The organism is Neorhizobium turbinariae, assembly GCF_023223505.1.
Lineage (GTDB): Bacteria > Pseudomonadota > Alphaproteobacteria > Rhizobiales > Rhizobiaceae > Neorhizobium > Neorhizobium turbinariae.
In genome coordinates, this window is the sequence record NZ_JALPRY010000010.1 from 1 (window position 1) to 57,671 (window position 57,671).

Annotated in this window: 51 protein-coding genes and 1 tRNA gene (1 of these 52 running past the window's edge); 19 read left to right on the top strand and 33 right to left on the bottom strand. The window is 60.7% G+C overall.

The features are described from left to right. The coding region (locus M0654_RS08640; RefSeq protein WP_248682746.1) for a hypothetical protein at positions 1-280 on the top strand (280 nt) is incomplete at its 5' end. 1,163 nt (positions 281-1,443) lie between these two features. On the opposite strand, the gene M0654_RS08645 is transcribed toward M0654_RS08640, so the two are convergent. Further along, entirely contained in the window at positions 1,444-2,193 is a 750-nt protein-coding gene (locus tag M0654_RS08645) for an invasion associated locus B family protein (RefSeq protein ID WP_248682747.1), read from the bottom strand. 673 nt (positions 2,194-2,866) lie between these two features. Here M0654_RS08645 and M0654_RS08650 point away from each other — a divergent pair. From M0654_RS08650 to M0654_RS08670, 5 genes are all read left to right on the top strand, one after another. Next, the gene (locus M0654_RS08650) at positions 2,867-3,715 is read left to right on the top strand and encodes a CsgG/HfaB family protein (protein WP_248682748.1); all 849 of its coding nucleotides are present in this window, start codon (positions 2,867-2,869) and stop codon (positions 3,713-3,715) included. Between the two features lie 256 nt (positions 3,716-3,971). Then, the gene (locus M0654_RS08655; RefSeq protein ID WP_248682749.1) at positions 3,972-7,430 is read left to right on the top strand and encodes a beta strand repeat-containing protein; all 3,459 of its coding nucleotides are present in this window, start codon (positions 3,972-3,974) and stop codon (positions 7,428-7,430) included. A 55-nt stretch (positions 7,431-7,485) separates the two neighbouring features. Further along, positions 7,486-7,908: a curli-like amyloid fiber formation chaperone CsgH gene (csgH, locus tag M0654_RS08660; RefSeq protein WP_248682750.1), complete on the top strand. Its 423-nt coding sequence runs from the start codon at positions 7,486-7,488 to the stop codon at positions 7,906-7,908. After that, complete coding sequence (locus M0654_RS08665) at positions 7,857-8,531, top strand: hypothetical protein (RefSeq protein ID WP_248682751.1); 675 nt, start codon at positions 7,857-7,859, stop codon at positions 8,529-8,531. The genes csgH and M0654_RS08665 overlap by 52 nt, the downstream gene beginning before the upstream one ends. A 24-nt stretch (positions 8,532-8,555) precedes the next feature. Then, a complete protein-coding gene (locus M0654_RS08670) occupies positions 8,556-8,819 on the top strand; it encodes a curli assembly protein CsgF (RefSeq protein ID WP_248682752.1) in 264 nt (87 codons plus the stop codon). 86 nt (positions 8,820-8,905) lie between these two features. Here the strand turns inward: M0654_RS08670 and M0654_RS08675 are convergent, their stop codons facing one another. The 4 genes from M0654_RS08675 to M0654_RS08690 form a co-directional block, all read right to left on the bottom strand. Next, entirely contained in the window at positions 8,906-9,307 is a 402-nt protein-coding gene (locus M0654_RS08675) for a hypothetical protein (protein ID WP_248682753.1), read from the bottom strand. Between the two features lie 104 nt (positions 9,308-9,411). Continuing rightward, positions 9,412-10,323 (bottom strand): hypothetical protein, encoded by a 912-nt coding sequence (locus tag M0654_RS08680; RefSeq protein WP_248682754.1) that lies wholly within the window; start codon positions 10,321-10,323, stop codon positions 9,412-9,414. A gap of 726 nt (positions 10,324-11,049) precedes the next feature. Then, positions 11,050-11,493, bottom strand: a complete 444-nt coding sequence (locus M0654_RS08685) for an SRPBCC family protein (RefSeq protein WP_248682755.1) — start codon at positions 11,491-11,493, stop codon at positions 11,050-11,052. A gap of 93 nt (positions 11,494-11,586) precedes the next feature. Beyond that, a complete protein-coding gene (locus M0654_RS08690) occupies positions 11,587-12,729 on the bottom strand; it encodes a DJ-1/PfpI family protein (protein ID WP_248682756.1) in 1,143 nt (380 codons plus the stop codon). Between the two features lie 103 nt (positions 12,730-12,832). Between M0654_RS08690 and M0654_RS08695 the strand changes: the two genes are divergently transcribed. Next, positions 12,833-13,804 carry a GlxA family transcriptional regulator gene (locus tag M0654_RS08695; protein WP_248682757.1) on the top strand — a complete coding sequence of 324 codons (972 nt, stop codon included), beginning with the start codon at positions 12,833-12,835 and terminating at the stop codon, positions 13,802-13,804. On the opposite strand, the gene M0654_RS08700 is transcribed toward M0654_RS08695, so the two are convergent. Beyond that, entirely contained in the window at positions 13,801-15,039 is a 1,239-nt protein-coding gene (locus M0654_RS08700; RefSeq protein ID WP_248682758.1) for a flavin-dependent oxidoreductase, read from the bottom strand. The two genes, M0654_RS08695 and M0654_RS08700, sit on opposite strands and share 4 nt — an antisense overlap. Before the next feature lie 225 nt (positions 15,040-15,264). Here M0654_RS08700 and M0654_RS08705 point away from each other — a divergent pair, with 225 nt between their 5' ends. Then, the gene (locus M0654_RS08705) at positions 15,265-15,531 is read left to right on the top strand and encodes a DUF2188 domain-containing protein (protein WP_390919846.1); all 267 of its coding nucleotides are present in this window, start codon (positions 15,265-15,267) and stop codon (positions 15,529-15,531) included. Between the two features lie 60 nt (positions 15,532-15,591). Here M0654_RS08705 and M0654_RS08710 read toward each other — a convergent pair whose 3' ends face one another. From M0654_RS08710 to M0654_RS08730, 5 genes are all read right to left on the bottom strand, one after another. Next, positions 15,592-16,650: an ABC transporter ATP-binding protein gene (locus M0654_RS08710; protein ID WP_248682759.1), complete on the bottom strand. Its 1,059-nt coding sequence runs from the start codon at positions 16,648-16,650 to the stop codon at positions 15,592-15,594. Beyond that, positions 16,650-17,696, bottom strand: coding sequence for an NAD(P)-dependent alcohol dehydrogenase (locus tag M0654_RS08715; RefSeq protein ID WP_248682760.1), 1,047 nt, complete (start codon positions 17,694-17,696; stop codon positions 16,650-16,652). Before M0654_RS08715 ends, M0654_RS08710 begins: the two co-directional genes overlap by 1 nt. Positions 17,697-17,701: 5 nt before the next feature. Further along, a complete protein-coding gene (locus M0654_RS08720; protein WP_248682761.1) occupies positions 17,702-18,520 on the bottom strand; it encodes a carbohydrate ABC transporter permease in 819 nt (272 codons plus the stop codon). Further along, complete coding sequence (locus M0654_RS08725; protein WP_248682762.1) at positions 18,517-19,380, bottom strand: carbohydrate ABC transporter permease; 864 nt, start codon at positions 19,378-19,380, stop codon at positions 18,517-18,519. Before M0654_RS08725 ends, M0654_RS08720 begins: the two co-directional genes overlap by 4 nt. A gap of 68 nt (positions 19,381-19,448) precedes the next feature. Continuing rightward, the gene (locus tag M0654_RS08730; protein WP_248682763.1) at positions 19,449-20,699 is read right to left on the bottom strand and encodes an ABC transporter substrate-binding protein; all 1,251 of its coding nucleotides are present in this window, start codon (positions 20,697-20,699) and stop codon (positions 19,449-19,451) included. A gap of 138 nt (positions 20,700-20,837) precedes the next feature. Between M0654_RS08730 and M0654_RS08735 the strand changes: the two genes are divergently transcribed. Beyond that, a complete protein-coding gene (locus M0654_RS08735) occupies positions 20,838-21,773 on the top strand; it encodes an AraC family transcriptional regulator (RefSeq protein ID WP_118848763.1) in 936 nt (311 codons plus the stop codon). On the opposite strand, the gene M0654_RS08740 is transcribed toward M0654_RS08735, so the two are convergent. Beyond that, on the bottom strand, positions 21,770-24,934 hold the full coding sequence (locus M0654_RS08740) for a response regulator (RefSeq protein WP_248682764.1): 3,165 nt from the start codon (positions 24,932-24,934) through the stop codon (positions 21,770-21,772). The genes M0654_RS08735 and M0654_RS08740 overlap by 4 nt on opposite strands. A 228-nt stretch (positions 24,935-25,162) precedes the next feature. Between M0654_RS08740 and M0654_RS08745 the strand changes: the two genes are divergently transcribed. Then, a complete protein-coding gene (locus tag M0654_RS08745; protein ID WP_248682765.1) occupies positions 25,163-25,924 on the top strand; it encodes a DeoR/GlpR family DNA-binding transcription regulator in 762 nt (253 codons plus the stop codon). 8 nt (positions 25,925-25,932) lie between these two features. Here M0654_RS08745 and M0654_RS08750 read toward each other — a convergent pair whose 3' ends face one another. Together M0654_RS08750 and M0654_RS08755 are read right to left on the bottom strand one after the other, a co-directional pair. Further along, on the bottom strand, positions 25,933-26,103 hold the full coding sequence (locus M0654_RS08750) for a hypothetical protein (RefSeq protein WP_199925185.1): 171 nt from the start codon (positions 26,101-26,103) through the stop codon (positions 25,933-25,935). 87 nt (positions 26,104-26,190) lie between these two features. Continuing rightward, positions 26,191-27,084, bottom strand: coding sequence for an AraC family transcriptional regulator (locus tag M0654_RS08755; RefSeq protein ID WP_248682766.1), 894 nt, complete (start codon positions 27,082-27,084; stop codon positions 26,191-26,193). Positions 27,085-27,272: 188 nt separating this feature from the next. On the opposite strand from M0654_RS08755, the gene M0654_RS08760 reads away from it, so the two are divergent. Next, positions 27,273-28,028, top strand: coding sequence for an SDR family NAD(P)-dependent oxidoreductase (locus M0654_RS08760; protein WP_248682767.1), 756 nt, complete (start codon positions 27,273-27,275; stop codon positions 28,026-28,028). A 164-nt stretch (positions 28,029-28,192) separates the two neighbouring features. Then, positions 28,193-29,440 (top strand): NAD(P)/FAD-dependent oxidoreductase, encoded by a 1,248-nt coding sequence (locus M0654_RS08765; protein ID WP_248682768.1) that lies wholly within the window; start codon positions 28,193-28,195, stop codon positions 29,438-29,440. Between the two features lie 57 nt (positions 29,441-29,497). Here M0654_RS08765 and M0654_RS08770 read toward each other — a convergent pair whose 3' ends face one another. Together M0654_RS08770 and M0654_RS08775 are read right to left on the bottom strand one after the other, a co-directional pair. Continuing rightward, positions 29,498-30,154: a TetR/AcrR family transcriptional regulator gene (locus M0654_RS08770; RefSeq protein ID WP_248682769.1), complete on the bottom strand. Its 657-nt coding sequence runs from the start codon at positions 30,152-30,154 to the stop codon at positions 29,498-29,500. Positions 30,155-30,296: 142 nt separating this feature from the next. Next, positions 30,297-30,842, bottom strand: a complete 546-nt coding sequence (locus M0654_RS08775; RefSeq protein WP_248682770.1) for a gluconokinase — start codon at positions 30,840-30,842, stop codon at positions 30,297-30,299. Positions 30,843-31,012: 170 nt separating this feature from the next. Between M0654_RS08775 and M0654_RS08780 the strand changes: the two genes are divergently transcribed. Next, positions 31,013-32,245 carry a TadE/TadG family type IV pilus assembly protein gene (locus M0654_RS08780; RefSeq protein WP_248682771.1) on the top strand — a complete coding sequence of 411 codons (1,233 nt, stop codon included), beginning with the start codon at positions 31,013-31,015 and terminating at the stop codon, positions 32,243-32,245. Positions 32,246-32,248: 3 nt separating this feature from the next. Here the strand turns inward: M0654_RS08780 and M0654_RS08785 are convergent, their stop codons facing one another. After that, positions 32,249-33,280: an AbrB family transcriptional regulator gene (locus M0654_RS08785; RefSeq protein WP_248682772.1), complete on the bottom strand. Its 1,032-nt coding sequence runs from the start codon at positions 33,278-33,280 to the stop codon at positions 32,249-32,251. 158 nt (positions 33,281-33,438) lie between these two features. After that, a complete protein-coding gene (rirA, locus tag M0654_RS08790) occupies positions 33,439-33,909 on the bottom strand; it encodes an iron-responsive transcriptional regulator RirA (protein ID WP_118848755.1) in 471 nt (156 codons plus the stop codon). A 174-nt stretch (positions 33,910-34,083) separates the two neighbouring features. Between rirA and M0654_RS08795 the strand changes: the two genes are divergently transcribed. After that, positions 34,084-34,362 (top strand): hypothetical protein, encoded by a 279-nt coding sequence (locus tag M0654_RS08795; protein ID WP_248682773.1) that lies wholly within the window; start codon positions 34,084-34,086, stop codon positions 34,360-34,362. 9 nt (positions 34,363-34,371) lie between these two features. On the opposite strand, the gene M0654_RS22750 is transcribed toward M0654_RS08795, so the two are convergent. Together M0654_RS22750 and M0654_RS08800 are read right to left on the bottom strand one after the other, a co-directional pair. Further along, positions 34,372-34,497: a hypothetical protein gene (locus M0654_RS22750; protein ID WP_282571586.1), complete on the bottom strand. Its 126-nt coding sequence runs from the start codon at positions 34,495-34,497 to the stop codon at positions 34,372-34,374. A gap of 161 nt (positions 34,498-34,658) precedes the next feature. Then, positions 34,659-36,155 (bottom strand): CoA-acylating methylmalonate-semialdehyde dehydrogenase, encoded by a 1,497-nt coding sequence (locus M0654_RS08800; RefSeq protein WP_248682774.1) that lies wholly within the window; start codon positions 36,153-36,155, stop codon positions 34,659-34,661. A gap of 116 nt (positions 36,156-36,271) precedes the next feature. On the opposite strand from M0654_RS08800, the gene M0654_RS08805 reads away from it, so the two are divergent. Then, positions 36,272-37,180: a LysR family transcriptional regulator gene (locus tag M0654_RS08805; protein ID WP_248682775.1), complete on the top strand. Its 909-nt coding sequence runs from the start codon at positions 36,272-36,274 to the stop codon at positions 37,178-37,180. 28 nt (positions 37,181-37,208) lie between these two features. On the opposite strand, the gene M0654_RS08810 is transcribed toward M0654_RS08805, so the two are convergent. The 3 genes from M0654_RS08810 to M0654_RS08820 form a co-directional block, all read right to left on the bottom strand. Further along, complete coding sequence (locus tag M0654_RS08810; RefSeq protein WP_248682776.1) at positions 37,209-37,454, bottom strand: helix-turn-helix domain-containing protein; 246 nt, start codon at positions 37,452-37,454, stop codon at positions 37,209-37,211. 229 nt (positions 37,455-37,683) lie between these two features. Next, a tRNA-His gene (locus tag M0654_RS08815) sits at positions 37,684-37,760 on the bottom strand. 108 nt (positions 37,761-37,868) lie between these two features. Further along, positions 37,869-38,315: a phasin gene (locus M0654_RS08820; RefSeq protein WP_248682777.1), complete on the bottom strand. Its 447-nt coding sequence runs from the start codon at positions 38,313-38,315 to the stop codon at positions 37,869-37,871. Positions 38,316-38,539: 224 nt separating this feature from the next. Between M0654_RS08820 and M0654_RS08825 the strand changes: the two genes are divergently transcribed. Beyond that, positions 38,540-42,241 carry an ATP-binding protein gene (locus M0654_RS08825; protein WP_248682778.1) on the top strand — a complete coding sequence of 1,234 codons (3,702 nt, stop codon included), beginning with the start codon at positions 38,540-38,542 and terminating at the stop codon, positions 42,239-42,241. Between the two features lie 263 nt (positions 42,242-42,504). On the opposite strand, the gene M0654_RS08830 is transcribed toward M0654_RS08825, so the two are convergent. The 6 genes from M0654_RS08830 to M0654_RS08855 form a co-directional block, all read right to left on the bottom strand. Continuing rightward, positions 42,505-44,457: an acetoacetate--CoA ligase gene (locus M0654_RS08830; RefSeq protein ID WP_248682779.1), complete on the bottom strand. Its 1,953-nt coding sequence runs from the start codon at positions 44,455-44,457 to the stop codon at positions 42,505-42,507. Positions 44,458-44,477: 20 nt separating this feature from the next. Further along, complete coding sequence (locus tag M0654_RS08835; protein WP_248682780.1) at positions 44,478-45,296, bottom strand: ABC transporter permease; 819 nt, start codon at positions 45,294-45,296, stop codon at positions 44,478-44,480. Between the two features lies 1 nt (position 45,297). Then, positions 45,298-46,224 carry an ABC transporter permease subunit gene (locus tag M0654_RS08840; RefSeq protein WP_248682781.1) on the bottom strand — a complete coding sequence of 309 codons (927 nt, stop codon included), beginning with the start codon at positions 46,222-46,224 and terminating at the stop codon, positions 45,298-45,300. Positions 46,225-46,237: 13 nt separating this feature from the next. Further along, positions 46,238-47,395: an ABC transporter ATP-binding protein gene (locus tag M0654_RS08845; protein ID WP_248682782.1), complete on the bottom strand. Its 1,158-nt coding sequence runs from the start codon at positions 47,393-47,395 to the stop codon at positions 46,238-46,240. Between the two features lie 72 nt (positions 47,396-47,467). Then, the gene (locus M0654_RS08850; RefSeq protein ID WP_118848745.1) at positions 47,468-48,565 is read right to left on the bottom strand and encodes a polyamine ABC transporter substrate-binding protein; all 1,098 of its coding nucleotides are present in this window, start codon (positions 48,563-48,565) and stop codon (positions 47,468-47,470) included. 124 nt (positions 48,566-48,689) lie between these two features. Next, positions 48,690-50,108, bottom strand: a complete 1,419-nt coding sequence (locus tag M0654_RS08855; RefSeq protein ID WP_248682783.1) for a helix-turn-helix domain-containing protein — start codon at positions 50,106-50,108, stop codon at positions 48,690-48,692. Between the two features lie 192 nt (positions 50,109-50,300). Here M0654_RS08855 and aceA point away from each other — a divergent pair, with 192 nt between their 5' ends. Beyond that, positions 50,301-51,590 carry an isocitrate lyase gene (gene aceA, locus M0654_RS08860; RefSeq protein WP_248682784.1) on the top strand — a complete coding sequence of 430 codons (1,290 nt, stop codon included), beginning with the start codon at positions 50,301-50,303 and terminating at the stop codon, positions 51,588-51,590. Positions 51,591-51,648: 58 nt separating this feature from the next. After that, complete coding sequence (locus tag M0654_RS08865) at positions 51,649-51,900, top strand: SMc00767 family acetate metabolism repressor (RefSeq protein ID WP_248682785.1); 252 nt, start codon at positions 51,649-51,651, stop codon at positions 51,898-51,900. On the opposite strand, the gene M0654_RS08870 is transcribed toward M0654_RS08865, so the two are convergent. The 4 genes from M0654_RS08870 to M0654_RS08885 all read right to left on the bottom strand — a co-directional run bounded on the left by M0654_RS08870 (position 51,901) and on the right by M0654_RS08885 (position 56,500). Beyond that, positions 51,901-52,764 carry a LysR family transcriptional regulator gene (locus M0654_RS08870; protein WP_248682786.1) on the bottom strand — a complete coding sequence of 288 codons (864 nt, stop codon included), beginning with the start codon at positions 52,762-52,764 and terminating at the stop codon, positions 51,901-51,903. A 298-nt stretch (positions 52,765-53,062) separates the two neighbouring features. Then, positions 53,063-54,913, bottom strand: coding sequence for a methyl-accepting chemotaxis protein (locus M0654_RS08875; protein WP_248682787.1), 1,851 nt, complete (start codon positions 54,911-54,913; stop codon positions 53,063-53,065). A gap of 128 nt (positions 54,914-55,041) precedes the next feature. Beyond that, on the bottom strand, positions 55,042-55,179 hold the full coding sequence (locus tag M0654_RS08880; RefSeq protein WP_199925182.1) for a hypothetical protein: 138 nt from the start codon (positions 55,177-55,179) through the stop codon (positions 55,042-55,044). 139 nt (positions 55,180-55,318) lie between these two features. Next, positions 55,319-56,500, bottom strand: coding sequence for a BaiN/RdsA family NAD(P)/FAD-dependent oxidoreductase (locus M0654_RS08885; protein WP_248682788.1), 1,182 nt, complete (start codon positions 56,498-56,500; stop codon positions 55,319-55,321). Positions 56,501-56,627: 127 nt separating this feature from the next. On the opposite strand from M0654_RS08885, the gene M0654_RS08890 reads away from it, so the two are divergent. After that, positions 56,628-57,671, top strand: the 5' portion of a protein-coding gene (locus tag M0654_RS08890; RefSeq protein WP_248682789.1) for a glutamine synthetase family protein. Its footprint extends 411 nt past the window's final position; 1,044 of the gene's 1,455 nt are visible here — the first part of the coding sequence; its start codon is at positions 56,628-56,630; its stop codon lies off the right edge, out of view.

Below are 57,671 nucleotides of genomic sequence, written 5' to 3' on the forward strand. Positions count from 1 at the left end.
CTTCTCGGCGCAAATCCCGGGTCAGCTCTCAGTGCAAATCAACAGAACACATTTGCCGCCAGTGCGCACCTCCACGAAGATTTCCTTCTGGAACGCCCAACTAGCCGACAGTAGCGCATCATTGTCGAAGCTGAACTTCAACGTGGACTCCATATTTTCAGGCACTTCCAGCCTGAATTCAGTGGTCCCTCTTTTGGTTCTAAATATTCCAGCGGCGAGCGAAAGTCTCGCCTGCCCCGTAGCTGTTGCAATCGCCGAAGCAACACTTTCTATGGACTGATTCGCCGCCGATAAAGCTGCGTTTGCGCTGAAAAGAAACGAATAAAATAGGAACCCGCAGGCAAATGCACTTCGAACCCATTCCATGATCCCCTCCCTCACATGTGGGTCGCAAAATTGCAACGCTTACATCCTACACTACACCGTTGAATTAGGGGAGTCCACGGCGCTTATTATCTGGGTTACTTTGGTTTACCGACGGGTTACTTTTGGCGAGTGAATCTGACCGTGCCTGCCTTAGCAACTTGTCTGCTTCAACATTGCTATCCCTCTAGGAACGACGTCGAAAATCTCCGACGGATCGCGATTGCTTTCATATCGTTGAGACGAATGAGGGCAGACGGATTGCCTAGCCCCGCCTCGGCGGGCGCTTGGCATCACAGGTTGTCTTCATAGTATTTATGCCGACAATATCATGGGAGATCTCGAACAAGGCCAAGATAGAAAAGAAGCGCGAAGCCAAGTGTTTGGCGAGAAAGCACCGACCTCGATTATGTTGAATGCCGAGTAAAGATGCGCAGTGTCTTCAGTCACTGGCTTGGCCTCCATATGCTGCGGATCTGCGGACCATGGCAGTCACAATGTCCGCTTCCGGCGACACGCGAGACTGGGCTTAACGTCCGAAATGAAGGCGTTCGCGTAAATGATTTCCGCATTTGGCGCTTCCGGAAGTAATCAGCAGACCGACTGCTTACAGGTGTCTACCCGAGTTATCTTAACGGCCGAAATGGAGGCGCAGAGCTGCCGAACGCTCTCTCGCTGCTATGCTGCAATATGAGATACTAAAGCGGAAATAATTGCCGCTCACCCACCCTGTTGACTGATGCCCAAAGCCAGGACACAAAGGTGGCATCCACGGTCGCTCGCGATTGGAGAACAGAGGGAATTTCAAGGCGAATACACTAAGCCATTGAAATCACGTGAGAATCCAAGGTCCCCAGGCAAGCCATTTTTGAGCGGTTTTTCTATCTAAATTTGCAACCATCTCCTGCACGGAAAAGTGACGTCTCCTCAATTGCTTGGACAATCTTGGCCGCAGTTCCCGGGGCCATCCGTCCTGTTCGAGGGGGCTAGGAAAATTGGCTGGGGACCCTCAAGCTGTTATTCCGCGATGCCGGTTTGTTTCTTGGCCAACGCCCCACGTGGCGGGGCCCGTCCCGCAGATCACCTCGTTATCTCCTCAGATTCGGTCATAGCATCGAGAGCAGCCGATACACCTTTCAGTCCAAGCGCGATAGGGATACGTTTTCCTTCTGGGGTCGTTACGGTAACAATTGCCTGCTCCCCCTCGCGTATTGCTTTCACTAGTGCTGGCTCGACAACGCCTTCAACGAGGCATCCCTGCGAAGTACAACGGTTGACTGCCATGGATGTTTCGTAATCCGGCACCACCGTGATGCCGACTTTCTCCGCAATCGCTATGCCGAGTGGGACTGCCATCTGCATCCGTAGGGCTTTAGTGACTAAATCTTTCGCAATGCTCATGACCAAAATGATCTGACTACCATCAGGTGAAGTGACACTGCTGGTTATCTGGCAGACTTTGTTGGACCGGGCGATCGCCACGCATTGCAACTCCCATCCCGCGAAACGCTTTGCTGCAGGGGGAACCTGACTGGGCGCCTGAGCTTCAGCACGTCCGGCCTGCCCTTCAGCAGGCGCACTTGTGTTCGTACCTCCACCCGCAGAGTCAATGATGCCGCGATCCGGGCCGCTGGATGAGTTATTGAGAATTGGAGCCCCGGTGGTGGAGCGCGATGCCGGCGTGGAGAACATTGGTCCCGAAGTGCCTGACTGAGGATAGGCCGTTGAAAGACCCCAAAAGCCCGTGCCCGCGATTCCCAAAACTGCCATGAGCGCTGAACGAGTGCGTGCCATGTTTCCTCCAAGCAAATAATCCGCCTTCACCTTCATGGTCCAAAAACTCGATTAAAGTAAAGATGGATGTTGAACTCGATCAAAATTTATCCTTACTGATGGCAATAGAAATCTAGCCCTGAGGTCAAAATGACGAGATTCAGCACTATTGCTTTTTACGGATGCGCTGTCATCTCCGAAGTTTCGCTCGCGTGTGTAGCTCAAGCGCAGGCTTATGTTGGTCAAGCCACACCAGGAAATAGCGGATCTGTTTATGTCGAGCAAATTCCCCTCGGAGCCAAGCCTCGTGCTCAGCAAGCGCCGGTTGGACGCCCCGCCCCCCGAAGACAACTAGTAGCGACAAAAGCTGCGGTCGTAGAGGATGTTGCCGCTGCGGCACCCCTAGTGCCAACTGTGGGTACAGGTTCGAATGCAGTGATTAAATCTAGTGCTAGCGACTGGCCATCCGTGGGCGCTGGCACTATTCGAAGATGATTTCCCAATTAAACTGGGCCGAAGTTTTTGAATACAGAATACCATTTCAGCATCTACCCAGAAATGAGACATTGTAAGTAGATGATCATCGTGTAGACATGCCGAGTCAGCATTAGCTAGGCGCTAACGCTGACGAAGGGGACTAAAGCTAGCATCACTGAATGTAACCTTGACCTCAACATAGTATGTTGCGTTCTTTGGGGTTTCGCATCAGTTATGCTTGCGTGGGGAAATTATGAAATTAAGGTTTGCTGCACTATTTTCAGTGGCGGCCGCCCTCAGTGGGTGCCAGAGCGGCCAGCAATTGGCTACTCCGGCAGCAGCATTGGCCGCGCCGACGAAAACAACTCCTAGCGTCAAGGGGCTTCCGCCGCCGGCGACTCCGGTCGATGTCGCCGTATACGACTTCCCCGACCTAACCGGCCAGGCAAAGCCGAACGAGAGCTTCGCCGAGTATAGTCGCGCGGTGACGCAGGGTGGCGGCGCGATGCTTATCGATGTTCTGAAGAAAGCAGGCAACGGCAACTGGTTCCGGGTGGTCGAACGCACAGGCTTGAAAAACCTGGTTCAAGAGCGGACCCTGATCGAGAACACCCAGAAGTCATATGGTCGTCCGAGCGGCCTGCCCCCGGTTAGATTTGCTGGCCTTATCTTAGAAGGCGGCATCGTCGGATATGACTCCAATGAACTCACTGGAGGAGCCGGCGCCAAATATCTTGGCATCGGCGGAGACATGCAGTACCGCTCGGACGTGGTTACCGTCAACTTGCGTGCCGTAAGCGTGCAAACGGGCGAAATATTGGCATCCACGACGACAACAAAACAGGTTTACTCGGTCCAGATACGCGGCGGAGCGTATAAATTTGTCTCGGCTGGTGAATTGCTGGAAATCGAACTGGGTCAGTCACGTAACGATCCCGGCTCGCTGGCAGTGCGAGAGGGTATCGAACTTGCGGTGTATGCGCTGGTGGTAGACGGCTTGCGCCAAGGTTTGTGGAGCTTGCAAGACAAGTCTCAAGAGCAGATGTTGCTACGGGAATTCGACAAGGCATATCGAAGTCAAAGCGACGATAAAAAATCCTAATGTAATTTTAGACGTATAATTATCAGCTTAGAATACGATACCTATAGCCCGCGGCTTCGTCTGCGGGCTTTTTTATTTCGCAAATTGAAAACGGAGTCTCTTTTTTGGGTGATCCGATTTTCTGAATTAACTATTACTTAATAATTAGCTAAAGCTGCCTTGCTTGGATACAGAAGACGATGGCATTAAGCTCTCGTTAACTCATCAGTTGTTGAGGCGACCGTGTAAACGGGGGCAGCCTTTTAGGGAGAAGACAATGAAATACTCGAGTAGACAGACCCTCCTGCTAACCGGCGTCGCGGTTACGGCATTGGCTGGTTCGGCCTTTGCGCAAGATAGCAATTTCGGCTATATCGGCCAGCGCGACACCAGCAACTTCGCTTACCTCTCGCAGGTCGCTGCGGAAGATGGCAACGGCAATGCTGCGTTCATTTACCAGCACGGCGTCAACAATCACTTCTTGCCGCTGACCGGAGCAGGCGCCCCTGCCGATGCGCAGATTGGCACCAACTTCCTCGGCGTCGAGCAGCTGGGGTGGAACAACTTCATCGGCAACGACTTCCTGCAGGACGGCGGAAACATTGCCGGTCTGGCCCAGTTCGGCGGCAGTAACTTCATCGACCAGTTCCGCCAGACCGGCGTGAACCGCGCCGCAATCTTCCAGGGCGGCTTCAACAACCTTGCCCGCAACGTTCAGGATGGAACTGGCGCTGCTGGCGGCGGATTGAACGATACCGGCATCATCCAGCTGAACGGCGATGAGGCCGTGGTGGGCAACTTTGCCTTCAGCCAGCAGGTCGCAGGAAGCAGTGAATCCTTCTCCGGCACCTTCCAGGCCGGATCCGGTAACTCGGCGCTGACCACGCAGGAGCGTGCCATCGGCTCTGATGCCAACATCCTTCAAGTCGGCAAGGGCAACTTCGCCTCCAACTCTCAGGTCGTCGATACCTATACCGATCCGGCAGTCATCGCACAGTATTCAATCGGTCTTGGAAATGAAGCCGGCATCGCCCAGTTCGGAACCGGCAACGGTGCGTTGAACAGCCAGGATTCCAGCACGCAGAGCTCGGTCGGCATCATCCAGGGCGGCGATAGCAACAGTGCCAGCAACCTTCATGTCGGCGGTACCAGCCATGAAGCGGTGATCGGTCAGTTCGGTGACAACAACTATGGTGTGAACACCAGCCGCGACGGCACGAACAATGCGGCCGGCATCCTTCAGGTCGGCAATGGTAACGAAGCTGCCAACGCTGTTGTCAACGGTTTCGGCAACACGGCGACGATCGGCCAGTTCGGCGAAGACAACGTTGCTAGCAACACGCAGCAGGGCAACTCCAACCTCGTGCAGCCGGATTCGGCGACCGTCGCGACGACGATCCAGATCGGCAAGGGGAACCGCGCTGCCAACACCCAGCTCGCACAAGGCCCGTCCAGCGAAAACCGTGCCGGCATCCTGCAGGTCGGATCCGACAACGCTGCGGTCAACGGCCAGACGGGCGGCGTGGACCAGAACGCTCTGATCGTTCAGGGCGGCTCGGGCAGCACCGGCTACAACACGCAGTCGGCATCGACCAATTCCGATGCAGGCGTTATCCAGTACGGCAATGGCACCAGCCAGAACCTCGGCGCCAATACCCAGACGGCGACGCTCGACAGCAACGCCCTCATCATCCAGGGCAACAATGGCGGCGACCAGAACAGCGCCTATAACCTGCAGGACGGCGTGACCGGGGCCAACGGCCTGATCGCCCAGTTCGGCGCAGGCAACGTTGCCGGCAACGTCCAGCAGGCCGGCAGCTCGAACGTCAATGCCGCAATCCTTCAGGTCGGCAATGGCAACGAGGCCAGCAACACGCAGGGTGGTACCGAAGCATTTGCCGGTACGACCTACAGCGCGCACACCGACTATAGCGGCGGCCCGGTCCTCTCGGTCGACCCATCGCTTTATCGTTACAAGACCGAATATCTGCCAGGTAGCTTCCCAGGTGGCATCGCGGCAATGCCTGCGCAAGATTCTCAGGCTGCTATCGCACAAGTCGGCAACGGAAATACCGCTGCGAACACGCAGGTTGGCCAATACATTCCGGGTTCGGGTGGTCAGCAGGGTTACATACGTTACGAATGGAAGAAGGTTGGTACGGTACAAAAGCCTAACCCTCTCTACACCAAGTGGACGCCTTGGCTTCCGAAGTACATAACCGTCGATGACTACAATTGGGATAAAATTGGGGAGCAAGCAGCCGTTGCTCCGACGGAGGGTATCGTCAAGAAGGTATCCGCCTCCAACGCCATCATCGGCCAGTTCGGTGACGACAACATCGCTGCCAACCAGCAGATCGCGACCTCGGGTGCGGATGCTGCCTCGGTTCAGATCGGTGACGGTAACAAGGCGTTCAACATCCAGACGCTCGCTGTTAACAGCGCCGCTGCAAACCTGCAGATCGGTGACAACAACACGGCAAGCGTTCAGCAGAACGCCCTGACCATCGGCTCCAATGCTGCAAACGTTCAGGTCGGCGACGACAACATCGCCGCTGCCGTTCAGACTGCTGCAGTCGACTCCAACGCGCTGAACCTCCAGATTGGTGACGGCAACGAAGCCGGCAACGTTCAGACCGCAACGCTGGAAGCCGATGCTGCAACCCTGCAGGTTGGTGACGGTAACAACGCCGCCAACGTCCAGAGCAACTCCAACGGTGTTTCCGCTGCCATTGCCCAGTTCGGCGATGACAACGAAGCCGGCAACACCCAGGCTGGTGTCAGCGATGCTCTCGCCGGCATCGTCCAGGTCGGCTCCGGTAACACGGCATCCAACGTCCAGAAGTTCGGCAGCTCGCAGGTTGCAGCTCTGACCTTCCAGAACGGTGACGACAACAATGCCGTCAACCTTCAGGGTGCGGAAGCCGTGAGCACGGTATTTGGAGCACCGGTCTCGGCAGAAAACGCCCCGGCAAGTCTTTCTGCTGCTGCGATCGTCCAGTCCGGTAACGAAAACACCGCGATGAACGTCCAGGGTGGCTCCGTCAACGTGGTTGACCTCGGCATCATCACTCAGGTCAACGCACCGGCTCCTGCAGTTGCCTCCGTTGCTGGTATCGCTCAGTTCGGCGATAACAACGAAGCTGCAAACTTCCAGGTCGGCACTGCAGGTGCAATCGCTGGAACGGTTCAGATCGGTGACTTCAACACTGCCGGAACCGCGCAGACTGCAGTGATCGGTGCGCTAGCCGCCACCGTTCAGGACGGCACCGACAACGTTGCTACAACCACACAGAAGAATGGCGCCCTGTTCGCAGCCGCCACCTTCCAGACCGGTGAACGCAACACGGCAGTAACGACACAGGGCGGTAGCAATATCCTGGCTCCGTCCACGTTCAACTCGTCGCTGATCGTTCAGGCGGGCGCGGACAATGGCGCTTACGCCACGCAGTCGGGCAGCACCAGCACCTCGCTGATCGTCCAGACGGCAAGCAACAGCATCGCAGTCGTGGGGCAGACGGGAAGTGACCAGAACTCTGCAGTGATGCAGGCCGGAAACTATTCCAACGCTTGGATCTCGCAGCAGGGCAGCGGTTCCAACTCCATCGTGCTCCAGATCGGTGTCGGTAGTGGCTCCGCCACCAACCAAGCCTTCGTCGATCAGCGCAACGCCAACCAGAACTCGCTGGTTACCCAGATCGGTCGCGGCAACGTGGCCTTCGTAACTCAGCAGTAAAACATCGGGTCGGGGCGCCTTCGGGCGCCCCGATCTTGAACCCGCGGAGCAAGGCATGTCTCTCTCTAGGACCCCAATTGTTCTGCTGGTCTCAACCATCCTTCTGGGCGGCCTTTCTGTGAGGGCCGTCTCAGCCGAAGACAGGCAGGTCTATCCGGGAATTCCCGCCGACGATCGGGTCGCGAGCTGCGGCATTACCGTTTCGAGAGGTCAAATCGCCCGGATTGAGCCGTTTCTCGAAGGTCGTGGCGATCTTGCGGGGAGCCTGAAACTCGATGTGACGAAGCGGAGCCCGGCGGGGCAAAGCCAGTCACGACAGGTCGGCAACTTCGTCAATGGAAGGCTGGGAAGGACGATTGTCTCGATGGAAGGACCGGCCGAGCTGGCAATCGTGCTCTCGGTAAAAGACCGGTCAGGAAAGACACTGTGTGCATTGCGCCGCTCGATCACGCTCGGCAGCATCCCTTTGAAAATCTGACCCGATGGCGGTGTAGTATGAAAATGACATCAAGAATTCTGAAAGTCCTCAAGGCAGCAGCCTTCGCCGGTGCGATGATCGCGACGCCGGGCATTGCCGCCGCAGAAAACCTGCTGGTTTCCGATTACAATACCGATCCGGCCACCGTGCAGGGACTGATGCAGCCGATCATGCCTTTCGTCGGCGGCTCAACCGGCTCCAATACCGGCATCATCCAGATCGGCAGCAACAACCACGCCCATTCCGGCATCGACGGCACGGGAAGCCTGGCGCTGATCCAGCAGGCGGGAACCAACAACCGCGCCGTACAGGCCATTGAAGGCAGCAATTCCGCACTTCTTCTGGTTCAGGGTGGCAGCAATAATTCCGTCCTTCAGGCAAGTGTCGGCGACAACAATTTCCAGCTGGTCGGCGCTTCCGGCAGAAATAACCAGATCGCCTATATTCAAAAAGGCGACAATCTTGCCGGCGCACTGGATGTCCGTGACTCGGTAAACTCCACCGTTGTTGCTATTCAGACACCGCAGAGCGGAAACTACATGATGCCGACCGGTTTGCGTGGCCTGGAAAACAAAACTGTTGTTGTCGTGCCCGGCCGAATGTACGTTCTTCCCAAACGCTAAAATGTGAGAAAGCAGGAGCTTTAAATGCAATTCACCAAAACTGTTCTTGTTGCCGCAGCCGTGATGACGATCTGCGGCAGTGCACAGGCTTCCCAACTCGTTTATCGCCCGACTAATCCGTCGCTGGGCGGTGATCCACTCAATGGCAACTGGCTCCTATCGCAGGCAAGTGCCCAAGGCGAAGGCGCAAGTCAGAGCCCCGGCTTCTCGATCGACTTTCCTGATTTTGGCGGCACACCGCAGCCGACTCCGACCCCGACACCACTGCCAGACGTGGATACTCCATAATTCGAACACACAAATGCCGTGGGCAGGAAGCGATTCGCAGAGGCACGTGCTTGCCTCTGCGCATCAGCGTTGAAGGGACCTGGGTGTCAGCGCTGGCGGATGATAGCGACGTTGTTGCGTCCCTGTTGGGAAACGAAAGCTTGATGACCGGTGCCAACCTGAGTGATGGAGGCCGCGTTGAAATAGCCGATCTGCGTGATCAGCCCGACATTGCGGCTGCCGGTCTGCTCAACCGAAGCTGTGTTGAAGTCGCCGCTCTGATACACGAAGGACAGGTTCCCGGCGAGGTTCGAGGTGTCCGTGCGCGGAACCGCGGCCAGGATTTCAAACGACGCCTTGAAGATTGCCGCAGTGCCGAGTATACCGGCGCTGGAGGCGCTACCCGATGCCTGCTGTATGTAAGCGGGCGACGTGATCGGGCCGGCTACGGCGGATGTCGCAACCGTTGCAAAGAAAGCAACTGCTGGCGCTATATTTTTAATGAACATATGTCTTCTCCCCATTTGCTTTTATGGGGATGGTTGTACACTGGTACTCTTAAGCGACACCTTACACGGATAGTAAAGCAAGTTGGAAATTTGTAGCTTGATTTTTAATTAAGAGGCGAAGGCTGCCGCTCGGCCTGTGGCCGGTCAATTTGGTGAATAGGGGTGGCTTGAACACGGGTCACGGCCTGATCAATAATCTCTAACTTTGCCGCTTGAACGGAACAGAAACTGGAAACGAACTCGCGAGAGAGCCACATCGGCGACCTACCTTTCGTGCCACTCCATCCCAAGATACCAAGCCTCTCCGCTTCGTTGATCTTTCTAGCTGAATGCGATCGCGAAAGATTTAGGCCGCTGGTCAAGACCGCGGCGGATGTTACTCGTAGCGGTAGACGCTCGCTTAACCGTTCGCAATCCTCGAGCGAGGCTATCAGTCGTTCAGTAATCAAAAAACCGCTGTTCATCCACATAAAGTGCGCGAACGCTTGTGGCGGATTTCTGATCGTCTTGTCCCTCAGAAGCCCCGCTGCGATCGCCGGCTGCAGTTCGCTTATTGCGGTGAGCGGGGAGGCATGAAACCAAGATGTGCGATCGCCTCCATCAAGGGCATCCAGCGTGGCTAAATGCAAACTCGTCCACCCTATGATTGCTTCCACCGCAGTCGATGCAGGCACCATGATCCGCATCCGCCGATCAGTCGGATGTGGACGATGATCGATGATCCCATAGTTCAGCATCTCGTTTAAAAAGGCAATCGCTGTGTTGCGGCTGGTCACATTGTGATCCGTCACCGATCTTACGAAACTTGCAGCACTTAATCCATGATGTCTTGCACCTATGATTTTCTCAAAATGAAGGGCAAGTCCAACATGCGCCATGAGCCAACGATCTTGGCTGGAGAATACGGTCGCTAAGCGGGGTTTCTCTTCATGAATACCAAGGAACTTTTCCGACTGGATCTTGATCAGCGAAAGAAATTTAGTGCTATTCTGGATCTCGTCGAAATTCCGAATCATGATTACATTTTCTTTCGGGAAAGAACCTTCGGTCTTCCTCTGTAGAGAAAAATTGTCCGAGTTCAATAGTATAGTAAATTATTGCTTAACAACGTTATGGCCCGTGGTATCCTCCTAAGAAGCGTCTAGCCAAGCCAACAATAGTGCTAGCAGGAAATATCGAACCTTCTCCAGATCTCTCCCAAGCTACAGTTCACAGTGGATGGAGTAGGAACACTTTTCTTCCGAAGCCAAGGCTACATGTGACTGGAGGTCGTTGAGCGTCAGCCGCCCCTAAGCAAGGTAGATCTTTTGGTTACTGGCGCTGCTCCGGTTGCAACATGACAGTAGACCTCCCGCAAGCCCACCGTGAATTTGAGAGAGAGTATGGGCAGTACGGCTGCCGGGCCCGTCGCTGCGGCGCCGTCAAGAGATCCGAAGGCGGAAATTATTGCCGCTCGCCCCGCCCTGTTGACTGAGGCCCAAAGCCAGGGCACAAAGGTGGCATCCACGGTCGCTCGCGGCGGGAAAACAGAGGGAATTTCAACGCCAACCCACTAAGCCATTGGAATTATGTGAGAATCCAGGTTCCCCAGCCAATTCTCCCAAAAAGCCCTGATTACTCGGTTTTCCAGTCGTGCCTAATGCGGTTCTTGCATTGGCGAAGTAGTGGCTGAGCGTTGGCGCTTCGCCGACCCGATAGGGAAGAACGCGGCTCGTATGCCTTTGGCCGCGCTCCGCGTTCCGCTACTGGTTGATCTCCGGCTGGACGAGCCGGCCGAGTTTGTCGAGCGAATCCTGCCAGCCGAGGTAGCAGCCTTCGCGCGGGATCAAATCCGGGATGCCGCTTTGCTCGATGGTAACTTCGGTGCCAACCGAGACCTTCTTGAGCGACACTGTCACCAGCATTTCGCCGGGTAGGTTAGGATCATCGAAGCTGTCGGTGTAAACCAGCCGTTCGTTCGGCACGACCTCGCGATAGGTGCCGCCGAAGCTGTGGCTTTGCCCCGTCGTGAAGTTGCGGAAGGACATCCGGTGCGTGCCACCCGTGCGAGCATCGATCTGGTGCACCGTGCACAGGAAGCCGTAGGGCGGCAACCAGCTCGCCAGTGCGTCCGGCTCCACGAAGGCACGAAAAACCTTGTTTGGGCTGGTGGCGAAGACACGGTGAAGATTGACTGTGCTTGGCATGACGAGTTCCTTTTCGGTTGATCTTGCAGGATATCCCAAGGACGCGACGCGCTGTCGAAACCCGACAGGCGGCGACATTTTTTCAAGCGGCGCTCACGGACCGCCTTTTGCCCACGGATATTCCAGTTGCATGGCGACGACATGAGCGGTGGGCCGGCCATAACGGCTGGCGATGTCCTCCAGCGTCTGGTCCAGCACTCTGGCCGGCGGTCCCTCTACGGACGGGAGGTCCTGCCCCTCATGCGCCCTGTCCGGATCGGGCAGGATGCGGATGCCATTGGCGCTAACCACCGCCTCGCCCGATACTGACTGTATCTCGACACTCGATCGGTAGGTGCGCGACCAGGCATCAGCCGCGAGCGCCAGCGATACTTCATCCACGCCGTCCTTGATCTGCAACACGAACTCCTCACTATCCCAGAACGCCAGCCGGTTGGCGAGCACCGTCGCAGCGAAGCGGCGGGTAATACCGAACGCGGCGCTCAGGTGGCGTGCGTCCCAGCTTGGCACCCCGAGCCCAGTTGCAACCTCTTCAGCTTTTTGCCGTCCAGCGATCGCTTCGATGAGCGTCAGCATCATCGGCATGGAGGCGGAAATCCCGGTGGTGGTGGTCACGGCACCGTCCGAGACCATCCGCCGATCCGGCACGTAGTTGATGCCGGGGCTGCGTTGCAGAAGGTCGCGCAGGTAATACCAGTGCGTCGTGGCGCGTCTGTTGTCGAGCAAGCCGGTTGCCCCAAGTGCCTTTGCGCCGGCGCAAACCGCTATGATCCGAGCACCCCTCCCCGCTTGCGCGCGCAGCCACCCGAGCACCTGCGGATCGTCGTCGCGGCTCATCGCCGGAACGATGACATAGTCTGCGCCGTCCGGATGTTCGGCATCGAAGGTTGCCATTGTCTGGTCCGCCTCCACCTGCAGCGCCGGATAAAGCCGCACGGGGCCTGGATCGGTCGAGACCAGAAGGACATCGGCGACATCGGCACGGCGCAGGATGCCCGTCGGCACCAGATAGTCCGTCGTTTCGGTCGCGTCGTTGATACCGATGACGGCAACCACCGGTCGCCGACCTTCGGGCGGACGCAGCGCCTCCAGCATCGCCTGCCGCTCTGCCTGCGGCACCTGCGGCGCCTCGCTGGCGGGCGCACCAGTCGGAAGCGACAACAGCCAGCCGCCGAAGCCCGCAAAGCAGAGAAGCATGAGCATGATGATGCCCCAAAGCAGATAGCGCATCGTCATCGCTGCTTCCTCCCGTTGAGAAACGACATCGGCCATTCATTGACATCAAGACTACCGCCGAGCGCCGCTGGCAGAAACGACAAAGAAGGAGTAATTTCTGCCAATGCAGGATATCGTCTTTGTGGTTTATCCCGGCTTCGAACTGCTTGATCTGGCCGGCCCGACCTCCGTCTTCAACGGCGCCAACCGGGCGCTTTCGCTGCGCAGCCAGCCTCCATTCTACAAGATCTTGGTGGTTTCGGCGGCGGGCGGACCGGTGACGAGCAGCAGCGGCATTGTGTTGGAGACCGCGGCCATCGCCACGCTTTCCACCAAGCATCCGGCAACCATTCTGGTCGTAGGAGCCGAGCGCGAACCGCTGTTGGCGGCAGTTTCCGATGCCGCTTTGCGCGAGGCGGTGCCATCTCTGGCCGCGTCTGCCACGCGCCTCGGCTCGGTCTGCACCGGCGGTTTCGTGCTTGCCTCGCTCGGCCTCCTCGACGGGCACGCGGTGGCGACTCATTGGGATTCCAGCGAGCCGCTGACCAGGACGTTTCCCCAAGTGAAGGTCAATCCGGATGCACTTTATGTCGTGGACGGCCGTATCTGGACCTCAGCCGGCGTCACCACCGGTATCGACATGGCGCTCGCCATGGTGGCGCAGGATCTCGATGCGACGGTGGCGAGCGAGGTTGCCAAGCGACTGGTGCTTTATGCTCGGCGTCCGGGTTACCAGTCGCAATTCAGTCCGTTGCTGCAGGCGCAGGTGAAGGGTGACAGCCCGTTTGGCGAGCTCATCGGCTGGATCCAGTCCAATCTCGACCAGCCGCTTGAGGTGCCCCTGCTTGCTGCCCGCGTCGGCATGACCGAACGCACCTTTCACCGAAAGTTTGCCGCGGCGACCGGCGAAACGCCGGCGCGGTTCGTGGAGATCGCACGGCTGGATGCGGCCCGCATGCTTCTGTCGCGTGGCCTGTCGCTGAAGTCGGTGGCGGCGCAAGTCGGCCTGTTTCCGCCGGCGCGGCTGGCGGAGGCCTTCGAGCGTCGCTTCGGCATCGCGCCGCGGCTGTTCCGCGACATGCATGCGCAACTCTAGCTTCGGCCTACCCTGGCGAAGCCTGCGAGCTTGGCATAACCGCGCACGATTGCTTCCCGTTCTTCGTGGCTTGCGACCTCGTCGATGTTGGTGAAACCTTCGGGTGCTCGCGATTCAACCACATCGATCACCCGTTCCGGCCCGCCTTCGCGATTGGCGAGGATGATCTTTTCCGTCGCCGGCCGACGTTCGGCATCATAGGCCAGCAATGCCGCCTCGATTGCGTTTCCGTGGGCGGCCAGTTGGTCGGCAAGGTTACGTGCATCGAGGATCGCCTGGCTCGCCCCGTTCGAGCCGACGGGATACATGGGATGCGCGGCATCCCCGAGCAGGGTCACGCGTCCGAACGACCAGTGCGGCAGCGGGTCGCGATCGCAGTTCGGGTATTCGTAGAAGTCTGGCGTCGCCTCGATGATGGCGGCAGGATCGGCAAAGTCGAGTCGGAAGCGGTCGCGGACGAAGCTGAGCGCTTCGGCCAGCACGCCGCGGCGGCTCCAGTCCTCCTTGCGAGGTGGCGACGCACCGTTTTCACCGGTTCGGGCCATCACCGCCCAGTTCGTCAGAGGTCTTGCATCTCCATCGTCCCTGGCGATCGGGTAAAAGACGAATTTCGAAGAGTTGCCGCCGGCGATTGCCATGGTGCGGCCGTCGCGCCATCTCGGCCATGGGGTACAGCCACGCCAGAGCATGACGCCGTTCCAGATCGGCGGACCTTCCTCGGGATAAAGCCGGGCGCGGAGTGTCGAGTGAATGCCATCGGCGCCCACCAGCAGGTCACCGGAGGCCGATCCCCGTTCGCCGGTCGGCGTAACAAAGCCGAGGCTGACACCCATCGCCGACTGCTCGAAGCCGTCGACGCGGCAGCCGGTATGGATCACATCCTGTCCCAGCCTCTGGACAACGGCCTGGTGAAGAACCCCAAGCAGGCGCCCCCGGTGGATGCTGATCTGCGGGTGGGCGTGTCCGCCATCGAGCCCACGCAGTTCCTGCCAGACCACCTGACCGAAGCGGTTGGTGTATAAAAGCTCGCGGGTGCGGATGCCTGCGGCATCCAGTTCCGCCTCCAGTCCGAGATCGGCCAACTCCTTCACCGCATGCGGCAGCATGTTGATGCCGACGCCAAGCTCACGGATTTCTTCCGCGCGCTCGAAAACCTCGACCTCTATTCCCCCTCGATGAAGGAACAAGGCGGTCGTCAGACCGGCGATGCCCCCACCGGCAATCAATGCCTTCATGGTCCTGCTCCTCGCTCTGTTGATGTTCAACTGAGCCTAGGACGCGTGACCGGACCCGCATACGACAGAAGGGTGCAGATTTCTGCCAAACGGCGGCACCGCGCGCGTGCCGCCGTGAGTTCGGCAAGGGAACCAACCCATCGTAGGTCTGTTAATGACCCGACGCCTGGAGCGGCACCCGTTGCCGCCCGGCATTACCGTCAAAACTGAGCAGGAGACGAGAACATGATGGCACGTTACAAGATCGTCGAGCACGATGGCGGCTGGGCATACAAGCTGGGTGACGTGTTCTCGGAGACCTTCCCGAGCGAGGAAGCGGCACACAAGGCGGCCGAACTTGCCGCGAAACGCCAGCAGGTTGGCGGCGACCCGGCCGACATCTCCTACCAGGATGCGACAGGCAGCTGGCGCAACGAACATGTCGACGGCGGCGAGCGTCCGGAGACCGAAGTGGTGGATTCTCCCCAGGCGGAAGAAACCCGCCTGCCCTAAGCGGCCAGGGTGGAAGCATTTAGTTCAATGAGGGCGCGAGCTGCATGCTCGCGCCCTCATCTATTGGACGTGCTGGATGCGCTTGCCGGATTGCGGCTCAAAGAGATGCAGGTCTTCGACCGCGACATCGAGCCCGATCACCTCACCTTCCCTGACGACCGTGGATGCCGGCATGGCGACATTGATCTCGTGGCTGCCGTTGCGAACCGTCACCAGGCGCGTCTCGCCGTGGAACTCGTTTCGCTCGACGCGGCCCCGGAAGGCGCCCGGCTCCCCCGTCACCCGGAAAGCGCCGGGGCGGATCCCGACTGTTACCGGCCCCGTGTCGAGGGCGAGGCGCGCCGGGATGCGGATCTCATCTGCGCCGAGCACGCCGTCCGACACTTCCATCGGAATGAAGTTCATGTTCGGCGTGCCGATAAATCCCGCAGCAAACAGGGTCGCCGGCGTCTGGTAGATTTCCTCTGGCGTTCCCATCTGCTCGATCCGGCCGTCCTTCATCAACACGATCCGGTCGGCCAGCGTCATCGCCTCGAGCTGGTCGTGGGTTACGTAGATGCTGGTGGTCTTCAGGCTGCGATGCAGGCGGGCGATTTCCACCCGCAAACTGCCGCGTAGCTTGGCATCAAGGTTGGAGAGCGGCTCGTCGAACAGGAAGACTTCCGGTGTCTTGATCATGGCGCGGGCAATCGCCACGCGTTGCTGCTGGCCGCCGGAAAGCTCGGTCGGCTTGCGTGAGAGGTAGACACCAAGCCCGAGGCTCTCGACCACCGGCGCCAGGCGGCTCTCGATCTCGGCCTTCGGCACTCCGGACCGCTCCAGCCCAAAGGTGATGTTCTCGCGCACGCTCATATGCGGATAAAGCGCGTAGTTCTGGAAGACCATGGCGATGCCGCGGTCGCCCGGATCGCGGTCGTTCATGCGCTGGCCGCCGATCAAGAGATCGCCGCCGGTGATTTCCTCCAGCCCGGCGATCATCCGCAGCATGGTGGACTTGCCGCAACCCGAGGGACCGAGGAATACCACGAATTCGTGGTCGTCGACCTTCAGGTTGAAGTCCCGCATGACTTCGAGGGCGCCGTAGACCTTGCGGATGTCACGGCATTCGACTGTCGCCATCAGTTCCCCTCCCCATCGACGATGATCTGCAGCTTCACGTCTTCAGGGCGTGCTTCGGCGGCCCGCTCGAAAGCTGCGATCGACTGTTCGAACGAGAAGGTACCGGAAACCAGCGGCTTCAGGTCCACCTTGCCGGCCGCGATCAGGGCGAGCGCCCGGTCGAACACATTGGCATAACGGAAGACGGTCTCGATGCGGCATTCGCGCGAGCATGCTGCGGCGATGTCCATCGGCACCGGCTCCGGCGGCAGGCCGACGAGAACGATCGTGCCGCCCGGACGCACCACCTTGAAGAGGTCGCGCACGGCGGCGGCGGCACCCGAGCATTCGAAAACAATGTCCGCGCCCCAGCCATCGGTTGCGGTGTTGACTGCCTCGACGAGGTTCTGTTCGCGCAGGTTGACGCCGGTGATGCCGTCATATGTCTCGGCGAGCTTCAGCTTGGTTTCCGACAGGTCGGAGATCAGCACCCGCGAGCAGCCGCCAGCAAGGGCTGCAAGCGCCACCATGATGCCGATCGTGCCGCAACCGGTGACCACTGCCGTATCGCCGGGGGTGATCCTGGCCCGGGTTGCCGCCTGCATGCCGACCGCAAACGGCTCGACCATCGCGCCTTCGGCAAAGGAAACGTTGTCGGGCAGCTTGTAGGTGAAGCTTGCCGGATGAACCGTTTCGGGCACGAGCACGCCGTGCACCGGCGGCGTTGCCCAGAAGGTCACGGCCGGATCGACGTTGTAGAGGCCGAGGCGGGAGGCGCGGGACTTGGGGTCCGGAATACCGGGCTCCATGCAGACACGGTCGCCCGGCTGAAGGTGCGTCACGTTGGCGCCGACCTCGATTACCGTGCCGGCCGCTTCGTGACCCAACACCATCGGCTCGTTGACGACAAAGTCGCCGATCCGGCCATGGGTGTAATAGTGCACGTCGCTGCCACAGACGCCGACCGTGTGCAGGCGGATGCGGACGTCGTCCGGGCCCATCTCCTGAGGAAGGTCGATATCACGCAGGGAGAGTTCGCCAACACGTTCGAGGACAAGTGCTTTCATGAGTATCAACCTTGGTCAGTTTTCTTTGAGAATGCGGCATTCAAGCCACCGGCCATGACGCCGAGCAGGATCAGTGGCGGCAGGGACAGGAGGACAACGGCGGCATTGAGGATGCCCCAGGGGACGTTCATGCCGAGCTGCGACATTTCCGAGGCAATGATGGGCAGCGTCTTCGCTTTCGACGTCGTCAGCATCATGGCGAGCAGGAACTCGTTCCAGACCAGCACGAAGGAGAAGGCGATCGCGCCGAAGATCTGAAAGCGGGCGATCGGCAGGGCGATCCGGAAGAAGGTTGCATAGGGTCCGAGGCCATCGACGCGCGCGGCCTCCTCCACATGCAGGCTGACGCGCTCGAAGGACGGCACCGAGAGCCAGATGGTAATCGACGCCGTCACGATCAGGTAGGTGACGATCAGCGATAGCCGCGTGTCGTAGAGGTCGAGCCCGAGCCAGATCACCAGCATCGGGATGGCGATCGCGACCGGCGGCAGGAAGCGCAGCGACAGGACGAAGAACTGGGCTTCTGCCGTCAGCCGGTTCTTGAAGCGGGCAATGACATAAGCCGCCGGCACACCGATCACGGCGCCGATCAGCACCGCGGTGGAGCAGATGATCAGCGAATTGGTCAGCGCGCGTGCGACCGAGCGACGGTTCAGGACATAACTCATGTTGTCCCAGACCGGCTGGAAGACGAGCTTCGGCGTGCTGACCAGCAGGTCGGCATTGGTCTTGAACGCGTTGAGCAGCGTCCACAACAGCGGCAACACGACAAGCGCGGCGGCAAAAACCAGGAGGAGCCTGAGCAGAAGGGTCGAGATCTTCATCGGTTCAGCCTCTTCCAGGTGAAGGTGAAGGTCACGATCGTCAGAACCATCATGATGACCGCCATTGACGAGGCATAGGAGATCTTGCCGGATTCGATGAAACCCTGCGAGTAGGCGTACATGTCGAGCGTTTCGGTGGAGATGCCGGGACCGCCGCGGGTCATCACGTAAACGAGGTCGAATGAACGCAGGCTCTCGATCGCCTTGACCAGCAGCAGGCTGATCAACGGCGCCTTCAGCATCGGCAGCGTGACGAAACGATGCACGCCAAAGCGCGAGGCGCGGTCAATGCGGGCAGCCTCCAGCGGCTGCGGCGGCAGGGACTCGAGCAGCTTCAGGATGATGACGGCGAAGAAGAGGCCCCACTGCCAGACATCTACGAAGGCGACCGCGAGCAGCGCGCCAAGCGGCGTCGAAAGGATATCCGGCGTGCTGCCGGTGATCTCGCGCACCGGCCAGGTCAGCGCGCCATAGAGCGGATGGAAGGAGAACTTCCAGACAAAGGCAGCGCAAACGCGCGGCAGCAGGACCGGGATGATGAAAAGAACGCAGAGGATGTTGCGCACCCGCGGGCTTGCCGCCTCGAACATGGCGATGCCGAGCGCAAGCCCGGTGATCATGGTTGCGGTGACGCTGATGATTTCCCACTTGAACGACACCCAGAGCGCGTTCAGGAAGCGGGCATCGGAGAAAAGCGCGACATAGTTGGCGAACCAGACATAGTCAGCAGTCGGCTGCGACAGGGTGCGGTTCTGCAGCGAAATGTTGATCGCATAGATCGTCGGCACCAGGGCCAGCACGACCAGGATGCCCAGGGTGGGCCCGAGAAACACATAAGGCAGCGAGCGGCCGCGACGCATGGCAGATCCTCACGATTGGGGATGGGCGCGCCGTTTCCCGGCGCGCCCCGGCGGTGCCTTGGGAGGCTTCAGAGTTTGGCGGCGAAGGCCTCGAGTTCGTCGAGCGTCGCCTTGATGTCCTTGCGGCTGCCGGTGATCAGCTCTTCGAGCATGATGCCCCACTGGTTGCCGAGTTCCTGCCAGCGTGCATCCTGCCAGAAGGTGACGGTCGTCTTTTCGCCGGTTGCCGCCATGGCGTCCGACAGGTTCTGGCCGAAGGTCTTGGCGTATTCCGGGCTCTGGTAGGTGCTGGTGCGGGTCAGTTCGCCCGGCTGGCCAGCTTCCAGACGCCGTGCTTCCTGCTCCTTGGAGGTTGCCCAGGCAACGAAGAGGCCGGCGCAGGCCTTTTCTTCCTCGGTCGCATTCGCCTTGGAGGCGATGGCGAAGCCGTGGGCGTAACCACCACCCGGCAGCGGCGACGGCGGAACGGAGAAGGCAACCTTGTCGGCCACCTGGCTCTGCGCCTTGTCGACCGACATGCCGCCAAGCGGAGCGGATTCGATGATGATCGCAACCTTTCCGGCCCGGAAAGCGCCGGTGGACTCATCCCAGGAACCCGTCTGGGTGCCCGGTGCGGAATACTTGAAGAGGTCGAGATAGGCTTCCGTTGCCTTCACCGCCGCTTCCGAGTTGAACGCAGGCTTGCCGTCCTTGAACCACTCGCCACCATTGGCTTTGAACAGCGGCATCCAGCGCCAGACGTTTGCGCCGGAACCACGCTGTCCACGCAGAGCCGTGCCGTAGACGCCGTTGTCCGGATCATGCAGCTTCTTGACCGCGGCGACGTATTCGTCCCAGGTCTTCGGCGGCTGGATGCTGGCCTTTTCCAGAAGATCAGTGCGGTAGACCATCAAGTCGCCGCCGCCCTGGATCGGCGCGAACCACTGCTTGCCGTCATAGGTGGCGGCAGCGCGCATGCCGGCATCGAAGTCGTTGTAATCGTATTCCTTCGGGTAATAACCTTCCAACGGGACAATCCAGCCGGAGGATGCAAAAAGCGCAAGGTTGGCTTCGTCCACGTAATAGACATTGAAGCTTCCGACCGTCGAGGCGTCTGCCTGCGACTTGGCGCGACGATCGTTTTCGTTGAGGTAGCTGATCTCGAAGCCGGCGCCCGAGAGTTCCTCGAACTCGTCGACATACTTCTCGAGCAGTGTCAGGCCGTCTCGCGGCTGTGCCAGGATGCGAAGATCGTCACTGCACTGGGCGGCGGCAAATGCACTGGATGCGGTGAGCAAGGCGATAACCGCGCACCCGGCGCGGAGCGTGTTCAATCTCATGATTTCCTCCCATGGACGGCAGTTCCCAATGGCCGTCGACAGCCGCAATTGTGCCAAGAGCGCACGGAGGAACTAGTTTGCAATTCGCTGCGAAATGATACTATTTTGACTTTAGCTTGGTCTTTATGGAGAGTTCCGGTGTCCGTTGCACCAGATTTCCCGCGCTCCGCTTCTGACACCTTCACCGCAACGCGCGAGCAGATCGTCCTGCCGCGCGGCATGTCCTACCTCATCCGCCGCGACGACTATCCGAACCCGATCTGCATCTGGAACTACCATCCGGAATGGGAAATCCATTACATCCCAGCCGCCCAGGGCTTCGCTTATGTCGGGGACTATGTGGGGCCGTTCAAACCAGGGCACCTGATGCTGACTGGCACCAACATGCCGCATAACTGGATCACGCCTGGCGCCCCTCACCTGCCGGGCCGCGACCTGGTGCTGCAGTTCGATGCGGATGCGCTGATCGGCGTGCGGTCAGTCTGTCCGGAATTCGAAGTCCTTCACCGCCTGAAGCCGATTGCCGACCGAGGGATCGAGATCCTTGGGCCGGAAGCGACCGAGATCGGCTCGAAGGTGATCGAGCTGCATGAAAACCATGGTGGCCCGCGGCTTGGCCTTTTCATCGAGATCCTGGAGCGGATAGAGGCAGCGCCGCAAAAGCGGCTGCTCGCCAGCGAGCATTTCACCGCGACCTATAACGATATGTCGGACCGGCGGCATCGGCGGATCGACCGCGCCATCCAGATCATGCAGTCCAATCCGGGAGCCTCCATGAACGAGGTGGCCGGGCTCGTGGGGCTCGAACCCTCGGCCTTCTCCCGGGCTTTCAGGCGCCTGACCGGCATGAACTTTTCGGCCTATAGCCGCTCGGTGCGCGTTTGGCGGGCGCGAACGCTGCTCGCGGAAACCGACGTGCCAATCACCGACATCTGCTTTGAAGCGGGGTTCAACAATCTTTCGAACTTCAACCGCTACTTCCGGCTGGAAACGGGCTTTACGCCGCGCGAGTACAGGAAAGCCGCCCGTATCCGGGCAAGCTCGATGATCGCATCGCCAGCCAAGGTGGCCTAACGCCGGCGAAAGCCGTTCAGCGCGTGGAGCAGGTCTTCCAGCAGATACGGCTTCGTCAGTTGCACAGCATCCTTGATGCCGGACTCGTGGCGCCCGACATCATCGCCGCTCGCGAACACGATTCCGATCGCAGGGATCGTCTCCTTGGCGTCGCGCGCAAGCTGAACACCTGAAATTCCCGGCAGCCCGACATCGGTCAGGAGAACATCGACCGTCTGGTTGCGCAGGATGTCGATGGCGCAGGGCGCATCCGCCGCCTCGAACACGGTGTGGCCGCTCGCCACCAGCATGTCGACCGTACTGGCGCGGATCAGTTCGTCGTCTTCTACCACCAGCACGCGCAGGCATTCTGCCGTATAGGCCGGGGTCAGCAGATCGGCGACCGCAGCCGGCTCCTGCGTTTCAGCAACCTTGTGCTGTGCCTGGTTGCCAAGCACCTGGCGCACCTTGCGGGCGAGCGCTTCGCGGCTGTAGGGCTTCGACAGCAGGTCGACGCCGGGATCCAGCCTGCCGCCATGGACGATGGAATTCTCCGTGTACCCAGAGGTGAACAGCACCGCGATTCCCGGCAGCATCTCCTTTGCCCGCCGCGCCAGTTCGGGGCTGCGCATCGGCCCCGGCATCACCACGTCGGTGAACAGCAGGTCGATCGCGATGCCGCTGGAGATGATGGCATAGGCTGCCTGCGCATCATTGGCCTTCAGTACCCGATAACCAAGATCGGTCAGCAGCGCGACTGAGGTTTCACGCACCTCGTCATCGTCTTCCACGACGAGAATGGTTTCCGTGCCGCCCGTGACGGGCATGTTGCGCACGTCTTCCAGAGCGTCTTCCACCTGGTGAACGCGCGGCAGGTAGATCCGGATCGTCGTACCGTGCCCGACTTCGCTGTAGATCTTCAGGTGCCCGCCGGACTGCTTGACGAAACCGTAGACCATGGAAAGGCCAAGACCGCTGCCCTTGCCTTCGCCCTTGGTGCTGAAGAACGGCTCGATGACCCGCTCCAGGATCGCCGGATCAATGCCGCTGCCAGTATCAGTCACCGCTACCATGACGTATTGGCCGGGCTTCACGTCCTCGTGTGCCAGCGCATAAGCGTCGTCCAGCATGGAATTGCCCGTCTCGATGGTAAGTCGGCCCTGACCGTCCATCGCGTCGCGCGCGTTGATCGCGAGGTTGAGGATGGCATTCTCAAGCTGGCCCGGGTCGATCTGGCAGTTCCACAGACCGCCAGCCATGACGGTCTCAAGCTCTATTTCTTCACCGAGCGCGCGCCGGAGCATGTCATCCATGTTCTGGATGAGCTTGCGCACGTCGACCACCTTCGGCTCCAGCGGCTGGCGCCGACCGAAGGCAAGCAGTTGTGCGGCAAGCTTGGAGCCGCGCGAAACGCCCGCCAGTGCATTCTGCACCCGTCGCTCGGCAGAGGCGTTGCCACGCAGGTCCTTCGACAGGAGCTGAAGATTGCCGCTGACGACCTGCAGCAGGTTGTTGAAGTCGTGCGCCACACCGCCCGTCAGCTTGCCGAGCGCCTCCATCTTCTGGGCCTGGCGCAGCGCCTGCTCGGCCTGCTCGCGTTCGGCCACTTCCTCCTGCAAGCGATCAAGCGCGCTGTGAAGCTCCTCTGTCCGCTCACGAACGCGCTGCTCGAGGCTCTGGTTCATCTGCTGAAGCTGTTCTTCGGCCCGCTTCTGGTGCGTGACATCGAAGCCATCGACAAAGATGCCGGTCACGGTGCCGCTGGAATCGAAGATCGGCTGATAGATGAGGTTGACGAAGCGCTCCTCGGCCTTGGTGTCGGCGGAACGCTTGAGCGTTACCGGAACCGCCTTGCCGATATAGGGCTTGCCTGACCAGAAAACGTCATCCAGCAGTTCATAGAACCCCTGCCCCTCGATGTCCGGCAGCGCCTGACGCACCGGCAGGCCGAGCAGGTCGCGATGCCCGACGAGTTGCAGATAGGCGTCGTTCGTGAGCTCGAAGACATGGTCTGGACCGGCCAGAATCGCCATGAAGCTCGGCGCCTGCTGGAACAGGTCGCGCATCCGCTCGGCCTCCGCCTTGCGCACCTGGACCTCATCGGCAAGCTGGCGGTTGAGCTGCTCCAGCTTTGCGGCAACCTCTTCCTTCAGGCGGGCGGCCTCGGCCAGCACCACAGAGCGGCGCTGCTCCGCCTCAAACGCGTTGACGCTTGCAAGCGCCGAAGCAATCTGGCCAGCCGCGAGCTTGAGGAAGTCGATATAGTGGTCGGTTTCCTGCAGATACGGATTGAGGCCGCAGATCAGCACCCCCTCCGGCCGGCCGCCGCCTTGCCCGAGCAGCGGCACGATGGCGGCGCGCTTCGGCGGCTTGTCCCAGGCGCCCATCGGCGGCGAAGAGCCTTCTGGAATATCAACCACCAGCGTCGCGTGATCATTCCAGGCGGAACAGAGATCCCATAGGCCGGACGTGCCGTCGATCACTGCCGGGCTTAGGGGATGGCAATCCCCCATCTGGTTTGCGCACCGACGCCTTGCGGATCCGTCCTCGTCGAATTCATAAAGCAGGCTGAACGGCAGGTCCTTCAGGTTTTCGCCCAGAGCAATGCATGCAGCCTCGAATACGGCCGGGCGGGATTTTGCCGCGCTCAGGCTGAAGGCAAGCTGCCGCAAAGTATCCATCCGGCGCTCGTTGAGAACACGTTCGGTTTCCTCGGACACCGCACAGAATACGCCTTCGACTTCGCCACTGTCGCCGATCAGCGGGCTGTAGGAGAAAGTATGATAGGTTTCTTCCGGATAACCGTGACGCTCAAGCACCAGGAGCAGTGCCCGGTCCCAGGTCGCCTGTCCCTCTTCATAGACGGTGGCAAGCCTTCCCTGGATGTCGTCCCAGATTTCCGCCCAGAGTTCCTTGGTCGGCACGCCGAGCGACTTAGGATGCTTGGTGCCGAGGGTCGGGATATAGGCGTCGTTATAAAAGAAGTTGATGTCCGGGCCCCAGCCAAGCCACATCTCGAAGCGCGAGGTGAGCAACAGCCGCAGCGCGACCTTCAAGGCGTTCGGCCAGTTCTCCGCCGGACCGAGCGAGGTGGAGGCCCAGTCATGCTCGCGCATGAGACGTGCCATCTCGCTGTCGCCTATAAAGATGTCGTGGAAGTGCCGCGCCGAAAGCGTGTCCATGTGACCCCTGCGTTCTAGAGAGCGCGCGTTAGATAGGGCGATGAACCGACCATGTCGAGGCACGGAAGCTGCATTACCGTCGCATGGTGAACTTCTTTTAGAGAAAGAAACCGATCTTGGTTAAGCTACCAGGAACATCTCGTTTTTTCTTGCCGGCAAGTCTGTTGCACGATCTTGGATCATCGCGCTCTTCGTGCAATCTACAGCAGACCGACAGAAGGAAGATCCATGCTCACCACCGAACGCAAGGCGTTGCTTCTCGATGCGTTGAGCAAGAATGGCCGGATCATCGCCAAGGAGTTCAGCACGGCACTCGGCGTCTCCGAGGATACCATACGGCGTGACCTCCGAGAGCTTGCAAGCGAAGGCCTGCTGCAGCGGGTCCATGGCGGAGCCCTTCCCTCGTCCAAAGCCCTGGGAGACCTGCAGGCGCGCCGGAGCGTATCGGCGGACGAGAAGACGGAGATCGCAAAGCTTGCCGCCGGCATGGTGCGGCCGGGGCAGATCATCTTCCTTGATGGCGGCACGACGACCGTCAAGCTCGCCCGCGCACTGCCGAAGGACCTGCGCGTGACGGTGGTGACCCATAGCCCTGATGTCGCCACCGCGCTTCTCGACCACCCGGAGGTGGAGGTGGAACTGATCGGCGGGCGCATCTACAGACATTCCAACGTAGCCGTGGGCGCGGTTGCGATCGAGAACCTCTCGCATATCCGCTCGGACATCTATTTCATGGGCGTCACCGGCATTCATGCCGAACACGGGCTGACGACGGGCAACCTGGAAGAAGCGGCAGTGAAGCGCGCCATTTGCCGGCAGGCCGCCGAGACGGTCGTGCTGGCATCACGGGAAAAGCTCGGCGCTGTCTCCGCCTATAGTGTTGTAGGGTTCGAAGAGGTGGATACGCTTCTCGTCAGCCGGAAATGCCCGGAAGACCTGCTCGCGCCCCTGCGCGCGATCAGCGTCCAGATCAGCAGCACCCGAACTTGAAGCGCGGCTTATTTGCTTGCCACGGCGCCATAAACGACAAAGAAAATGAAAAGCCCAACGAAGGCCGCGCCGACACAAGCGAGGCCGAACATGCTCAAGGCGCCAAACTTCGGCTTGCCGCGCGGCGCCGGTGCCTCGTTCGTCTTGTCCTGATGTTTTGGCTGGTCGTCTCGTTCCATCTGCGCCTCCCGGTCTGCATCTCCAGGTCGATTTGGTTCGCCAACCTTCGACGACACGCGAAGTTCCGGACACGGCAGGGTGATCGATCAGGCGGCGACCTGCGCCTTGCCGCTGCTTTCGCGGATATCCCTCGCCGGCGTGGTCCCGAACAAGCGCCCATATTCGCGGGTGAACTGAGGAATGCTCTCATAGCCGACCGCATAGGCGGCATTGCTGATGGCCGCACCTTCGGAGATCATCATCCGCCGCGCTTCGATGAGGCGAAGCTGCTTCTGGAACTGCAGCGGCGAAAGAGACGTCACTGCCCTGAAATGCTGATGGAAGGATGACGCGCTCATGCCCGCGACGACCGCCAGACGCTCGACGGGAAGCGTCTTGGCATATTCGGCGCGGATCACCGCCACCGCCCGCGCGATCCGGTTCGCATGGCTATCGGCAAAGCCAAGGTTCCGTATGCCGACGCCATGGCGGCCAGTCAGCAGCCAATAGTGCATCTCCCGGATCAGTTGGTCCTGCAACACCGGGATTGACGCCGGCCGGTCGAGCAGCCGCATCAGGCGCAGCGCCGCGTCGGCAACCTCCGCTTCGGTAGGATCGATGCGGATCGGCGCGCCCGTTCCGGTTTGCGCCACGCCGATCTCCATCACCAGCGACTGCGTCACCACCGGGTCGATGTCGAGCACCAGTGAGTAATAGGGCGCGCCCGCGGTGGCGCGGGTGATCTGGCTCACATTTGGGACATCCGCGGCAATCAGCAGCGACTCCCCTGCGCCGAAGTCGAAGGTCTCGCTCCCCATCGTCACCCGCTTCGATCCTTGCAGGACGAGCGCCACAAGCGGCTTGGAGATGGCGTATTGCAACTCGCTCGGAGCCGTGGCGCGCATCGCGAACAGGCCGGGTATGAGCGTACGGGCAACGCCGAACGCATCGGCATTGGCATCAGCAAAGCGGCGGACGCAGTCCAGCAAGGTGTTGCTCATGGCGGCTCCTGTCGGTGCAACAGAGAGAGAGCGATTAAACTGCCGAACGGGCTATCCGGCAAGTCACCTTGGAGGATCAGGCAAAACGGCAAGCGCTTCAAGCAACCGGTGCCCGGCGAGATGGAGGATAAACGGCCATCCCAAACGGGAGGCAGATACCTCCCTCCAAACCTCGAAGGAGAGCCCACATGAGCACAGTATCGATCGTCACGGGTGGCAGCCGCGGGCTTGGCCGCAACACCGCCATCAGCATCGCCCGTCGCGGCGGTGACGTCATCATCACCTATCGCAGCGGCGAAGATCAGGCAAAAGACGTTGTGGCCGAGATCGAAGCACTCGGCCGCAAGGCCGTCGCCATCCAGCTTGATGTGACAGACATCTCGTCCTTCGAGGACTTCGCGGCCAAGGTCAGCGAGGCGCTGGCCGCCACCTGGCAGCGGGATTCGTTCGACCACCTGGTCAACAACGCCGGGCATGGCGACATGGCAAGCTTTGCGGAAACAACGGAAGCGCAGTTTGATGCCCTGTTCGATACTCATGTGAAGGGCGTGTTCTTCCTGACGCAGGCGTTGCTGCCGCTGCTGAAGGATGGCGGCCGCATCATCAACTTCTCCTCCGGCCTCACGCGGATTTCGGCTGCCGGCTTTTCGGCCTATTCCGCCGCCAAGGGAGCGATCGAGGTCCTCACCGTCTATATGGCAAAGGAGCTTGCACCCCGTAACATCACCGCCAACGTGGTCGCACCCGGCGCCATTGAAACCGACTTTCTGGGTGGAGCGGTGCGAGACATGCCGGACCTCAACAAGCAGTTCGCAGCAATGACTGCGCTGGGTCGTGTCGGCGTTCCTGATGATATCGGCCCGGTCGTTGCAGGCCTGCTTGGCCCGGAAAACCGTTGGATCACCGCACAACGGATCGAAGTCTCGGGCGGCCAGGTCATCTGATCTCGGATGCGAGGCCGCGGGATCCTCACCGTAGCCTCGCCCCCGTTGCACAGCCGCCTCAATGACCTGCTGATAATCCGGCGAGACTGCATTTTTCGTTTGCGCCGCCGCATTGGCGGCGGCATGGTCACCTCCAGCTAACGAGTTGGAATGGAAAGAGGATCATGGCAGCGGATGCAATCGTGTTGGGAGCCGGAATCGTTGGAGTTTCAACGGCACTTCAACTAGCGCGGCGCGGCAAATCAGTTGTTCTGGTGGACAGGAAGGACCCGGGGCTCGAGACGTCGTATGGCAATGCCGGCTTGATCCAGCGCGAAGGCGTGGTGCCTTACGGGTTCCCGCAGCAGTTTGGGCTTATCCTGCGCTACGCCCTCAACAACCGCATTGATGCGCATTTCCACTGGCGGGCGATCCCGTCCGTTTCTTCCTTCCTGGCCAAGTACTGGTGGCACTCGAACCTTTCCCGCCACCAGCTGATCGCACGGGCTTATGCGCCGCTCATCGAACATTCGATCTCGACGCACAACGAGTTGATCGAAGAGGCCGGCGCGCAGGACCTCATCGTCAAGAACGGCTGGACGGAAGTCTTCCGCACCAACGGCAAGCGCGACAGCGAATTCAAGGAAGCCGAACGCCTTGCCAGCGAATATGGCGTCGCCTTCAAGCGTCTGACGCCGGCGGAACTCGCCGAACAGGAACCACATCTTTCGACGGATTTCGTGGGCGGGCTCCGCTGGGAAGATCCGTGGTCCGTCAAGGATCCGCTGGCGTTGACGCGGGCCTATGTCGCCCTTTTCGAAAAGCTCGGCGGCCGCGTGCTGAAGGGTGATGCCAAGAGCCTTTCCAAGACGGCTACCGGCTGGCGCGTGGTTGCCGGCAACGGAACAGTCGAGGCCAAGGACGTCGTCGTGGCGCTTGGACCGTGGTCAGACACAGTCACCAAGCCGCTCGGCTACAACTTCCTCGTCGGCGTCAAGCGCGGCTATCACATGCACTATGGCACGAAGGGCAATGCGAAGCTCAACGGCTGGACCATGGATGCCGAGCGTGGCTACTTCCTCGCGCCGATGACCCAGGGCATCCGCCTGACAACCGGTGCGGAGTTCGCCCGCCGTGACGCGCCGAAGACCCCCGTGCAGCTTGACCGCGCGGAAGCCGTGGCCCGCTCCATCTTCCCGCTGGCCGAGCGTCTCGACAAGGAGCCCTGGATGGGCGCCCGCCCCTGCACGCCGGACATGATGCCGGTGATCGGCAAGGCGCCGCGCCATGACGGCCTCTGGTTCGCATTCGGGCATGCCCATCACGGGCTGACGCTCGGACCGGTCACCGGCCAGGTGATTGCGGAAGCCATCGTCGGTGAGAAGACGCTGCTCGACATCTCGTCTTACCGGCCGGAGCGTTTCGGCGCCTGATGAAGAGATAGACCCCAGCCGAGCCTCGACACGACGAAGCTCGGCTGAGGATGATCGTTAAAGCTCAGTGGGGAAACTACCCTTCAGGTAGTAAGTCGCCTGGGCACGCGTGATTGATTTGAACTGCTTCACCAGTTGCTCGGCTTCGGCCTGCGGCACCATCAGTGCGAGCCGAAGCGTCGACCCCGCCATGTGGAACATCACCAGCAGCGTTTCGCGATAATCCTGCCGCCGCGCCTCATCCACGAACTGGAAGGTCGCGTCGTAGAACATTTCCGCCTGGACGCGTGTCTCGTTGATATCGCGGTCGGACAGGCGCTTATCGGCCTGGATTGCGTTCAAAAGGTCCTGCGTCGAAGGCCTTTCGCGCATCTGGTTGTAGTAGAGGTCGAACAAGCCGGTGGTCGCATCCACGGCATCGGACGCGTTCTCAATCCCCTTGATGTGGTCGAAGACAAAAGAGCGGACTTCATCGGCGTAACGCTCATAAAGCGTACCGATGATCGCCGATTTGTTCGGGAAGTATTGGTAGACGGAGGCGATCGGTCCGCCCGATAGCGCGGCGATCTCCTTCATCGTCACCGCGTCGATACCCTTGCGCCCGATCAGTTCCATCGAGACCTTCAGGATCTCGTCGATCCGGTCACGGCTTCGCTCCTGTTTCGGCACCCGGCGAAGCGAATTGCTCCCCTGGCCACCCGTCGAATCTGGCATGCGTACACCGTCTCCTCACAAACACCTGCCGACCATTTCGCGCCTCGAGCCGGTTCCCTCCTCCGGGCGAGCCACTCAGAGCGCAAAAATTTCGGTTCATACGATGGAGGACGTCTCCCGGATCACTCCGGAACGAGATTTTTTATTCGCCAGGCGTGGTGGGCAGGGCTTCGAGCTTCTGCATCGCGTCATCGACGATGGTTTCGAGATCGGCGTCGATGTCTACCGCAACGACACCGGTTTCCCCGCGAGGGTCTTCCAGCGTCGCGAGCTGGCTCTGCAGCAGGGAGGTTGGCATGAAGTGGCCCTTGCGGGCGCCCATGCGCTGTTCCAGGAGTTCCGGATCGCCGGTCAGGAAGACGAAATGAAGTGGCCCCCGGCTCTCCTGCCGGAGCCGGTCGCGATAGATCTTCTTCAGGGCCGAGCAGGTCACCACCACGCTTTCGCCGCGCTGTGTGGCGGCAGCAAGCTCGGCACCAACGAGATCGAGCCAGGGCCAGCGATCGTCATCCGTCAGCGGGATGCCGCGGGCCATCTTCTCGACATTCATGGCCGGATGCAGGCGGTCGCCTTCGATGAACTGGCAGCCGAGCCGTTGCGCCAGGCGTTCGGCGACGGAGGTCTTGCCAGACCCGCTCACACCCATGACCACAACCGCAAGCGGAGACCGAGCTTCAGGCTTCAACATCTATTGGTACTCCCAGAAGGACACCGACTGCAGCCGGGCTTCAGAATTCGAAACCTGAGTTAACCTCAGATTTTCCAATTTTCTTACCCGAAGGTTTAAGAAGGTGCGGGTTAAATCGGAGCGAGCTTAACCAATCCGATTTTTCAGAACTACTGACGGGGCGTATAAATATGCATCGGTTCCGCCGCAAGATATCGCATCAACTCCGCCACCTGGCTGGCGATCGCGGAGGCAATTTCGCCCTGACGACCGCGCTGCTCCTCGTGCCACTCGTTGCTGCTGCCGGCGGCGCGATCGATTATGTCGACGCCTCACTGGAACGGACCCGGCTCCAGGACACGCTTGATGCCGCGATCTTGAGCGCCGTGTCCAAGCCTGACCCAGCAAGCCAGCGTGATGAAGCAGAACGCTTCCTGGCGAACGCCGTCAGCAGCGATACCGACCTGCAGAGCGCATTGATCGTGACGGCCAATCCAGACGGCAGCCTGACGGGCATCCTGGCCAGCAAGGTGGACACCAGGTTCCTGTCGGTCGTCGGCATCAAGAGCATGGACATCAAGGTGCGGTCGACGGCGATTGCGGTCAAGGCGGAGCAGTTCTCCGACACCTGCATCCGTGTGCTCGGCAACCAGCCTACGGCGGTCCTCATCAACACGGGCGCCAACGTCAAATCCAAGAAATGCGCCGTCGAGGTCGCCTCGACCCAAAACCCCGCCTTCACCATGAACAGCGGCGCGACGATTGCCACCGCAGACTTCTGCGTCGCCGGCACAAACTACCTCAAGAACGGCGGCACGCTGAGCAACCTGAAGACGGGCTGCAACGTCTCGCCTGACCCATACGCCGGCAAGATCCCCGAACCCACCGTGTCGGCGACCTGCACGAGCAGCGGCGTGAGGAACGAGCCCGTCGTGGAACTCGCGCCCGGCGTCCATTGCGGCACGACCTTCCACGGCACGCCGGTCATCACCTTCAAGCCCGGGCTCCACATCATCAAGGGGCGGATGATCCTCAATACCGGCACGACGGTGATTGCCGAAGGCGTCACCTTCTATTTCCCGGATACCGACAGCGAAATCCGCGCCAATGGCGGGCTGAGCTTTACCGCCAGCGCGCCGACCAAGGGCGTCTACAAGGGCATCCTGATGTTCGAGAAAACGAGCGACCCGGCCAACAATGCGCGCAAGCAGCAGTATATCTTCAACGGCTCCCTGGGCGAGAACCTGAGCGGTGTGATTTACCTGCCGAACCGCGATGTGGTTTACAACTCGAAGACCAACCAGGAGAGCAAAATCTCGCTGGTGGTCAACACGATCATCATGAACTCGTCGCAGTGGCAGATCGAACCCTATGAGGGTATCGGCGGGACATCCGAGATCAAGGCTGTCCGCCTGGTCAACTGACGATCAACGCTGGCGCATCGCCCTTGCGAGCGCCAGCGGCATCAATGCCGAGAGGAACAGCAGGCGCAGCACATGGTGCGCCCCGACATAGGTGGGATTGGCATCAAGCATCACCGCCATGGCGGACATGGTCTCCAGTCCGCCCGGCGCAAAGGCGATCAGCGCTGCATCCAGCGGAATATCGAGCGCGTGCGACACGCCGAAGGCTGTTGCGACAGCGATGAAGGTCACGGCGACCGTAGCGACGGCGCCGGCAATCGCAGCCTTCTTTACCTCGGCAAGCGAGACCCCGCTGAAGCGGGTGCCGATCAGCGCGCCAAGGATGACATAGGTCGGGATCAGCAGCCAGTTCGGCACCGCGCCGCTGGCAAAGCCGGTGACGTGCGTCGCGATCGACACGAAGACGCCGCCGAGGAGAAGTGCCGCGGGAAGCCGCAGACGCAGGAACAACGCGCCGAGCGCAACAGCCGCGACAAGCGACCCGATCAAGACCGGCAGGCTCATCACCGGCACCGCCAGGATCGTGCCGCTGTCAACGAGATCCAGAACCGTAACGATGATCGGGGTGATGATGGTCAGCGCCAGCACCCGCACGCTTTGTGCGATGCTGACGGTCCGCACGTCGCATCGCGTTTCTGCCGCGAGGCTTAGCACATAGCTCAGATGTCCCGGCGAGGATGCCAGGAGCGAGGTGACGCGGTCATAACCAAAGAGGCGCTGCAGCAGCGTCGAACTCGTGAACAGCAGCACCGTCATCGTCACCAGCACCATCACGAAGCTCATCGGCCAGGTTCGCGCCGCGACGATGACTTCCGGCGTCACCGTCGTTCCCATGGACACGCCGACGATCACGAAGCAGACGTTGCGCACGTCCTGCGGCACCGCGAGCCTGAGCCCGGCAAGGGAGGCGAGCGTCACCGCGATGGCGGGACCGATGAGATAGGGCGCCGGGAATGAAATCAGGATGGCCAGCAAGGCGCCTGCAAAGCCGATCGCAGCGGTCAGCGCGAAAGCTGGCAGTTCCGAAGGAGACATGGGCGCAGGTCCGAAGGGCATGGGGAAAAACGACCGGAGGAACCCGGCAGGATGCCGCTTCTTCTATTGAAAAGAAGATTCGGGTCAACCTTCACACCAAGCCGGAACGAAAAAGGCACCGCCGAAGCAGTGCCTTTGGAAAGGAACTTTAGCGCGCCTCAGGCGGCGGGCGCTGCGATCTTCGGGGCGCGCAGGTCATCGAGGCCAAGCAGGAAGTTGATCTGCGGGCGGGCCTTGACGAGATCGTCGATCGTGTATTCCGCGAGCACGTCGAAGAAGGCGCCGAGCGCCTTGCGCAACGCCGCGTTCAGGCCGCAGCTATCAACCAGCGGACATTCCACCGCGCCGTCTTCAAAACATTCCGCCATGGCGAAGCTGTCTTCCGTCACCTTCACCACATCAAACAGTGTGATGCGCTCGGCAGCACGGCCAAGCTTGACGCCGCCATTGCGGCCACGCACGGTTTCAACGAGACCGGCCTTGGTGAGCGGCTGGAGGATCTTGAACAGGAAGAGTTCGGATACGCCGTAAGCCTTGGCAATTTCCGGGATGCGGCTGAGATGCCCGTCATTGGCCGCGCAATACATCAACATCCGCACGGCGTAATTGGTCTGCTTCGTCAGGCGCATTCTGTTCTCCCGAACCTTGTAGAGGTTCTATATAGAGGGTCAGCTAGTTTTGAACAATTCCAAAATAAGAAAATCTGCATCAAGTTTGGCGCCTGCGACAACGCAAGCGTCATGAACAATGGCGGGGTTTCCCGGCGCGATGGCGCGCACCCGCATGTTGTGCGAAGATAGGCGATGTTATCGCCCGATCTGCACGAGGTCCTGACCATACTTTACAACGCTGGCGCCTCGCGCGTGCCGGCCGAGGAACTGGACTGGAACAAGGAGATGACCCCTGCCCTCAACCATGCGCTGACAATGCAATACGTCGTGCGGCGCGACACACGGCACGGGCGGCTGTTCTCGCTCACCGAAGCGGGTTACACAGCCATTGGCCAGGAAGCTCCTGCCCATCTGTCGATATCCCGCGCTTTCAGATCGATATTCCGGATCGGCGGCGGATCGCCTGACTAATCTCCGGTCTCAGTTGACCATGGTGATGGCAACCAGTGCCGGAATGGTGACCGCGACCAGCGCGAAGCTCAGTATCATCGCAAGCTTGGTGAAATGAGCGCGGCGTGCGCGCCTCTCGTCCCACTCGTATACCATAATACTCTCCCCCAACGCCTACTCCGCAGCCAAGTTAGATCAGTCTGCGGCTAGGTCAATGCAAAGGTATAATCATACCGAGCTTGCCTGAGGATTGTGTGGATAAGCTCACCCTAAAAAAGAAAAGGCCTCCGAAGAGGCCTTTCCGAGAACTGTTGCCGTCACTTCATCGTCGGCATGACGAATTCCGCACCATCCTTGATGCCGGACGGCCAGCGCGCGGTGATCGTCTTGGTCTTCGTCCAGAACTTGATGGAGTCGGTACCGTGCTGGTTGAGGTCGCCGAAGGACGAGGCCTTCCAACCACCGAAGGAGTGATAGGCGAGCGGAACCGGGATCGGCACGTTGATGCCGATCATGCCGATATTGACGCGGCTTGCGAAGTCTCGGGCGGCATCGCCATCACGGGTAAAGATCGCAACGCCATTGCCGTATTCATGCTTCATCGGCAGGGACAGGGCTTCTTCGTAGTTCTGGGCGCGAACGACGGAGAGGACAGGGCCGAAGATCTCGGTCTTGTAGATGTCCATGTCCGGCGTGACATGGTCGAACAGCGTGCCACCGACGAAATACCCGTTCTCATAACCCTGCAGCTTGAAGCCGCGGCCATCGACCACGAGCTTGGCGCCTTCCTCGACGCCACGGTCGATCAGGCTGTTGATGCGGGCATGCGCTTCCTTGGTGACGACCGGACCCATGTCGGCCTTTTCGTCCGTGTACGGGCCGATCCGCAGCGACTCGATCTTCGGCGTCAGTTTCTCCACCAGGCGGTTGGCGGTTTCTTCGCCAACCGGAACCGCGACCGACACCGCCATGCAGCGTTCGCCGGCCGAACCATAACCCGCGCCCATCAGCGCGTTGACGGCCTGGTCCATGTCGGCATCGGGCATGATGATCATGTGGTTCTTGGCGCCGCCGAAGCACTGGGCGCGCTTGCCGTTCATCGCGGCCGTGCCATAGACGTAGCGCGCAATCGGCGTCGAGCCGACGAAGGAAACCGCGCCGATATCCGGATCCGTCAGGATCGCATCAACGGCTGCCTTGTCGCCATTGACGACATTGAGGATGCCAGCGGGCAGCCCGGCTTCCATCATCAGTTCTGCAAGCCGGATCGGCAGGGACGGATCACGCTCGGACGGCTTCAGGATGAAGGCGTTGCCGCAGGCGATTGCCGGCGCGAACATCCACATCGGGATCATGCCCGGGAAGTTGAAAGGCGTGATGCCTGCGCCAATACCGACCGGCTGGCGGATGGAATACATGTCGATCTGCGGGCCGGCGCCTTCGGTAAACTCACCCTTGGAAAGGTGCGGAATACCGATCACGAATTCGCAGACTTCCAGGCCGCGGATGATGTCGCCCTTGGAGTCTTCTACCGTCTTGCCGTGCTCGCTCGAAAGCAGCGTCGCCAGTTCGTCCATGTTCTGGTTGAGGAGGTCTACGAACTTCATGAACACGCGGGCGCGGCGCTGCGGATTGGTCGCAGCCCATTTCGGCTGGGCTTCCTTGGCGTTCTCAACCGCGGCGCGGATTTCCGAAACGCTCGCCAGCGCGACCTTCGCTTGAACTTCGCCCGTTGCAGGGTTGAAAACGTCTGCGGTGCGGCCGCTGGTGCCGGCGACCCGCTTACCGCCGATAAAATGCCCGATCTCGCGCATGGTGATGCTCCTCCTGATAATGGCTTTTGTGGCTGCAGAGGATACTCGGCGCTTTGCACAAGGCAACGCTGTAGTTTAAGCATCCGTTGTGCAAAATTTGACATCAGGAGTGCGGCGTGAACTGGGATGATGTGCGTATGTTCCTCGCCGTTGCGCGTGCGGGGCAGATCCTGGCCGCGTCACGACGGCTTGGCATCAACCACGCGACTCTTGGTAGACGCGTCACCGCGCTTGAGGAGGACCTGCGCGTGCAGCTACTGGTGCGCCGCACCAACGGCTGCGAACTGACGGCTGAGGGGGAAGTGTTTTTTCGTGCCGCAGAGCGCATGGAAACGGAGATGCTTGCCGCCCAGGCCAGCACGGGCCGCGTGGATGCGGCGATCTCCGGCACGATCCGCATCGGAGCACCGGACGGGTTTGGCGTGTCGTTTCTGGCGTCGCGGCTCGGAGCGCTGACACATCGGCATCCCGAACTGAAGCTGCAACTGGTGCCGGTGCCGCGGTCGTTCTCGCTGTCGCAGCGGGAGGCGGACATAGCGATTACCATCGAGCGGCCGGAGGAAGGGCGGCTGGTGTCCTCCAAGCTTACTGACTACACGCTGGGACTCTACGCGTCACGATCTTACCTCGACGCCGCCGGGCGGCCGGAAACTGTCGAAGCGCTGAAGGACCACAGCCGGATCGGTTACGTGGAGGACCTGATTTTCTCCCCTTCCCTCAATTTTACCGGCGAGGTGATGCGGGATTGGGATCCGCGCTTCGAGATTTCAAGCGCGATCGGCCAGACGGAGGCTGTCCGTTCCGGCGCAGGAATTGGCATTCTGCATGATTATGTGGCGCGGCAGCATCCGGAACTTGTCCGCATCCTGCCGCAGATTGTCATCCGGCGATCCTACTGGACAACCTATCACGAGACGACAAGGAACCTGGTGCGGCTGAGGACTGTCGTTGATTTTCTCAACGAACTGGTTCGGCGGGAGGCCGAGATTTTCGTGTCCGAACCTTCGGACCACGAGACGGCGTGACCGGCCGCCGAAGCGGCCGGGCCAGAATTCAGTTCGGCAGGAACTGGGAAACCGGAACGCGAAGGGCTGCAGCGATGCGCTTCAGCTTGCGCGGATCGGCATCCGAACCGTTTTCGATCCGGATGATCTCGTCACCAACCAGACCCGTGGTGACGGCCAGTTCATCGATGCTGTAACCCACGGCACGGCGGGCTTCATTAACGGCGTTAGCAATATGCTTCGGCGAAATCTGCGTTCCTCCCTTGGAGGAAAGCTTGTTGATTGAAATGGTCATAGATCCATGTCCTTCTTAAAGCGACTGCCGCAAAACGGCAGCTGAAGGTGGGCGATAGCCCGTCGTGCGAGCTTATTAATGAGGCGCTCGCAGGCGCAAATGTAGGCAGATATGCGCCCTGAACAAGGGCGGATGCTGCGACCCACGACATTGTGTCCGCTTCTGGGCGAAGCAAATACATGCCGGTAGGTTGGCGAGAACTCTCTAGATCGGTGGTAAAATAAGAGAGTGGTACGGTTGGGTGGAGTTGAACCACCGACCTCAGGTGCCACAAACCTGCGCTCTAACCAACTGAGCTACAACCGCACAAAGCGCTCGTCGCGCCTTCGGGGGGTCACATACGGCGATCGGCTTGTTTTTGCAAGCCCCTTTCACCGAAATCGACGTGGCTGGATTTCTCCAGCCCCCGACCTGTTAGGAGACCTTGAAAGAGGCCATTGCCTTTTCGGCAGCTTCCTTGCCAGGCTTGGTAACGTCTTCCGCAATCTTGCGGGTAATGTCCTGCATGGCCTTGGCCTGCTCGACCGTGGTTTCAGCCTGGCGGCGGAAGAACGAGGTCTGCAGTTCGATCAGTTCGGAAACCGAACGGACACCAAGCAGGGCTTCCATGTGGCTGAGCGACTGGTCGGCATTGGTCCGAAGCGCATCAATCGCCTTCAGTCCAAGCTCAACAGAACCAGCCTGTGCCGTCTGTACTGTGGATTCAACCGTCTTTGCGGCTTCCTCGGCAGCAGTTTTCATCTTAGCATAGGCGTCCCGCGACTGAGCTGCACCCTTTTCGGCGAACTCGCGAAAACCTTCAGTAAACTTCGACGGGTCGAAGGCAGAGAAGGAAAAGACATCGTCAGTTCTATATGCCATCGTTTTGGTCCTTGTTGTTGTTTTGTTTGGCAGCGGCCAAGATCACATGCCTTATATATAGACCACGTTATTGTGCATTGCAATATGATTGTGCACCGCACAAATCGGCGCGTTAACCTTGTCGCCGGTTTCGCATGCCCTACCCTCGACCAGAAGCCGAGGCACAGCTATTAACAAAGGGTTAAATGCCGCCGCCCGTCGGCTCTGAACATCAAGGTCTGGCCATGTCCGTCGTACAGTACCCGTTCATAGACATTGCCGTTCACGAGCGTATCCGTGACCGCTTCGCAGCCGGCGATGCCCTTGTTCTGTTTTCCGCCGATCTCACGACCGCCTTGTGGGCGAACGGCCGTGGCGCTGAACTTTTCGGTTTTTCCGCGATCTATGACCTGCTCGAGCAGGGCCCAAAGCGCGCAAATGTGGCTTTCCGACAGTTGGAGGCGGCAGCCCGTCAGCTTGGCCAGCCAGGCGACAACCGCAGCTTCACCATCCGTATTGCATCCGGGTTCCAGCGCGTGCCGGTTCAGGCGTCCTGCGAACTGGTGGAGATCCATGGCAAGCCGGCGCTGCTGTTCGGCGCGCCGGTGAATAAGCACGCCCGCCCGCTGAATGCCGTGGCGGCAGAGATGATCAACGGGTTCGACGACCCCGACACCCACATGGCGGTAATCGATGCCGATGGCACGGTTCTCGCGTCCTCGCCGGATTTCGACGCGCTGCAGATCAGCGCGCAAACGACCCGGATGCTGGCGACCATGGCGGGAAGCGAACCGAGCCGGCTCGTGAAGCGCCCGATCCCGACGGTCAAGGGGTACCTGCCGGCGGCGCTTGGCAAGCTGTCTGATGATCCGGCGCTGCATCTGCTCTTTACCGTGGAAGCCGTCGAGGGACGCTCCACGGTGGAGGCCTCCTATGAGCAGCCGGATGAAGCGCCCGCCGCGCCGACGCCAGAAACCTATGCCGACGCCATCAGTGCAGTCTCCGAGATCGAAGAGGCCGACGAGCCCGAAGAAGAGATCTCGCTTGATGTCGCCGTGCCAGTCGAAAGCGATCCGCAGCCGGCTGTTGCCGTTGAGGCGCCGAGCGAGGAACCTCCGGTAACCGCGCAAGCCCCGGAACCTCAAGCCGAGGCCGTTGACGCTGGCGAAGAACCTGTCGCGGCGAAGCCGGCAGGCTTTGTTTTCCAGCCTGGCGCGCGCGCCACGCGTTTTGTCTGGAAGATCGACGCCGAGGGGCGCTTCAGCGAGGTATCGAGCGAGTTCGCCGAAGCGGTCGGCCCGCATGCGGCCGACATCAACGGCATGGCCTTTACCGATCTTGCCTCGCTTTTCCATCTCGACCCCGACGGCAAGGTGGCGGAACTCCTGAGCAAGCGCGATACCTGGTCGGGCAAGACGATCTGGTGGCCGGTCGAGGGAACGGCACTCGTCGTGCCGGTCGATCTCGCAGCCCTGCCCACCTATACCCGCACCCGGGAATTTGACGGCTTTCGCGGTTTCGGCATCGTGCGACTTGCCGATGTCGCCGAAGACCCGAATGCCATCGGCCTGACGCTCTCCCCTTCCCTCGAGCCCGAGGGGATTGAGGAAGCGGAACCTGCGTTCTCGGAAGCGCCCGAACATCCGCCTTTCTCCTTCGAACCGGAAGACGCCACAGACGAACCGCTCGAGTCGCACGCGTCGGATGAAACTGTCGAGCCACCGGTAGAAGACAATGCTGCCGAAACCGAAGTCGATGAGACTGCCCCGGCGCCGGACGTTACGGACACCGAAACCGAAACCCAAGCCGAAGAGCCGACCGAAGAGGCTACCGACGAGGTTCATGAGGAGCCGGCGAGCCCGCACCAGTCCGGTCGGCAGATCCCGTCACTGCTGGATTGGCCGCAGGGCGAGCGTCCGGCGTTGCGCATCATCGAAAATCCCGGCCGGCGCACGTCTGACAAGATCATCAAGCTCGAAGAGCACCGCTCGAACCGCCGTGATGGCCTGAGCCCGGTCGAGCAGGCGGCCTTCCGCGAAATCGCCCGCCAGCTCGACAGCGTCGTGCATCGGGAACCGGACGAGACCCAGGCGCCGGAAGAGCCGATTTCTGTCGCCGATGAAACGCCGACGGACGCGCTCACGCCCGATCCGACACCGGATGAAAATATCGCGCCGACTGACACCGCTGCCGAATTCACCGAAGATCAGGTTGAGGACTCGGCACCGGAAGCACCCGTGGAGCCGGAAGAAGAGATCGAAGCGACAGCTTCCACCGAGGAGCAGCAGCCAAGCGCGGAAACCGATGAGGTCTCCGAGCCGGAAGCGGTGAACGCCACCGAAGACGAAACGGCCGAGGAGGCGAGCGCCGAGATCGAGCCGAGCGAAGAACTTTCCGATCAGGAATTGCTGCGGCAGATGATCCCGATGCGCGAGCGGATCGGCCTGTCGGCGGAGATCATCGACCAGATGCCGGTGGCGCTGCTCGTGCATAGCGGTGATGTGCTGATCCACGGCAACCCGGAATTCCTGCGGCTGACGGGCTATACCTCGCTGGACGACCTGATCGAGATCGGCGGGCTGGATGCGCTGCTGCAGCGGCAGGATTTGGAAGGCAAGACGGCGCAGGCTGGCGGCATGGTTGTCGTCCGCGCCGATGACGAGCTGGTTCCGGTTACTGCGCGGCTGCAGTCCGTACGCTGGGATGACACGACGGCACTGATGCTGGCGCTGATGCCGGTTGCAACCGAGGGCGCGCCAACCGATGGCGGCGACGGCGCTGCCGACGTGATCCCGCTCCGGCCAGACCGCTCGGCCGACCAGATGCAGCGCCTGCAGGTCGAAGTGGAGGAACTCCGGGCGATCCTGGAAACTGCGACTGACGGCGTCGTCATCATCGGCGCGGAGGGCGATATCCGCTCCATCAACCGGGCGGCCAGCGCGCTCTTCAACTACGACAATGACGAGATCACCGGCAAACCCTTCGTCACGCTCTTTGCCCATGAAAGCCAGCGGGCGATTGTCGATTACCTGAGTGGCCTATCGGGCCACGGCGTCGCCAGCGTCTTGAACGACGGGCGGGAGGTGATCGGCCGCGAAGCCAATGGCGGCTTCCTGCCGCTGTTCATGACGATCGGCAAGCTGACCTCCTCCAACGGCTACTGCGCGGTGATCCGCGACATCACCCAATGGAAGCGCACCGAGGACGAGTTGCGGAGCGCCAAGCGGGCGGCAGAAACGGCGAATGCCCACAAGAGCGAGTTCCTCGCCCATGTGAGCCACGAGATTCGTACGCCGCTCAACGCGATCATCGGTTTCGCCGACATGATGGCGACCGAGCGCTTCGGTCCTGTCGGCCACCCGCGCTACATCGAATATGCCCATGACATCGGGCGGTCCGGTCGCCACGTGCTCGACATCGTCAACGATCTCCTGGACATCTCCAAGATCGAGGCCGGTGAACTGGATCTCGATTTCGTCGCCGTGGGCTTGAACGAAACGGTGTCCGAGGCAGTCTCGATCGTTCAGCCGCAGGCCAACAGCCAGCGGGTCATCATCCGCACGGCGCTGTCGCACACGGTGCCGCAGGTGGTTGCAGACCTTCGGTCGGTAAAGCAGATCGTGCTCAACATCCTCGCCAACGCCATCCGCTTTACGCCGTCCGGCGGGCAGATCGTCGTCTCCACGGCTTATGAGGCGAATGGCAGCGTGGTCCTGCGGGTCCGCGATACCGGCATCGGCATGACGCGTTCTGAACTCGAGCTCGCGATGAAGCCGTTCCGCCAGATCGGTGCGGCCCGCAACCGGGGTGACGGCACCGGCCTTGGCCTGCCGCTGACAAAGGCGATGGTTGACGCAAACCGCGCCGCCTTTTCGATCAGTTCGGCCCCGAACGAGGGTACGCTGGTGGAAATTACCTTCCCCTCGCCGCGCGTGCTTGCCACCTGAACGGCGACGTAATCTTCAGCGAGATCAATCCTAGCGTGTAGGACATTCCAAAAGAAAGGCAGCGAGAGCTGCCTTTTAAAGTTTATGCTGTCCAACGAGGTCGGAGGGGAGACATCATGTCCATGGAAGCTCGCGGCTTACGCGATCTTCCATACACCGGATGGCCCCATGTTGCTCCACTTTTGGCCGCCAAACCTTAATGAAGCGTTACCGCTGCACCGATTGGGAACGGCCAAGCCGTATCCTGCGCCAGAACAGGACGATCAGGTCTTCAAAGCCTCCAGCCCGGCATAAAGGTCCAGCGCTTCGGGGTTCGCGAGCGCTTCCTTGTTCTTCACCGGCCGGCCATGCACGACGTCGCGCACGGCAAGCTCGACGATCTTGCCCGACTTGGTGCGCGGAATATCCGCCACCTGGATCACCTTGGCCGGAACGTGGCGCGGCGATGCACCAACGCGGATGCGCGTCTTGATCGCCTGGATCAGGGCATCATCCAGCACATGGCCGTTGGCGAGGCGGACAAACAGCACCACGCGCACATCGTCTTCCCAATCCTGGCCAATGCAGATCGCTTCCGCCACCTCTTCCATCTGCTCGACCTGATTGTAGATTTCGGCAGTGCCGATCCGCACGCCGCCCGGATTGAGCGTCGCATCTGAGCGGCCGTGGATGACAATGCCATCATGCTCGGTCCATTCGGCAAAGTCGCCATGGTACCATACATTGTCGAAGCGCTCGAAATAGGCTGACCGGTATTTCTTGCCATCGGGGTCGTTCCAGAACATCACCGGCATGGAAGGGAATGCTTTGGTGCAGACCAGTTCGCCCTTTTCGCCCCGCACCGGCTTTCCGTCATCATTCCAGACGTCGACCGCGAGCCCGAGCCCCGGCCCCTGGATCTCGCCACGCCAGACCGGCTTCAGCGGATTGCCCAGCACGAAACAGGACACGATGTCGGTTCCGCCAGAGATCGAGGCCAGATGCACATCCGGCTTGATGCCTTCGTAGACAAAGGAGAAGCCTTCCGGCGAGAGCGGCGAGCCGGTAGAGGTCAGAAGCCGCAGATCCGAAAGATCATGCGTGTTGGCGGGTACGATGCCGCTCTTGCGCACCGCATCGATATATTTGGCGGAAGTCCCCAACACCGCGAACTTCTCATCCTGCGCATAATCGAACAGCACATTGCCATCTGGTGCGAACGGCGAGCCATCGTAGAGGCAGAGCGTAGCGCCGACGGCGAGGCCCGAGACCAGCCAGTTCCACATCATCCAGCCACAGGTGGTGAAGTAGAAGAGCTTCTCGCCGGGCACGATGCTGCAATGGAGCCGGTGCTCCTTGAGGTGCTGCAGCAGCGTTCCGCCAGCCGAATGCACGATGCATTTCGGAACGCCCGTGGTGCCTGACGAAAACAGAATGTAGACCGGATGCGCAAAGGGCAGCGCCTCATAGATGATCTCGCCGGCCTGATAAGGCGCTGTGAACTGCTCCCAGGTGCGGCCGGTCGGAAGCGCGGCGGCGAGTGACGCGGCATCGCCGGCATAAGGCACGACCAGCACCGGCGCCTTCAGCACTTGCGAAACCGCCCTCACCTTGGCCGAAAGGTCCTGAAGCTTGCCATTGTACCAATAGCCGTCGCAGGTGATGAAGAGCTTCGGGTCGATCTGCCCGAAGCGGTCCAGCACGCCCTGTTCGCCGAAATCCGGCGAGCAGGAAGACCAGATGGCGCCGATCGAGGCGGCGGCGACCATGCAGGCCACGGTCTCGGGCATGTTCGGCATCATCGCGGCAACGCGATCACCCTTTCCGATGCCAAGCGCCCTGAACGCCTGCTGCAGCCGCGACACCTCGGCGCGCAGCCTGTCCCACGACCATCGGTAGCTGACCTTGTCTTCCCCGCGGAAGATCAGCGCGTCGCCGGCACCGGTTCCAGTCAGCAGGTTCTCGGCGAAGTTCAGGCTGGCGTCGGGAAAGAAGCGGGTCGCCAGCATGTCGTCGCCGTGTTCCAGCGCCCGATCGCCCTTCTCGCCCTTGATGCCGCAGTGGTCCCACACCGCCGACCAGAAGTCGGCGCGCTCGTTGATCGACCAGGCGTAGAAGCTATCGTAGTCAGGAAAGTCGCGCCCGTACCGATCAGATGCCCAGCGCATGAACTGAATGAGCGGCGTCTTCTGCTGCGTTTCCGGCGACGGGCTCCAGAGCGGCCCTTCCTTGCTCATTCCATCTCCTCCCAGAAAACTTATGGCTCGGCGCGCGCTGCGTCGTGTTCGTCGCGGATCCGGCGCATCTCCGTTCGCTTGGTCGTCAGCGAGGCAATGATCACGCCGATCGTCACAAGCCCGATCAGGATCGTGCAGATGGCGTTGATTTCCGGCGTCACCCCAAGCCGCACCTGGCTGTAGATCTTGATCGGCAGCGTGGTCGCACCCGGCCCGGTGTTGAAGCTTGCAATCACCAGGTCGTCCAGCGACAGCGTGAAGGCGAGCATCCATCCGGCCAGCACAGCCGGGAAGATCAGCGGCAGGGTGATCTTGAAGAAGGTCTTCACCGGCGGACAACCGAGATCAAGCGCCGCCTCCTCCAGGCTCCGGTCGAAGGTCATCAACCGCGACTGCACGACGATCGCCACGTAACACATGGTGAAGGTGGTATGGGCGATGGTGACCGTCCAGAAGCCACGGTCGACATTGAGCGCCACGAACAGCAGCAGCATCGAGAGACCGGTAATGACTTCCGGCATCACCAGCGGCGCATAGATCATCCCGGAAAACAACGTACGCCCGTAAAACCGCTGGTAGCGCGTGAGCGAGAGCGCGGTCAGTGTTCCAAGTACGGTGCCGATGGTGGCACTCAGCACGCCGACCCGCAACGTCACCCAGGCGGCGTCCATCAGGCCCTGGTTCGACCACATGGTGCGATACCAGTTGAGCGAGAAGCCGCCCCAAACCGTGACCAGCTTGGAGGCGTTGAAGGAATAGATCACCAGGATGACGATCGGGATGTAGAGGAAGGCGAAGCCAAGCGTCAGCACGGTCGCATCGAAGCGGGAAGACTTCATCCTAGACGACCCTCTTCTGCTGGTTCTGGAAGATCGCGATCGGCACCACGAGCAGGATCAGCAGGATTACCGCGACGGCGGATGCAAGCGGCCAGTCACGATTGCCGAAAAACTCGGTCCACAAGGTCTTGCCGATCATCAGCGTATCGGCACCACCCAGGAGGTCGGGAATGACAAATTCGCCTGTGATCGGGATGAAGCAGATCATTGATCCGGCGATGACGCCCGGCAGCGACAGCGGGAAGGTGATCTTCCAGAACGCCTTCCACGGCGGGCAGCCAAGATCGCTTGCTGCCTCCAGCAGTGTCGCATCCATCTTTTCGAGTGCCGCGTAAAGCGGCAGGACCATGAACGGAAGATAGGAGTAGACCATGCCTATGAAGACGGCGATGTCAGTGCGGAAGATCTGCACCTGGTCATCCGGACCCATGAATCCGATTGCCTGCAGCAGCAGGGTCAAGAGACCATCGGGCTTCAGGATGCCGATCCAGGCGTAAACACGGATCAGGAACGAGGTCCAGAACGGCAGGATCACCAGCATGACCAGCGTGGGGCGCAGCGAACTTGGCGCGCGTGCCATGGCAAGCGCCATCGGATAACCGATCAGGAGCAGCAGGAAGGTCGAGATCAGCGCGATCCGCAGCGACGACAGATAGGCCTTGATGTAAAGCGGGTCGCTGGTGAGGAAGAGGTAGTTCTCAAGATCCAGCTTCGACGCAAAGTCGCCGAAAGCATCAAAGCCTTTGAAGACCGGCGTGTAGGGCGGCATGGCGATGGCCGTATCCGACAACGAGATCTTGAAGATGATCAGGAAGGGAGCCACGAAAAACAGCAGCAGCCACAGATAGGGCACGGCCACGACCAGCCAGCGCGCCATGTGTGAGCGATGTGCCGATGGGTGGGCCGATGTCGGAGAAGCGCTCGCCATCGTGTTTCTCCGTCTACCGCGTCAGCACGATGCCGGCGTCACGCGACCAGGTGAGCCAGACCATGTCGCCGAAGGTGATCGGCCGGTCCACCAGTCGCGACACGTTGGCCTGCGCCGCCCTCACGATGCGCCCGTCTTCCATCCGCACGAGGAAGACGGAAAAGTCGCCGAGATAACCGATATCCCAGACCTCGCCGTAAAGCGCGTTGACCGCTGTTTCGGCCGGCTTGTCGAGCGAGATACGCACCTTTTCCGGGCGAATGGCGAAGGCGACCTTGTCGTCGGCAACGGCTTGCGAGCCCGTGTCGACCGCAACCTGCAGGCCGTCGCTGTCGATGCGCAGCACGCCCGGCGAACCGGTCGCGTCTTCCCGATGCCGCACCGTGCCTTCAAGGATGTTGATGTCGCCGATGAAGTCCGCCACGTAACGGCTGTTCGGCGCCTCGTAGATTTCTGCAGGCGTCGCCACCTGCATGATCTCCCCCTTGTCCATCACCGCAATGCGGTCCGACACCGTCATCGCCTCTTCCTGGTCGTGCGTCACGATCAGGAAGGTGAGACCCAGCGTGTGCTGGATGTCCATCAGCTCGAACTGGGTTTCTTCGCGCAGCTTCTTGTCGAGCGCGCCGAGCGGCTCGTCGAGCAGCAGCACCTTCGGCCGTTTTGCAAGCGAGCGGGCGAGCGCCACGCGCTGCCGCTGTCCGCCGGAAAGCTGTGCGGGCTTGCGCTTGGCAAACTGCTCGAGCTTCACGAGCTTCAGCATTTCCTGGACGCGCTTGGCGATGTCGGCCTTCGGGAGATTGTCCTGCTGCAGGCCAAACGCGATGTTCTTTTCCACCGTCATGTGCGGGAAAAGCGCGTAGGACTGGAACATCATGTTGGTCGGCCGGCGGTAAGGCGGCACGCCGGAGATGTCCTTGCCCTGGAGGAGGATGCGGCCTTCGGTCGGCTCCTCGAAGCCGGCCAGCATGCGCATCAGCGTTGTTTTTCCGCAGCCGGAGGGGCCGAGCAGCGAGAAGAACTCTCGCTCATAGATGTCGAGGGTCAGGTTGTTGACGGCGGTAAAGTCACCAAAACGCTTTGTGACATTCTCGAACCGTATGAAAGGTTCGGCTGTGGGATCCGTCCAGGGTGAGAATTTGCGCTTTACCGGTCCAAGCGACTTCGCCATGCCCTACCCCGTCTACCCCTATATCTCAGAACAGGTCCGGGCAGGTGGTGTCACCTGCCCGTGTCCCCAGCATCAGCTACCGGTCTTGATCTGCGTCCAGACGCGGTTGAGAACACGCTGTTCGCGCGGTCCATAGGGCGAGATCGTGAAAAGCTTCTTCACGACATCTTCCGGCGGGTAGACGGCCGGGTTCTCCAGCACTTCCTTGTCGAGGAACTGCTGCGAAGCGAGATTGCCGTTCGCGTACTGCACGTAGTTCGAAGACTTGGCGATGACTTCCGGCTTCATCATGTAGTTGATGAATTCATGCGCTTCGGCAACGTTCTTGGCGTCCGCAGGGATCGCCAGGTTGTCGAACCACATATAGGTGCCTTCCTTCGGGATCACGAACTCGACCTCGACGCCGTTGTTGGCTTCTTCGGCCCGGGTCTTGGCCTGCAGGACGTCACCCGACCAGCCGATCGAGATGCAGCTGTCGCCGTTCGCCAGTTCATCGATATAAGCCGAGGCGTTGAAGGTGCGAACGAAAGGGCGGATCTTCTGGTAGACCTCGCCACCGGCTTCCAGGTCAGCGGTCTCCTTGCTGTCCGGGTCCTTGCCGATGTAGTTCATGGCGATTGCGAAGGTTTCGTCTGAGGCATCGAGGATGTTGATGCCGCAGGACTTCAGCTTTTCCGCGTTTTCCGGCTTGAAGATGATATCCCAGCTATCGACAGGCACGTCGCCGAGCGCGGCCTTCACCTTAGCGACATTGTAGCCGATGCCGGTCGTGCCCCACATGTAGTTGACGGCATATTCGTTGCCGGGGTCGTACTTGGCCAGGCGCTCTGTGACGAGCGGCCACATGTTGGAAAGGTTCGGGAGCTTCGACTTGTCGAGCTTCTGGAAGACGCCGGCCTGGATCTGGCGGGCAAGGAACGGACCGGTCGGCACGACGACATCATAACCGGAGCCGCCGGCAAGCAGCTTCGTTTCTACGATGTCGTTGTTGTCAAAAACGTCGTAGACGACCTTGATGCCGGTTTCCTTGGTGAAGTCGGCAAGCACCGACTCGTCGATATAGTCGGACCAGTTATACACATGAACAACCCGTTCCTGCGCAAAGGCTGCCGTTGCGGCAATGGTTGTCGCGGCAACGGCAGCCGCTAGGCTGAGCAAATGGCTTTTCATGATCTCTCCTGTTCCAGTTATTTGGCGATGCGCCCCCTACCCGGCCCGCATCCGCAATCTTCGTCTTTTCCCAAAGACTAGAAAGCTTTGACGCCGCCCACAAGCAGAATTTGGCGCGTGTACACTACTGGAAATCAAAGGCGCTGAGGCCGGTCACCATCTCGTCAAGACCAAGCGGTCGCGTGACCGGCGGCTCCGCCCGCGCAAGGCAGCCCTGGCGCTCGCAAAGGCGGCAGGCCGTGCCGGCCAAGACCGTGCCCGAAGCGCCGGCAACGGCATCGCCATAAACCGTGGCCTCAGCACCATCATATTCGCAGCCGAGCACGATCGCCGTGCGGCGGATACGCTCCCCGAATCCAGCCTGTGGTCCTTCCAGCGAGCGCGCCACCGAAAGGAAGATCGTGCCATCCGGCATCTCGACGCGATCGACCAGCACCTGTCCCGGCTGGGCAAAGGTTGAGTGAATGCTAAGCTTGACGCAGCCACCACCGAACTTCGCCTGCGGGAAGCCTTGCGCGCCCGCGCGACGGATGACGTTGCCGGCGTGGTCGACTTCCATCAGGAAGAACGGGACACCGGCCGCACCGGAGCGCGCCAGTGACGTAAGGCGCGTTGCCGCCTGTTCGAAAGACACATCAAACCGCGCCCGCAGCAGATCGATGTCATATCGCAGCCGCTGGGCCGCACTCAGGAAGGCGCCATAAGGCATGAGCAGCGCGTGTGCCGCATAGCGGCCAAGTTCGAACCGAGCGATGCGCCTGGCTTCATTGCTCGACAGGGCAAGTTCATCCAGTTCAGCGGCAATCTCGGTCTTGAAGGCCAGCAGCGCCACTTCCATCGCCAGTTCGCGTGTCCGATCGAAGGGCGACAGTCGCTCGGAGATGAACAACCGCATCGAGTGACGATCGTAACGGCGCCGCAGGTTCGGCATGGCGTGCACCGGCAGCGTGCGCACCACGATGCCGTGCTGGCTCTTCGCCCAGGCTTTCAACGCACCGGCCAGATCGTCGCCGGGCGCAAGCTGGGTTGAGAAGGCTTCCGCCGCATCCTCGATCCTGCCGAAGAAGTTCGGCCGCCGCTCCAGCGCCTCCCGCACCTCGTCGATCGGCAGGCGCGTGCCGGCAATCGACGGCTCATGCCCTTCGCGTGCAAGAAGGTCCGACAGGTCAGAGAGCCGTGCGGCCTGCTCCCGATAGGCGCGGTAGAGCTTGATAAGGCCAAGCCCGGCATTGGGCGCCGCCTCCGCCACATCGATGATCTCCTGGTCACCGGGAATTTCGCCGGCAAGCAGCGGATCGGTGAATACCTCCCGCAGGCGCCCGGCAAGCCCGCCGCCCTCATCCTGCAGCGCGTCAAGGTCGATCTTGTAGACAGACGCCAGCTTCAGAAGCAGTTGGACCGTGAGCGGCCGCTGGTTGCGCTCGATCAGGTTGAGATAGGAGGGCGAGATACCCAGTCCCTCGGCCATCGCGGTCTGCGTCAGGCCAAGCCCCAGCCTCACCCGTCGTACCCGCTGACCCGCAAAGATCTTCCGCTCCGCCATCGCCGCTCTCTTTACAACTCGCCCAGCTTCTTCTTTGACTGTCGTGACAACTTTACAATCTCTACTGTCAAAGGCAAGACATCCTAACCCGTTTCACAGCAGCGAAATGCAATCATTTCTGGCGCTTCGGCGTTCCTGTTGTAAATTCCGTCACAGCGAAACACGCAGACGAGTTTTACAGGAGGACTAGACATGACAGACTTTTACAACCTAATTGAAGGCGCTCCCCAGGGCCGCTACGACGGCATCGAACGCCCCTATTCGGTTGAAGACGTCAAGCGCCTGCGCGGCTCTGCCCAGATCCGCTATTCGCTGGCAGAAATGGGCGCAAACCGGTTATGGGAGCTGCTGCACCGGGAAGACTTCGTCAACGCGCTCGGCGCGATGACCGGCAACCAGGCGATGCAGCAGGTTCGCGCCGGCCTGAAGGCAATCTACCTTTCCGGCTGGCAGGTTGCGGCGGACGCCAACACGGCGTCTGCCATGTATCCTGACCAATCCCTCTATCCGGCCAATGCAGCACCTGAACTGGCACGCCGCATCAACCGCACGCTCCAGCGCGCCGACCAGATCGAGACCGCTGAAGGAAAGGGCCTGTCGGTCGAGACATGGTTTGCACCCATTGTTGCCGATGCAGAAGCTGGCTTCGGCGGTCCGCTCAATGCGTTCGAGATCATGAAGGCCTTCATCGAAGCTGGCGCTGCGGGCGTTCACTTCGAAGACCAGCTGGCGTCCGAAAAGAAGTGTGGTCATCTGGGCGGCAAGGTGCTGATCCCGACGGCTGCGCATATCCGCAACCTTACCGCCGCGCGTCTCGCCGCCGACGTCATGGGCGTCCCGACGCTCGTCATCGCCCGAACCGACGCAGAAGCCGCCAAACTGCTGACCTCCGATATCGATGAGCGCGACCAGCCGTTTGTTGACTACGATGCCGGCCGCACCGTCGAAGGCTTCTACCGTGTCCGCAACGGGCTCGAGCCCTGCATCGCGCGTGCCGTTGCCTACGCACCTTATTGCGACCTCATCTGGTGCGAGACCTCGAAGCCGGATCTCGAGCAGGCGCGGCGCTTTGCCGAAGGTGTCCGCAAGGTCCACCCGAACAAGATGCTCGCTTACAACTGCTCGCCGTCCTTCAACTGGAAGAAGAACCTGGATGACGCGACGATCGCCAAGTTCCAGCGTGAGCTCGGTGCGATGGGCTACAAGTTCCAGTTCATCACGCTCGCCGGCTTCCACCAGCTGAACTACGGCATGTTCGAACTGGCCCGCGGCTACAAGGACCGGCAGATGGCAGCTTATTCGGAGCTGCAGCAGGCCGAGTTTGCGGCAGAGGTCAACGGTTACACCGCCACCAAGCACCAGCGCGAGGTCGGCACCGGTTACTTCGATGCGGTCTCGCTTGCCATCACCGGCGGCGCGTCCTCGACCACCGCGATGCATGAATCGACCGAACGCGACCAGTTCCGTCCGGCGGCTGAATAACCAGCCATTTCAGGACAAGCAACGCTCAAGAACCCCGGATAATGAGAGGAGAAATGTCATGAACATCAACACGCCGATCCGCACCCAGGTCAAGGAACGCGCCGAGGAGCAGGCAAGTACGATGACGGAGCAGCAGCAGGCTGCCATCCGCATGCTCGCCAACGACCTCCATCGGCTCAACCACGCGATCATGAAGGCGGTCGAGGCAGGGGTTTCGGTGGAGCTTGTCCGCTCTGCGCGTCACCATGGAGGCGACGGCCATTGGGGCGACCTGATGATTCCGGTCGTGGTCACGAACCGCATCCAGTAGCTACGGCCTGCGCCCGGCGAAAAGCTCGGCGCGGTCCCTGACAAACCTCACCATGCGATCGACCACCGTGCGGATTTCCCGCCGGTGGCGATCGTCGTTGTTCATGACGATCCACTGCCGGTGGCGCAGACTTTCGATCTCGCCGCCAACGCGCTCCAGCCGCATGTCCTGATCGCCCACGAAACAGGGCAAAACCGCAGTGCCCGCTCCGCCAAGCGCAAGATCCCGCAACGAACGCGCCCGGTTGACCGTCACCACTATCTGATCCGCCCGCTCCTGATGCGGCCAGCGCAGGTAGGCCGAAATCGCATCCTCTTCGGCCACGGCAAGCCAGCGCTCCGCGGTCGAAGGCTGGAGGTTGCGGGCACGATAGGCGGCATAGGCAACCTCGCCAAGCTTGGTCGCCGCAAGATTGGGCTCCTCGGGCTCAAAAGCGCGAATGCCAATATCGCTTTCCCGATGCGCGAGGCTGGCACGCCGTTCGGCAATGTAGAAATCGAGCCGGAAATTGTCACGTTCCGTACAGATGGCGGAGGCGTTGCGGCTGAACAGCCAGGCGAGCCAGGTGCCGCAGGCGACCTTGACCAGTGGCGATCCGGCGCCGTCCTGCTTCCAGCTTTCGATGCGGCGCGCCGCCCCTTCCATCTCCAGTATCTGGGACATCAGCGCCGATCCATCCGGGGTCAGCCGGTAGCCGGTGCGGCTTCGCAGAAACAGCGGGCGGCCGATCGCTTCTTCCAGGTCCAGCATGCGCCGGCCAATCGTCGCCGGGCTCAGGCCCGTCGCAACTGCCGCGCCCGACAGTCCTCCCAACCGCGCGACCTGCAGGAAAAGTTCGTAAGCATCCCAGTTGATGTTTTTCATGAGTGAAAAACATAGCCGGAATTCTTGGCTACAAGAAGCAGATTTTCGTGTTTATTGAAGGAGACGACTTCATCGAACGGAGGATCTCCGATGTATGACAATGTCGTCGCCATCCTGCTTTCCCAACATGCGCGGCGGGCATCCCAGCCATCTTGCCCGTATAGCGAACACGACTTCTACGCCCGGCACGCGAACCCGCTGCCGCGCTGGCTGAGGGCGCTGCTCAAGCGCATGCAGAAACGGAGAAGGGGCGGTAGATTCCGCCCCTTCTCTAGCCCTCATCTTTCAAGAAGCTGTCTCATGCAGCGCGCGAGATTGCTGCCCCGCGCTGGTTCTGAGCATATCCGGCCTCCGTCTTGAACTGCTGCACCAGTTCCAGCAGCGCATTCGCCTCCGATGCCAGGGCGCGACTTGCTTCGCTGGTTTCCTCGACCATGGCGCCGTTCTGCTGGGTCATCTGGTCCATCCGGTTGACGGAGGTGTTGATCTCCTGCAGCGCCGCAGACTGATCCTGGCTGGCGGTAGCGATCGTGTCGACATGCTTGCTGATATTGGTGATCTGCACGCTGATTGCCGCCAGAACTTCACCCGCTTCCTGCACCAGGCCGGCGCCGGAGCTGACTTCGCGGGTCGACTGGTGGATCAGGTCCTTGATTTCCTTGGCCGCGCCGGCGGAGCGTTGCGCCAGTTCGCGAACTTCCTGCGCAACCACGGCAAAGCCCTTCCCGGCCTCACCGGCGCGAGCGGCTTCGATGCCGGCATTGAGCGCCAGCAGGTTTGTCTGGAAGGCGATGTCATCGATGACCTCGATGATCGACTCGATCTTGCCGGACGCCTCCTCGATACGGCCCATCGCGGCCACGGCATTGTTGACGACGGTGCCGGAATTGTCGGCGCTCGCCTTCGTCTCCGTCACGGCGCGGTTGGCTTCGCGGGCACGCTCGGCAGATGAGCGGACGGTGACGGTGATTTCGTCCACGGCAGCAGCGGTCTCTTCCAGCGAGGCGGCCTGGGTTTCGGTGCGGCGCGCCAGTTCGTTCGAGGACTGGCTGAGTTCGGAGCTATTCCGCTGGATCGCCAGCGTGCTGCTGCGGATCTGGGACATCGTATCCCGCAGCCGAACGATCGAGTTGTTGAAATCGCTGCGAAGTTGCTCGAGGCGACCGGAGAACGGCGTCTCGATGGTCTTGCAGAGGTCACCCTGGGCAAGCCGGGCAAGCGCGGCGGCAAGTTCGTTGACGGCGACATCGATCTGCCGGTCAACGCGCTGCTTTTCCTCGTCGTTGCGACGACGCTCGGCCTCGGCTTCGGCGCGCTCTTCGGCGCTGCGGCCTTCGATGCGCTTCTTTTCGCGGCCCGCGTCGCGGAAGATTTCCAGGGCGCGCGCGATATTCCCGAACTCGTTTGACTTGCCGACATAAGGAATGGCGACGCTGTCATTGCCTTCGGCCAACGTGCGAACCGTGCCGGTGAGGATGCCGAGAGGTTTCAACAGGCGGCGCATCGCGTAGAAGCCTGCCAGCCCGACAACGACCATGCCGATTGCGGAGCTGAGGATGACGATGAAGGCCGTGTTGGAGATGTTGGCATAATAAACCTCCATCGGAATGCCGATGAAGAGCACGCCGGTCACCGCGTTCTGCGCGTCGGTGATCGGGAAGTAGCCGGTCATGAAGTCCTTGCCGAACAGGAAGGCCGGTCCGAAATAGGCTTCGCCGCGGGCCAGGAGCGACTGCGCCGGGTGATCGGCGGCAAGCTTGGTACCAACTGCCCGCTCGCCCTTTTCCGTCTTCACGTTCGTGGAGATACGGACGTAATCTGCGCCCTTCTTCTCGAAGATCGTCGCAACGCCATTGATGGCGCTTGCGGTGCGATCCACCAGGTCATGTCCTTCGAGTGGCGTCTCGCTCTGGACGACACGAACGGCCACGCCGTCCTTGACCTCTGTCTTTGAGCCCTTGAGGCCAAGTTCATAAAGAAGACTCATCGTGCGCACCGCAGAGCGAGCGTCCTCGCGCGCAGTATGCATGATGTCATTGCGAAGGTAGAGGTAGTTCAAGCCGCCTACCGCAGAGACTGCCACGAAGGTCATGAACAGACAGAGGCAGACAATGCGAGAAACAACAGAAGACGGAACGAGCTTTGACATGAGGGGACCTTTGCAGAGTAGTCCCTTCAGTGTGGCCATGACATGTAAAGTTTTACTGAATTAGACGAAAGTCAATTTCAGCAGCGAAAAGTTGTCCCCTGGCTCGAAGGGCAACTGCCCGGAAGGAACTAGAACAGGAAGACAGGGAGCGAAAGCAGAGCGGCCGTCGCGCCGATGGCCAGTGCCAGGAACCGGAGCCGCTTGAACTTTTCATCGTCCACGGCCTTGGCGATGGCGATTGCACGGGCACGGCTGTTCTTTTGCATGGATGTTGAACCCCAGGCTTGAGTTTCCGCTCCTGCTGCTGTTGCGGCAGGCAACGCATGCCAGCCGTTAACCACAGGATTTTGCTGGCAATAAGGCAGCATCCGGCGGGCATATTAACAACACCTGAATCAACCGGTACTACAACGCTTCCCCACAAACATGGCCTGAAGCCCAGGCCCACTGGAAATTGTAGCCGCCGAGCCAGCCGGTGACGTCGACGCACTCGCCGATGAAGTAGAGGCCGGGCACCGCCTTCGCCTGCATCGTCTTGGAATCAAGCTCGTTTGTGTCCACGCCGCCGAGCGTCACTTCCGCCGTGCGATAGCCTTCCGAACCGGCGGGCCGGATCTTCCAGTTCTGGATGGAAGCTGCCAGCGCCTCCACGGTCCTGTCGGAGAGGTCGGCCAGATGCCGGTTGACGCTACCGTTTTCGACAAAGAACTGCGCCAGCCGCTTGGGAAGCGCTTCGCCGAGAACCGTTTGCGCCGCCTGCCGCCCGTTTGCCTTGCGCGCCGTCTTGAGCAGTTCGGCAATCCTGGTGTCCGGCTCGATGACCACCGTGATCTCGTCCCCTTCCCGCCAATAGGACGAGATCTGCAGGATCGAGGGACCACTCAGGCCTCGATGCGTGAAGAGCAACGCTTCGCGGAAAGCGGTCTTCCCGTGGCGCACCTCCGCCGGCACGCCGATGCCGGAAAGCGGCGACAGTTTTTCCAGGAGGTTCGGATCGAGCGTCAGGGGCACGAGCGCCGGGCGAGTCTTGATGATCTTCAGGCCGAACTGCCGCGCCAGATCATAAGCGAAACCGGTCGCGCCCATCTTGGGGATTGACTTTCCACCTGTTGCGACCACGACGGAGGCCGCCTCCACCGGTCCGTTCGACGTGCCGACACGAAAGCCGCCCGGTGTTTTTTCGACCACCGTGACCTGAGATTGCAGTTCGAGCTGAACACCGACCGCCTTCATCTCACCGAGCAGCATGGCGATGATGTCCTTGGCGCTGTTGTCGCAAAACAGCTGGCCAAGCGTCTTTTCGTGCCAGGCGATGTTGTGGCGCTCGACGAGATCAACGAAGTCGCGCGGCGTGTAGCGTGCAAGTGCCGACTTGGCGAAATGCGGGTTGGCCGAGATATAGTTCTTGGCTGTTGTGTGGATGTTCGTGAAGTTGCAGCGGCCGCCGCCCGAGATGCGGATCTTCTCTCCCGGTGCCTTCGCGTGGTCGATCACCAGCACCGAGCGGCCGCGCTGGCCGGCGCGCACGGCGCACATCATGCCGGCGGCACCTGCGCCCAAAACCACCACATCAAATGTCCGCGCCAATTGCCGCTCCTCGGTTGCAAGCCCTTGCTGTTTTCGATCAGCCGCACAAAGTCAATGCACCTCCCCTCGCCAAGCCGTGTTCCTTGGTTATGATGGGAACCATCGATCAACCTCACCCCGGTGTGTCATGCCGCGTAAGAAAGCCGATCCCGCCCCTGCAGCCGCCGCCCCGGCAGCCGACCCTGTTGCCGCCGCAGCCGTTGCCCAGTCGACGCTGAACTCGCTTCGAGGCGTCGCGGACTGGAAGGAGGCCGCAGCCTGGCTGCGGGTGCGTGGCATCGAGGACATCGAGTGCATCACCCCCGACCTCGCCGGCGTGCCGCGCGGCAAGATGATGCCGTCGTCGAAGTTCACATCGAATACCTCGCTGGCGCTTCCGTCGGCGCTCTATCGCCATACGATCTCCGGCGATTATCCCGAAGAAACCAGCACCTTCCGCTACGAGCCACGCGACAGCGACCTGAAGCTGTTGCCGGACCTTTCGACCCTGTCGGTCGTGCCGTGGGAAACCGACCCGACGGCGCAGGTTATCTGCGACATCGTCAACACGGACGGCAAGTCGGTGCCCTATACGCCGCGCAACGTGTTGAAGAATGTCGTGCGGCTCTACAGCGAGCGGGGCTGGAAGCCGGTGGTGGCACCGGAAATCGAGTTCTACCTTGTCGCCAAGAATGACGATCCCGATTATCCGCTGCACCCGCCGAAAGGCCGCTCCGGCCGTTCCATCCTCGGCGGCCAGGGCTATTCGATCGCTGGCATCAACGAGTTCGACGAGTTGATCGACGACATCTACCACTTCTCCGAAAAGCAGGGCCTGGAGATCGACACGCTGATCCACGAAGAAGGACCAGCGCAGCTCGAGATCAACCTGCGCCACGGCGATCCGATCGAGCTTGCCGACCAGGTGTTCATGTTCAAGCGCACCATCCGTGAAGCGGCGCTGAAGCACGGGATCTATGCGACTTTCATGGCCAAGCCCATGCAGGGACAGGCAGGTTCGGCCATGCACATCCACCAGTCGGTGGTCGACATTGAGACCGGCCGCAACATCTTCTCCAATCCTGACGGCTCGGCATCCAAGGAGTTCTTCCAGTTCATCGGTGGCATGCAGACCTACATCCCGAAGGCGCTGGTGATGATGGCGCCTTACGTGAATTCCTATCGTCGCCTG

Coding starts and splice junctions, on each gene's coding strand:
- M0654_RS08855 (WP_248682783.1), bottom strand. CDS start 50,108: ATGGCGGAGCGGAAGATCTTTGCGGGTCAGCGGGTACGACGGGTGAGG.
- M0654_RS08730 (WP_248682763.1), bottom strand. CDS start 20,699: ATGAGATTGAACACGCTCCGCGCCGGGTGCGCGGTTATCGCCTTGCTC.
- M0654_RS08810 (WP_248682776.1), bottom strand. CDS start 37,454: ATGACCATTTCAATCAACAAGCTTTCCTCCAAGGGAGGAACGCAGATT.
- M0654_RS08695 (WP_248682757.1), top strand. CDS start 12,833: ATGCAGGATATCGTCTTTGTGGTTTATCCCGGCTTCGAACTGCTTGAT.
- M0654_RS08795 (WP_248682773.1), top strand. CDS start 34,084: ATGTTATCGCCCGATCTGCACGAGGTCCTGACCATACTTTACAACGCT.
- M0654_RS08645 (WP_248682747.1), bottom strand. CDS start 2,193: ATGAAGGTGAAGGCGGATTATTTGCTTGGAGGAAACATGGCACGCACT.
- M0654_RS08750 (WP_199925185.1), bottom strand. CDS start 26,103: ATGGAACGAGACGACCAGCCAAAACATCAGGACAAGACGAACGAGGCA.
- M0654_RS08765 (WP_248682768.1), top strand. CDS start 28,193: ATGGCAGCGGATGCAATCGTGTTGGGAGCCGGAATCGTTGGAGTTTCA.
- M0654_RS08870 (WP_248682786.1), bottom strand. CDS start 52,764: ATGAAAAACATCAACTGGGATGCTTACGAACTTTTCCTGCAGGTCGCG.
- M0654_RS08655 (WP_248682749.1), top strand. CDS start 3,972: ATGAAATACTCGAGTAGACAGACCCTCCTGCTAACCGGCGTCGCGGTT.
- M0654_RS08845 (WP_248682782.1), bottom strand. CDS start 47,395: ATGGCGAAGTCGCTTGGACCGGTAAAGCGCAAATTCTCACCCTGGACG.
- csgH (WP_248682750.1), top strand. CDS start 7,486: ATGTCTCTCTCTAGGACCCCAATTGTTCTGCTGGTCTCAACCATCCTT.
- rirA (WP_118848755.1), bottom strand. CDS start 33,909: ATGCGCCTGACGAAGCAGACCAATTACGCCGTGCGGATGTTGATGTAT.
- M0654_RS08685 (WP_248682755.1), bottom strand. CDS start 11,493: ATGCCAAGCACAGTCAATCTTCACCGTGTCTTCGCCACCAGCCCAAAC.
- M0654_RS08720 (WP_248682761.1), bottom strand. CDS start 18,520: ATGAAGATCTCGACCCTTCTGCTCAGGCTCCTCCTGGTTTTTGCCGCC.
- M0654_RS08725 (WP_248682762.1), bottom strand. CDS start 19,380: ATGCGTCGCGGCCGCTCGCTGCCTTATGTGTTTCTCGGGCCCACCCTG.
- M0654_RS08690 (WP_248682756.1), bottom strand. CDS start 12,729: ATGACGATGCGCTATCTGCTTTGGGGCATCATCATGCTCATGCTTCTC.
- M0654_RS08670 (WP_248682752.1), top strand. CDS start 8,556: ATGCAATTCACCAAAACTGTTCTTGTTGCCGCAGCCGTGATGACGATC.
- M0654_RS08835 (WP_248682780.1), bottom strand. CDS start 45,296: ATGAAGTCTTCCCGCTTCGATGCGACCGTGCTGACGCTTGGCTTCGCC.
- M0654_RS08770 (WP_248682769.1), bottom strand. CDS start 30,154: ATGCCAGATTCGACGGGTGGCCAGGGGAGCAATTCGCTTCGCCGGGTG.
- M0654_RS08740 (WP_248682764.1), bottom strand. CDS start 24,934: ATGGACACGCTTTCGGCGCGGCACTTCCACGACATCTTTATAGGCGAC.
- M0654_RS08785 (WP_248682772.1), bottom strand. CDS start 33,280: ATGTCTCCTTCGGAACTGCCAGCTTTCGCGCTGACCGCTGCGATCGGC.
- M0654_RS08820 (WP_248682777.1), bottom strand. CDS start 38,315: ATGGCATATAGAACTGACGATGTCTTTTCCTTCTCTGCCTTCGACCCG.
- M0654_RS08650 (WP_248682748.1), top strand. CDS start 2,867: ATGAAATTAAGGTTTGCTGCACTATTTTCAGTGGCGGCCGCCCTCAGT.
- M0654_RS08700 (WP_248682758.1), bottom strand. CDS start 15,039: ATGAAGGCATTGATTGCCGGTGGGGGCATCGCCGGTCTGACGACCGCC.
- M0654_RS08880 (WP_199925182.1), bottom strand. CDS start 55,179: ATGCAAAAGAACAGCCGTGCCCGTGCAATCGCCATCGCCAAGGCCGTG.
- M0654_RS22750 (WP_282571586.1), bottom strand. CDS start 34,497: ATGGTATACGAGTGGGACGAGAGGCGCGCACGCCGCGCTCATTTCACC.
- M0654_RS08865 (WP_248682785.1), top strand. CDS start 51,649: ATGAACATCAACACGCCGATCCGCACCCAGGTCAAGGAACGCGCCGAG.
- M0654_RS08760 (WP_248682767.1), top strand. CDS start 27,273: ATGAGCACAGTATCGATCGTCACGGGTGGCAGCCGCGGGCTTGGCCGC.
- M0654_RS08825 (WP_248682778.1), top strand. CDS start 38,540: ATGTCCGTCGTACAGTACCCGTTCATAGACATTGCCGTTCACGAGCGT.
- M0654_RS08755 (WP_248682766.1), bottom strand. CDS start 27,084: ATGAGCAACACCTTGCTGGACTGCGTCCGCCGCTTTGCTGATGCCAAT.
- M0654_RS08780 (WP_248682771.1), top strand. CDS start 31,013: ATGCATCGGTTCCGCCGCAAGATATCGCATCAACTCCGCCACCTGGCT.
- M0654_RS08675 (WP_248682753.1), bottom strand. CDS start 9,307: ATGTTCATTAAAAATATAGCGCCAGCAGTTGCTTTCTTTGCAACGGTT.
- M0654_RS08800 (WP_248682774.1), bottom strand. CDS start 36,155: ATGCGCGAGATCGGGCATTTTATCGGCGGTAAGCGGGTCGCCGGCACC.
- M0654_RS08830 (WP_248682779.1), bottom strand. CDS start 44,457: ATGAGCAAGGAAGGGCCGCTCTGGAGCCCGTCGCCGGAAACGCAGCAG.
- M0654_RS08710 (WP_248682759.1), bottom strand. CDS start 16,650: ATGGCGACAGTCGAATGCCGTGACATCCGCAAGGTCTACGGCGCCCTC.
- M0654_RS08705 (WP_390919846.1), top strand. CDS start 15,265: ATGATGGCACGTTACAAGATCGTCGAGCACGATGGCGGCTGGGCATAC.
- M0654_RS08680 (WP_248682754.1), bottom strand. CDS start 10,323: ATGATTCGGAATTTCGACGAGATCCAGAATAGCACTAAATTTCTTTCG.
- M0654_RS08840 (WP_248682781.1), bottom strand. CDS start 46,224: ATGGCGAGCGCTTCTCCGACATCGGCCCACCCATCGGCACATCGCTCA.
- M0654_RS08715 (WP_248682760.1), bottom strand. CDS start 17,696: ATGAAAGCACTTGTCCTCGAACGTGTTGGCGAACTCTCCCTGCGTGAT.
- M0654_RS08875 (WP_248682787.1), bottom strand. CDS start 54,913: ATGTCAAAGCTCGTTCCGTCTTCTGTTGTTTCTCGCATTGTCTGCCTC.
- M0654_RS08775 (WP_248682770.1), bottom strand. CDS start 30,842: ATGTTGAAGCCTGAAGCTCGGTCTCCGCTTGCGGTTGTGGTCATGGGT.
- M0654_RS08745 (WP_248682765.1), top strand. CDS start 25,163: ATGCTCACCACCGAACGCAAGGCGTTGCTTCTCGATGCGTTGAGCAAG.
- M0654_RS08850 (WP_118848745.1), bottom strand. CDS start 48,565: ATGAAAAGCCATTTGCTCAGCCTAGCGGCTGCCGTTGCCGCGACAACC.
- aceA (WP_248682784.1), top strand. CDS start 50,301: ATGACAGACTTTTACAACCTAATTGAAGGCGCTCCCCAGGGCCGCTAC.